54 protein-coding genes (2 of these 54 only partly in view) are annotated in these 55,015 nt (G+C 65.4%); 35 read left to right on the forward strand and 19 right to left on the reverse strand.

The annotated features are described in order from the left end of the window. Positions 1-151 carry the start of a hypothetical protein gene (locus tag CKW37_RS05070; RefSeq protein WP_095154448.1) on the reverse strand. 458 nt of this gene lie to the left of the window's left edge, so 151 of the gene's 609 nt are visible here — the first part of the coding sequence; the start codon lies at positions 149-151; its stop codon lies off the left edge, out of view. A 58-nt stretch (positions 152-209) separates the two neighbouring features. Continuing rightward, complete coding sequence (locus CKW37_RS05075) at positions 210-668, reverse strand: PAS domain-containing protein (RefSeq protein ID WP_095154450.1); 459 nt, start codon at positions 666-668, stop codon at positions 210-212. A gap of 122 nt (positions 669-790) precedes the next feature. Between CKW37_RS05075 and CKW37_RS05080 the strand changes: the two genes are divergently transcribed. Next, positions 791-1,246: a flavodoxin gene (locus CKW37_RS05080; RefSeq protein ID WP_095154452.1), complete on the forward strand. Its 456-nt coding sequence runs from the start codon at positions 791-793 to the stop codon at positions 1,244-1,246. On the opposite strand, the gene CKW37_RS05085 is transcribed toward CKW37_RS05080, so the two are convergent. After that, on the reverse strand, positions 1,247-2,131 hold the full coding sequence (locus tag CKW37_RS05085; RefSeq protein ID WP_095154454.1) for a LysR family transcriptional regulator: 885 nt from the start codon (positions 2,129-2,131) through the stop codon (positions 1,247-1,249). 95 nt (positions 2,132-2,226) lie between these two features. Here CKW37_RS05085 and CKW37_RS05090 point away from each other — a divergent pair, with 95 nt between their 5' ends. The 5 genes from CKW37_RS05090 to CKW37_RS05110 all read left to right on the forward strand — a co-directional run bounded on the left by CKW37_RS05090 (position 2,227) and on the right by CKW37_RS05110 (position 5,771). Beyond that, a complete protein-coding gene (locus CKW37_RS05090; RefSeq protein ID WP_095154456.1) occupies positions 2,227-2,613 on the forward strand; it encodes a CidA/LrgA family protein in 387 nt (128 codons plus the stop codon). Then, the gene (locus tag CKW37_RS05095) at positions 2,603-3,289 is read left to right on the forward strand and encodes an LrgB family protein (protein WP_095154458.1); all 687 of its coding nucleotides are present in this window, start codon (positions 2,603-2,605) and stop codon (positions 3,287-3,289) included. The genes CKW37_RS05090 and CKW37_RS05095 overlap by 11 nt, the downstream gene beginning before the upstream one ends. A gap of 148 nt (positions 3,290-3,437) precedes the next feature. Beyond that, positions 3,438-4,343: an alpha/beta fold hydrolase gene (locus CKW37_RS05100; RefSeq protein WP_095154460.1), complete on the forward strand. Its 906-nt coding sequence runs from the start codon at positions 3,438-3,440 to the stop codon at positions 4,341-4,343. Between the two features lie 109 nt (positions 4,344-4,452). Then, the gene (locus CKW37_RS05105) at positions 4,453-5,367 is read left to right on the forward strand and encodes an SDR family oxidoreductase (protein ID WP_095154462.1); all 915 of its coding nucleotides are present in this window, start codon (positions 4,453-4,455) and stop codon (positions 5,365-5,367) included. Between the two features lie 62 nt (positions 5,368-5,429). Further along, a complete protein-coding gene (locus CKW37_RS05110; protein WP_095154464.1) occupies positions 5,430-5,771 on the forward strand; it encodes a hypothetical protein in 342 nt (113 codons plus the stop codon). A gap of 296 nt (positions 5,772-6,067) precedes the next feature. On the opposite strand, the gene CKW37_RS05115 is transcribed toward CKW37_RS05110, so the two are convergent. Continuing rightward, entirely contained in the window at positions 6,068-6,850 is a 783-nt protein-coding gene (locus CKW37_RS05115) for an IclR family transcriptional regulator (RefSeq protein ID WP_095154466.1), read from the reverse strand. A 212-nt stretch (positions 6,851-7,062) separates the two neighbouring features. On the opposite strand from CKW37_RS05115, the gene hmgA reads away from it, so the two are divergent. From hmgA to maiA, 3 genes are read left to right on the forward strand one after another with little or no spacing between them, the layout of a single operon-like run. Continuing rightward, positions 7,063-8,364 (forward strand): homogentisate 1,2-dioxygenase, encoded by a 1,302-nt coding sequence (gene hmgA, locus CKW37_RS05120; protein WP_095154469.1) that lies wholly within the window; start codon positions 7,063-7,065, stop codon positions 8,362-8,364. A 2-nt stretch (positions 8,365-8,366) separates the two neighbouring features. Beyond that, positions 8,367-9,659, forward strand: coding sequence for a fumarylacetoacetase (gene fahA, locus CKW37_RS05125; protein WP_095154471.1), 1,293 nt, complete (start codon positions 8,367-8,369; stop codon positions 9,657-9,659). Positions 9,660-9,671: 12 nt separating this feature from the next. Continuing rightward, positions 9,672-10,307, forward strand: coding sequence for a maleylacetoacetate isomerase (gene maiA, locus CKW37_RS05130; RefSeq protein ID WP_095154474.1), 636 nt, complete (start codon positions 9,672-9,674; stop codon positions 10,305-10,307). A gap of 39 nt (positions 10,308-10,346) precedes the next feature. Here maiA and CKW37_RS05135 read toward each other — a convergent pair whose 3' ends face one another. Then, positions 10,347-11,153 carry a SirB1 family protein gene (locus tag CKW37_RS05135; RefSeq protein ID WP_095154477.1) on the reverse strand — a complete coding sequence of 269 codons (807 nt, stop codon included), beginning with the start codon at positions 11,151-11,153 and terminating at the stop codon, positions 10,347-10,349. A gap of 114 nt (positions 11,154-11,267) precedes the next feature. Here CKW37_RS05135 and CKW37_RS05140 point away from each other — a divergent pair, with 114 nt between their 5' ends. Further along, positions 11,268-12,290: a Glu/Leu/Phe/Val dehydrogenase dimerization domain-containing protein gene (locus tag CKW37_RS05140; protein WP_095154479.1), complete on the forward strand. Its 1,023-nt coding sequence runs from the start codon at positions 11,268-11,270 to the stop codon at positions 12,288-12,290. A 3-nt stretch (positions 12,291-12,293) separates the two neighbouring features. Here the strand turns inward: CKW37_RS05140 and CKW37_RS05145 are convergent, their stop codons facing one another. Next, on the reverse strand, positions 12,294-12,554 hold the full coding sequence (locus tag CKW37_RS05145; protein ID WP_095154481.1) for a YebG family protein: 261 nt from the start codon (positions 12,552-12,554) through the stop codon (positions 12,294-12,296). 242 nt (positions 12,555-12,796) lie between these two features. Between CKW37_RS05145 and CKW37_RS05150 the strand changes: the two genes are divergently transcribed. The 9 genes from CKW37_RS05150 to hutH all read left to right on the forward strand — a co-directional run bounded on the left by CKW37_RS05150 (position 12,797) and on the right by hutH (position 23,260). Continuing rightward, positions 12,797-13,267 carry a phosphate-starvation-inducible protein PsiE gene (locus CKW37_RS05150; RefSeq protein WP_095154483.1) on the forward strand — a complete coding sequence of 157 codons (471 nt, stop codon included), beginning with the start codon at positions 12,797-12,799 and terminating at the stop codon, positions 13,265-13,267. Between the two features lie 236 nt (positions 13,268-13,503). After that, positions 13,504-14,445 (forward strand): fatty acid desaturase, encoded by a 942-nt coding sequence (locus tag CKW37_RS05155; protein ID WP_095154485.1) that lies wholly within the window; start codon positions 13,504-13,506, stop codon positions 14,443-14,445. Positions 14,446-14,459: 14 nt separating this feature from the next. Continuing rightward, positions 14,460-15,263, forward strand: a complete 804-nt coding sequence (locus CKW37_RS05160; protein ID WP_095154487.1) for a phosphate/phosphite/phosphonate ABC transporter substrate-binding protein — start codon at positions 14,460-14,462, stop codon at positions 15,261-15,263. A gap of 116 nt (positions 15,264-15,379) precedes the next feature. Continuing rightward, positions 15,380-15,886 carry a sigma-70 family RNA polymerase sigma factor gene (locus CKW37_RS05165; RefSeq protein ID WP_095154489.1) on the forward strand — a complete coding sequence of 169 codons (507 nt, stop codon included), beginning with the start codon at positions 15,380-15,382 and terminating at the stop codon, positions 15,884-15,886. Position 15,887: 1 nt separating this feature from the next. Then, the gene (locus CKW37_RS05170; RefSeq protein ID WP_095154491.1) at positions 15,888-16,838 is read left to right on the forward strand and encodes a DUF4880 domain-containing protein; all 951 of its coding nucleotides are present in this window, start codon (positions 15,888-15,890) and stop codon (positions 16,836-16,838) included. A gap of 236 nt (positions 16,839-17,074) precedes the next feature. Further along, positions 17,075-19,660 carry a TonB-dependent receptor gene (locus CKW37_RS05175; protein ID WP_256587694.1) on the forward strand — a complete coding sequence of 862 codons (2,586 nt, stop codon included), beginning with the start codon at positions 17,075-17,077 and terminating at the stop codon, positions 19,658-19,660. 117 nt (positions 19,661-19,777) lie between these two features. After that, on the forward strand, positions 19,778-20,782 hold the full coding sequence (locus tag CKW37_RS05180; RefSeq protein WP_095154493.1) for an ABC transporter substrate-binding protein: 1,005 nt from the start codon (positions 19,778-19,780) through the stop codon (positions 20,780-20,782). Positions 20,783-20,786: 4 nt separating this feature from the next. Next, entirely contained in the window at positions 20,787-21,797 is a 1,011-nt protein-coding gene (locus CKW37_RS05185) for an ornithine cyclodeaminase family protein (protein WP_095154495.1), read from the forward strand. Next, positions 21,794-23,260: a histidine ammonia-lyase gene (hutH, locus tag CKW37_RS05190; protein WP_095154497.1), complete on the forward strand. Its 1,467-nt coding sequence runs from the start codon at positions 21,794-21,796 to the stop codon at positions 23,258-23,260. The genes CKW37_RS05185 and hutH overlap by 4 nt, the downstream gene beginning before the upstream one ends. Here the strand turns inward: hutH and CKW37_RS05195 are convergent. From CKW37_RS05195 to CKW37_RS05215, 5 genes are all read right to left on the reverse strand, one after another. Continuing rightward, on the reverse strand, positions 23,257-23,571 hold the full coding sequence (locus tag CKW37_RS05195) for a DUF3509 domain-containing protein (protein WP_095154968.1): 315 nt from the start codon (positions 23,569-23,571) through the stop codon (positions 23,257-23,259). The genes hutH and CKW37_RS05195 overlap by 4 nt on opposite strands. A 164-nt stretch (positions 23,572-23,735) precedes the next feature. Beyond that, on the reverse strand, positions 23,736-24,140 hold the full coding sequence (locus CKW37_RS05200) for an HPF/RaiA family ribosome-associated protein (protein ID WP_095154499.1): 405 nt from the start codon (positions 24,138-24,140) through the stop codon (positions 23,736-23,738). Positions 24,141-24,376: 236 nt separating this feature from the next. Next, a complete protein-coding gene (gene fecA / locus CKW37_RS05205) occupies positions 24,377-26,701 on the reverse strand; it encodes a TonB-dependent Fe(3+) dicitrate receptor FecA (RefSeq protein WP_095154501.1) in 2,325 nt (774 codons plus the stop codon). A 126-nt stretch (positions 26,702-26,827) separates the two neighbouring features. Continuing rightward, positions 26,828-27,763, reverse strand: a complete 936-nt coding sequence (locus tag CKW37_RS05210; protein ID WP_095154503.1) for a FecR domain-containing protein — start codon at positions 27,761-27,763, stop codon at positions 26,828-26,830. Next, positions 27,760-28,263 carry a sigma-70 family RNA polymerase sigma factor gene (locus CKW37_RS05215; protein WP_095154505.1) on the reverse strand — a complete coding sequence of 168 codons (504 nt, stop codon included), beginning with the start codon at positions 28,261-28,263 and terminating at the stop codon, positions 27,760-27,762. Before CKW37_RS05215 ends, CKW37_RS05210 begins: the two co-directional genes overlap by 4 nt. Before the next feature lie 196 nt (positions 28,264-28,459). Between CKW37_RS05215 and CKW37_RS05220 the strand changes: the two genes are divergently transcribed. The 6 genes from CKW37_RS05220 (at position 28,460) to CKW37_RS05245 (ending at position 34,738) form a co-directional block, all read left to right on the forward strand. After that, positions 28,460-28,765 carry a DUF3649 domain-containing protein gene (locus CKW37_RS05220; RefSeq protein WP_095154507.1) on the forward strand — a complete coding sequence of 102 codons (306 nt, stop codon included), beginning with the start codon at positions 28,460-28,462 and terminating at the stop codon, positions 28,763-28,765. Continuing rightward, positions 28,762-30,345 carry a PepSY domain-containing protein gene (locus tag CKW37_RS05225; RefSeq protein WP_095154509.1) on the forward strand — a complete coding sequence of 528 codons (1,584 nt, stop codon included), beginning with the start codon at positions 28,762-28,764 and terminating at the stop codon, positions 30,343-30,345. The genes CKW37_RS05220 and CKW37_RS05225 overlap by 4 nt, the downstream gene beginning before the upstream one ends. Continuing rightward, a complete protein-coding gene (locus tag CKW37_RS05230) occupies positions 30,345-30,671 on the forward strand; it encodes a DUF3325 domain-containing protein (protein ID WP_095154512.1) in 327 nt (108 codons plus the stop codon). The genes CKW37_RS05225 and CKW37_RS05230 overlap by 1 nt, the downstream gene beginning before the upstream one ends. 4 nt (positions 30,672-30,675) lie before the next feature. Continuing rightward, positions 30,676-31,242 carry an RNA polymerase sigma factor gene (locus CKW37_RS05235; RefSeq protein ID WP_095154514.1) on the forward strand — a complete coding sequence of 189 codons (567 nt, stop codon included), beginning with the start codon at positions 30,676-30,678 and terminating at the stop codon, positions 31,240-31,242. After that, positions 31,239-32,225 (forward strand): FecR domain-containing protein, encoded by a 987-nt coding sequence (locus tag CKW37_RS05240; RefSeq protein ID WP_095154516.1) that lies wholly within the window; start codon positions 31,239-31,241, stop codon positions 32,223-32,225. The genes CKW37_RS05235 and CKW37_RS05240 overlap by 4 nt, the downstream gene beginning before the upstream one ends. Positions 32,226-32,389: 164 nt before the next feature. Beyond that, entirely contained in the window at positions 32,390-34,738 is a 2,349-nt protein-coding gene (locus tag CKW37_RS05245; protein ID WP_256587695.1) for a TonB-dependent receptor, read from the forward strand. Positions 34,739-34,804: 66 nt separating this feature from the next. On the opposite strand, the gene CKW37_RS05250 is transcribed toward CKW37_RS05245, so the two are convergent. Then, complete coding sequence (locus tag CKW37_RS05250) at positions 34,805-35,683, reverse strand: helix-turn-helix domain-containing protein (protein ID WP_095154518.1); 879 nt, start codon at positions 35,681-35,683, stop codon at positions 34,805-34,807. A gap of 133 nt (positions 35,684-35,816) precedes the next feature. On the opposite strand from CKW37_RS05250, the gene CKW37_RS05255 reads away from it, so the two are divergent. Further along, positions 35,817-36,719 carry a DMT family transporter gene (locus tag CKW37_RS05255; protein ID WP_095154520.1) on the forward strand — a complete coding sequence of 301 codons (903 nt, stop codon included), beginning with the start codon at positions 35,817-35,819 and terminating at the stop codon, positions 36,717-36,719. 85 nt (positions 36,720-36,804) lie between these two features. Here the strand turns inward: CKW37_RS05255 and CKW37_RS05260 are convergent, their stop codons facing one another. Together CKW37_RS05260 and CKW37_RS05265 are read right to left on the reverse strand one after the other, a co-directional pair. Beyond that, on the reverse strand, positions 36,805-37,776 hold the full coding sequence (locus CKW37_RS05260; protein ID WP_095154522.1) for a D-glycerate dehydrogenase: 972 nt from the start codon (positions 37,774-37,776) through the stop codon (positions 36,805-36,807). A 73-nt stretch (positions 37,777-37,849) separates the two neighbouring features. Next, positions 37,850-38,797 (reverse strand): LysR family transcriptional regulator, encoded by a 948-nt coding sequence (locus tag CKW37_RS05265; protein ID WP_095154524.1) that lies wholly within the window; start codon positions 38,795-38,797, stop codon positions 37,850-37,852. Positions 38,798-38,978: 181 nt separating this feature from the next. On the opposite strand from CKW37_RS05265, the gene CKW37_RS05270 reads away from it, so the two are divergent. Genes CKW37_RS05270 through CKW37_RS05285 form a run of 4 tightly spaced genes read left to right on the forward strand, consistent with a single transcriptional unit; the run spans position 38,979 to position 43,740 of the window. Then, complete coding sequence (locus CKW37_RS05270) at positions 38,979-40,505, forward strand: efflux transporter outer membrane subunit (RefSeq protein ID WP_095154526.1); 1,527 nt, start codon at positions 38,979-38,981, stop codon at positions 40,503-40,505. Continuing rightward, entirely contained in the window at positions 40,502-42,688 is a 2,187-nt protein-coding gene (locus CKW37_RS05275) for an FUSC family protein (RefSeq protein ID WP_095154528.1), read from the forward strand. Before CKW37_RS05270 ends, CKW37_RS05275 begins: the two co-directional genes overlap by 4 nt. Beyond that, on the forward strand, positions 42,678-42,878 hold the full coding sequence (locus CKW37_RS05280; protein ID WP_095154530.1) for a DUF1656 domain-containing protein: 201 nt from the start codon (positions 42,678-42,680) through the stop codon (positions 42,876-42,878). Before CKW37_RS05275 ends, CKW37_RS05280 begins: the two co-directional genes overlap by 11 nt. 10 nt (positions 42,879-42,888) lie before the next feature. Continuing rightward, the gene (locus CKW37_RS05285) at positions 42,889-43,740 is read left to right on the forward strand and encodes an HlyD family secretion protein (protein ID WP_095154532.1); all 852 of its coding nucleotides are present in this window, start codon (positions 42,889-42,891) and stop codon (positions 43,738-43,740) included. A 108-nt stretch (positions 43,741-43,848) separates the two neighbouring features. Here CKW37_RS05285 and CKW37_RS05290 read toward each other — a convergent pair whose 3' ends face one another. Beyond that, positions 43,849-44,298, reverse strand: a complete 450-nt coding sequence (locus tag CKW37_RS05290; protein WP_095154534.1) for a universal stress protein — start codon at positions 44,296-44,298, stop codon at positions 43,849-43,851. 151 nt (positions 44,299-44,449) lie between these two features. Between CKW37_RS05290 and CKW37_RS05295 the strand changes: the two genes are divergently transcribed. From CKW37_RS05295 to CKW37_RS05315, 5 genes are all read left to right on the forward strand, one after another. Further along, a complete protein-coding gene (locus CKW37_RS05295; RefSeq protein ID WP_095154536.1) occupies positions 44,450-45,355 on the forward strand; it encodes a LysR family transcriptional regulator in 906 nt (301 codons plus the stop codon). 109 nt (positions 45,356-45,464) lie between these two features. Further along, positions 45,465-47,006 (forward strand): MFS transporter, encoded by a 1,542-nt coding sequence (locus tag CKW37_RS05300; protein ID WP_095154538.1) that lies wholly within the window; start codon positions 45,465-45,467, stop codon positions 47,004-47,006. Positions 47,007-47,033: 27 nt separating this feature from the next. Next, on the forward strand, positions 47,034-48,095 hold the full coding sequence (locus CKW37_RS05305) for an HlyD family secretion protein (protein ID WP_095154540.1): 1,062 nt from the start codon (positions 47,034-47,036) through the stop codon (positions 48,093-48,095). Further along, entirely contained in the window at positions 48,092-49,534 is a 1,443-nt protein-coding gene (locus tag CKW37_RS05310) for an efflux transporter outer membrane subunit (protein WP_095154542.1), read from the forward strand. Before CKW37_RS05305 ends, CKW37_RS05310 begins: the two co-directional genes overlap by 4 nt. Positions 49,535-49,562: 28 nt before the next feature. After that, positions 49,563-50,357 (forward strand): SDR family NAD(P)-dependent oxidoreductase, encoded by a 795-nt coding sequence (locus tag CKW37_RS05315; protein ID WP_095154544.1) that lies wholly within the window; start codon positions 49,563-49,565, stop codon positions 50,355-50,357. Positions 50,358-50,485: 128 nt separating this feature from the next. Here the strand turns inward: CKW37_RS05315 and CKW37_RS05320 are convergent, their stop codons facing one another. From CKW37_RS05320 to CKW37_RS05335, 4 genes are all read right to left on the reverse strand, one after another. Then, a complete protein-coding gene (locus CKW37_RS05320) occupies positions 50,486-51,310 on the reverse strand; it encodes an SDR family oxidoreductase (RefSeq protein WP_095154546.1) in 825 nt (274 codons plus the stop codon). Positions 51,311-51,391: 81 nt separating this feature from the next. Further along, positions 51,392-54,172 carry an RHS repeat-associated core domain-containing protein gene (locus tag CKW37_RS05325; RefSeq protein WP_095154548.1) on the reverse strand — a complete coding sequence of 927 codons (2,781 nt, stop codon included), beginning with the start codon at positions 54,170-54,172 and terminating at the stop codon, positions 51,392-51,394. Between the two features lie 28 nt (positions 54,173-54,200). After that, complete coding sequence (locus tag CKW37_RS05330; RefSeq protein ID WP_095154550.1) at positions 54,201-54,551, reverse strand: hypothetical protein; 351 nt, start codon at positions 54,549-54,551, stop codon at positions 54,201-54,203. 78 nt (positions 54,552-54,629) lie between these two features. Next, on the reverse strand, positions 54,630-55,015 hold the 3' portion of the coding sequence (locus CKW37_RS05335; RefSeq protein ID WP_095154552.1) for a multidrug transporter. It continues 79 nt past the right edge of the window; the window shows 386 of its 465 coding nt (coding positions 80-465); its start codon lies beyond the right edge, outside the window; its stop codon occupies positions 54,630-54,632.

The following is a 55,015-nucleotide window of genomic DNA, read 5'->3' on the forward strand; positions in this document are numbered from 1 at the left end:
TGGCCACCAGTCGGGTGAGCAACGCCTGGACTTCGCTGCGGCCATTGAGGCGCAGGCTGGAGTTGGGGTCGACGCGGTTGAGCTGGGGCGAGCGGTGAACGCTCTGGATAAAGTCCAGCTCATCCTGAGTCAGAAGGGCATCGGCTTGCATGATAGGGAATGCCGCGAATTTTCCGGGTGATAAGTGGACAGCAAATCCGTGCCTTGGTTTAGGACCGCTGGTCGTTTTCCAGGCGCAGGATGCGTTCCCGAGCCTCGGCCAACTCGCGTTCCAGTTCCGCCACGCGCTGCTCGGCGTGCACTGGGCGGCTGACGTCTTTTTGAATACCGATGAAATAGGTGAGCTGGTCGGCTTCGTTGAACACCGGCGTGATCGACAGCTCGTTCCAGAAGGCGCTGCCGTCCTTGCGGTAGTTGCGCAGCACTTCCCGGCACGGCTGGCCGCTCTGCAGCGCCTGGCGAATCCGCTCGCGAGCGGGCTGGTCGCGGTCGTCTCCTTGGAGGAAGCGACAGTCGCTGTAGAGGATCTCATTGGCGTCGTAACCCGTCAGGCGCTCGAACGCCGGGTTCACGTAGATCAGGATGGTGTCGTCGCCTTCCTGTTCGGCGACCACGATGCCGTCGTTGGAGGCATCGATCATGCGTTGCAGCAAGGTGGCGTTGATCATGGGTAACCGGTGCGTAGGCAACTGGAGTGGGCAATTCTAGTGCATTGGCGGCCGGCGGATAAGGCCTTTTGCCAGCGACGGGTGTTAGTATCCTACGCTTTTGCTCAGCTACGGAATCCGCTATGAAAGTCGTCATCCTGTCCGGGTCGGTGTATGGCACCGCCGAAGAAGTCGCCCGTCATGCCCAGTCACTGCTCAAGGCCGCGGGTTTCGACGCTTGGCACGCCGCCCGTGCGACCCTCGCCGACGTGCAGGCGTTCGCCCCCGAGGCATTTCTTGCCGTGACTTCCACCACCGGCATGGGCGAATTGCCTGACGGCCTGGTGCCGCTGTTCAGCGAAATCCGTGACAGCCTGCCGGCCGCGTGGCGTGGTCGGCCGGGTGCGGTAGTGGCGCTGGGCGATTCCAGCTACGGCGATACGTTCTGTGGCGGTGGCGAACAACTGCGCGAGCTGTTCGCCGAACTGGGCGTCGAGGAAGTCCAGCCGATGCTGCGCCTGGACGCCAGCGAAACCGTGACCCCGGAAACCGATGCCGAGCCGTGGCTGGCCGAGTTCATCGGCAAGCTGCGCGGCTGATCAGCCCGGCGGAGTTTCCCGCAACAGTTGCAACCAGGCCCGCGCCGCCGCCGACAGGTAGGCGCCGCGGCGCCAGATGAAGGCGATGTCCCAGCGCAGGTCGCGGGGTTCGGTCAGGCTCAGGCGAACCACGCCGGGCCGCTCCAGCGCCCGCGCCACCACGCGCGGCAGCAACACCACGCCTTGGCCGGCGGCCACCAGCGCGGCAAGAAAGTCCGCCTGACCGCTGCGGCCACCTTCCTTCGGCGTGAAGCCCACTGCCTGACAGGCACTGAGCAGCCGGTCATTCAGCACGAAGCTGCGCTGATACAGCAGGAACGGCGTCTGCGCCAACTCCGCCAACTGCACACTGCCATTGCCGGCCAACGGATGGTCCAGCGGTAGCAGCGCGTCCAGCGGTTCGTTGCAGAACGGTTGATGGTCGAAGGCCGGGTCCTGCGGCGTGAGGCTGCCGCCCAGTTCCAGTTCGCCACTGAGCACCGACTGTTCGATGGAGCGGCTGCCGCCTTCGAGCAGGTGCACGGTGATATTCGGATAACGCCGACGGTACTCGGCGAACAGTCCGGCGAACAGCGCATCACTTCCCAGCAGCGGCAGGCCCAGGCGCAACTCGCCGCGGGCCAGTTGGCTGAGGTCGTCCAGTTCGTTCTGCAGGGCCTGGCGCAGGTGCAGCATGTCTTCGCCGCGCTCCAGCACGACCTTGCCAGCGGCGGTCAGGTGCAGGCGCGACGCGTGCCGTTCCAGCAGCACCACGCCAAGATCCTGCTCCAGTTGCGCCACCTGCTTGCTCACGGCGGACTGGCTGATGTGCAGGGTCTGCGCGGCTTGGGTGAAACCGCCGCGGTGCACCACTTCGATGAAGCTGCGCAGTTGCTTGAAGTCCATGGTCTGGATTCCGTTTTGGAATGCTGCTAAGTCTAACAATTCGCTTTTTGCATGTATGAGCAAATTTTACAATGGGCTCCCCTGAGGACCCTTCGATGAAACTCGTGAACCTGAAATTCCTTGCGCGCCTGCTAGCCGAGCTGGGCGTGCTGCTGGCGCTTTACCTGCTCGGCGGGCAACTGGCGGGCTGGCTGGGGTGGCCGATTCCGGGTGGCGTTATCGGCCTGGCGCTGCTGCTGGCGCTGTTCGCCAGCGGCTGGCTCAAGCCTGCCGCCTTGCAGCGGGGCGCTGCGGTATTGATGGCGGAAATGCTGCTGTTCTTCATCCCGGCGCTGATGAGCCTGCTGGACTACGGCACGCTGCTGCGCAGCGACGGCTGGCGGATTCTGCTGGTGATCGCCGTCAGCACGTTGCTGGTGATGCTGGTGACCGCCTTCACTGTGGAATGGGTTTGCCGCCGGAGCCTGCGCCATGAGCCTTGAACCGATGCCGCTGTTCTGGCTGGCGCTGACGCTGGCGACCTACCTCGGCAGCCGCTGGCTGTACCGGCGCACCGGGCGTTATCTGCTGTCGCCGCTGATTCTGGTGCCCGCCGTGTTGCTGGCCATTGCTGTGCCGCTGCACACCGCCTACGCCGAATATTCCCGCGACACCCACTGGCTGATGGCGGTGCTCGGCCCGGTGACCGTGGCCTTCGCCGTACCGATCTGGCAGCAGCGACGCCTGCTCGCGCGGCACTGGCCGGCGTTGGGCCTGGGCATGTTGATGGGCAGCGCGGCGTCGATCGCCAGTTCCTGGGCGCTGGCGCGGCTGCTGTCGCTGGACAGCGCGGTGAGCCTGTCGCTGCTGCCGCGTTCGATCACCACGCCGTTCGCCATGCCGCTGGCCCAGGAACTGGGCGGCGTACCGGAACTGACCGCGGTGTTCGTGATGTTCACCGGCGTGCTCGGCGCATTGTTCGGCGGCGTGCTGTTGCGCTGGCTGCCGCTGCGCACGCCACTGGCCCGCGGCGCGTTGTTCGGCGTCGGCGCCCACGGCGCGGGCGTCAGCCGGGCCCATGAGGTGGGCGGCGAAGAGGGTTCCGTGGCGGGGCTGGTGATGGTCCTGACCGGTTTGCTCAACCTGTTTGCCGCGCCACTGTTGTCGGCGCTGCTCTGACATTTGGCGCGGCTGACTCGCAGGGTCATCAAGCTGGCTGCGAAGGCAACTTTCGATTCGGGCAGGCGTGACTATGCTGTCCAACAGAGCACAGAACATGTGCCGCGTGCCCGACACTCATCACAACCCTCTAACCGAGATCCCGCTAATGCCATTGGCAGAGATACCTCTGTGCGTCTGGCGTACACGGAGCCTGGGATTCACGTTCCGCAGCCAGAGCATTCGCTACTGGACGGCAGGGCAGGGAGAGCCACTGCTACTCATTCACGGATTTCCCACCGCCAGTTGGGACTGGCATTACCTCTGGCAGCCACTGGCCCAGCGTTTTCGCCTGATCGCCTGCGACATGCTCGGCTTCGGCGATTCGGCCAAACCGCCGCGACACCGCTACAGCCTGCTGGAGCAGGCTGATCTGCAACAGGCGTTGCTGGCACACCTGCAGGTGCATGAACCCGTGCACATCCTTGCCCACGACTACGGCGGCAGCGTCGCCCAGGAACTGTTGGCCCGACACCATGAAGGCGTGGCCGAAGTCGCCACGTGCGCCTTTCTCAACGCCGGCTTGTTTCCCGAACGTCATCGCTCGCTGCTGGCCCAGCGCTTGCTGCTCAGCCACCTCGGCTGGCTGGTGGCGCGGACCTTCAATCGCGATGATCTGGTGCACAGCGTCAGCCAGATCTATGGCCCCTGCACTCAGCCCAGTGAAAGCGCGCTGGACGATTGCTGGAGCCTGATCACCTCGAACTGCGGCAATCGCATCCTGCACCGATTGTCGGCCTACGTGCCCGAGCGCCTGACCTATCGAGAGCGATGGGTGGGCGCGCTGCAACAGGCGCGGATGCCGTTGCGCTTCATCAGCGGCGCGGTGGACCCTGTGTGCGGTGCGCACATGCTCGAGCGCTACCGTGAACTGGTGCCGCTGCCCGACACCGTGACCCTTCCGGGCATCGGTCACTACCCGCATACCGAAGCACCGGCGCAGGTGCTGCGGCACTACCTGGATTTTCGCCAGCAACCCTTGACCAGCAGCCTGCAGAAAGTCGCCTGGTCCTGACCCCGTCGTCACTTATTGCCCGCCATTCAGCGTCCGCCCGGTTGATTGTTCCGGGTCGGGCGCTGGTCGACACTGCGCGTTCCGTTCCCTGTTCAGTTGGAGTTGTGCCATGACCGATTCGGTGCGCCTGGAAGACAAAGTGGTGATCGTCACGGGAGCCGGCGGCGGCCTCGGCCGCGCCCACGCCCTGCTGTTCGCTCGCCACGGGGCGAAAGTGGTAGTCAACGACCTGGGCGGCTCGACCCACGGCGAGGGCGCCAATGCCTCGGCGGCGGACCGCGTGGTGGCGCAGATCCGCGAAGCCGGCGGCACCGCGGTGGCCAACCACGACTCGGTCACCGACGGCCAGCGCATCGTCGAACAGGCCCTGGACAGTTTCGGCCGCATCGACGTGGTGGTGAACAACGCCGGCATCCTGCGGGACAAGACCTTCCACAAAATGGACGACGCCGATTGGGACCTGGTCTACAAGGTCCACGTCGAGGGCGCCTACAAAGTCACTCGCGCCGCCTGGCCGCATTTGCGCGAGCAGAACTGGGGGCGGGTGATCTTCACCTCGTCGACCTCGGGCATCTACGGCAACTTCGGCCAGGCCAACTACGGCATGGCCAAGCTCGGCCTGTACGGCCTGACCCGCACCCTGGCGCTGGAAGGGCGCAAGAACGGCGTGCTGGTCAACGCCATCGCCCCCACGGGCGGCACGCGCATGACCGAAGGGCTGATCCCGCCGCAGGTGTTCGAACAGCTCAAGCCCGAGCTGATCAGCCCATTGGTGGTGTACCTGGGCAGCGAGCAGTGCCAGGACAGCGGCAACCTCTATGAAGTCGGCGGCGGCTGGATTGGCCAGGTGCGTTGGGAGCGCAGCCTGGGCGCCGGTTTCGATCCGCAGCAGGGTTTCAGCGTCGAAGACGTCGCGGCCAATTGGGGTCGCATTGGCGACTTTGAAGGCGCCGTGCATCCGAAGGACAGCCTGGAAGCGCTGCAACAGATGATGGCCAATCTGCAGGCGTTCGCCGGTCGCTGAAGCGGCCCGTTTCCCGTCGTGATCTATGCTGGAAGGCCGTGATCGCGACAGGAGTGCGAACGATGTATGAATCAAAAAATGACGCCGTCATCTCGGCCGATCAATTTCGCAGCCGCCTGCTGCTGCATGCGCTGGGCGCGGGTTTGCTGGTGGTGGGCTCGATCCTGATCGGGGTGACCGGGCATCTGTATTTCGAAGAAGGCGTGAAGTGGTACGACGCGGCGTTCAACGCCACCTTGCTGCTGGGTGGCATGGGGCCGGTGGACTTGCCGGAGACGCCGGGCGGCAAGGTGTTTTTCGCTGTGTACGGGTTGTACGTGGGCCTGGTGTTTGTCGCCAGCATCGGCCTGATTCTGGCGCCGGTGGCGCACCGGTTGTTGCACCGGTTTCATTGTGACGACTGATTTGGCGACGCCATAAAAAAGGCCGCTGCAAACGCAGCGGCCAAGTAAGACGCAGATCAAGGAGCTTCAAAATCAACGTCGGTGAAACTGAAGGGTGACGCTTCGGAACAACAATCGAGGAGCACTCTAGGGGGAGAGTATTAACCGACCATTAAGGGGGCCGAAGCGTCAACTTCGCGCCTTGGCGAACACCGGATCGCCAAGACAGGACAAAGGATAGTCAGCTCCAACCTGCGGAAAAATAGCGCTTTCTGACATTCACCGTTGCGCTGCTCGCAACAGTGCACCAAAGCGGGTCACTGCGCTTCTTCATAGCCCATTCGCCAACTGATCGCCTTCGCCGTCGCCAGCAGCGTCTCGGCGGCCGGGCCTTGTTCGTCGGCATGGAAGATCGAGGTCGGGCCAACCACGGTGATCACCGCAGCAATCTTGCCCATCGCGTTGAACACCGGCGCCGACAGCGCATCCACCCCCGGCATCAGCAAACCGTGCACATGGTGCAGGCCGCGTTCGCGGATGCGGGCGAACAGCTCGTCGTACTCCGCAGCGCTGTGGCCGGCTTGCGACAGTTCCTCGTCACGCAACTCGATGGTTTCCCGCTCCGGCAGGTAGGCGCCGAACACCAGCCCGGTGGACGAGCTGAGCAGCGGCAGCACCGACCCGATCTGCGTGACCACCGTCACCGCGCGCACCGCCGGCTCGATATTCACCACCGTCGCGCCCTGATTGCCCCACACGGCGATGAAGCAGCTTTCATTCAGTTCGTCGCGCAGTTGCGACAGCGGCATCGCCGCGACCTTCAACACCTCCATTCCGCCCAATGCCGCCAGGCCGACCCGCAGCGCTTCACGGCCCAGGCCGTAGTGGTTGGTGGCCTGGTCCTGCTCGGCGAACCCGCTGGCGATCAGCGCCTGGAGATAGCGATGGACCTTGCTCGCCGGCATCTGCACGTGTTCGGCCAGACGCGACAGCGAGGTGGCCGGGGACAACTGCGCGAGGGCCTTGAGGATGTCGGTGCCGACTTCCGCCGAGCGAACCTTCTGTTTGCCGTTGTCGGCGGGGGGCGTGGCTTTGGGCATGGGTGTGTTCACTGTGCGGGGCAGGAATTCGGAGATGTTGGGCCCCGAAGAAGGACGGCGGTCTTTATAACTTGACGCCCCCAGGCAATCAAATTACGTTATGCGTAATCAAATTACGAATAACAATAACGCAGAAGCGCCGCCATCGCTGCCTACGGCAGGCCGGGGTGGTCAACCTGCCACAACCGGCCCGGACACGGCCTGGAGGCTCGATGAACCTCGATTCCACTTCCGCCCTCGCTTACCAGAGCGGCTTCGGCAACGAATTCGCCAGCGAGGCACTGCCCGGCGCCCTGCCGGTTGGCCAGAACTCCCCACAGAAAGCGCCTTACGGGTTGTACGCCGAGTTGCTGTCAGGCACCGCGTTCACCATGACCCGCCACGAACAGCGCCGCACCTGGCTGTACCGCATCCGTCCTTCGGCTCTGCACCCGGCGTTCGTGCGTCTGGAGCGGCAACTGGCTGGCGGTTCGCTGGGTGCGATCACGCCCAACCGCCTGCGCTGGAGCCCGCTGGAGATGCCGGCCGAGCCCACCGATTTCATCGACGGCTGGGTCACCATGGCGGCCAACTCGGCGGCGGAAAAACCAGCCGGCATCAGCATTCATTGCTACCGCGCCAATCGCTCCATGGAACGGGTGTTCTTCAATGCCGACGGTGAATTGCTGTTGGTGCCGCAACAGGGTCGCCTGGGCCTGTTCACCGAATTGGGCCGGCTGGAAGTGGGGCCGCTGGAAATCGCGGTGATCCCGCGCGGGATGAAATTCCGTGTCGAGCTGCTGGACGGTGAAGCCCGCGGCTACATCGCCGAAAACCACGGCGCGCCGCTGCGCATCCCGGACCTCGGCCCGATCGGCAGCAACGGCCTGGCCAACCCGCGCGACTTCCTCGCCCCGGTGGCGCACTACGAGGAGCAGACCGGCCCGGTGCAACTGGTGCAGAAATTCCTCGGCGAACTGTGGGGCTGCGAGTTGCAGCACTCGCCGCTGGATGTGGTCGCCTGGCACGGCAACAACGTGCCGTACAAATACGACCTGCGCCTGTTCAACACCATCGGCACCGTCAGCTACGACCATCCCGATCCGTCGATCTTCACCGTGCTCACCTCGCCGACCAGCGTGCCGGGCATGGCCAACCTCGACTTCGTGATCTTCCCGCCGCGCTGGATGGTCGCCGAGAAGACCTTCCGTCCACCATGGTTCCACCGCAACCTGATGAACGAGTTCATGGGCCTGATCCAGGGCGAGTACGACGCCAAGGCCGAAGGCTTCCTGCCCGGCGGTGCCTCGCTGCACGCTTGCATGAGCGCCCATGGCCCGGACGCCGAAACCTGCGCCAAGGCGATTGCCGTGGACCTGGCGCCGAACAAGATCGATAACACCATGGCCTTCATGTTCGAGACCAGCCAGGTGCTGCGTCCGAGCCGCCATGCGCTGGACTGCCCGCAGTTGCAGAACGACTACGATAGTTGCTGGGCCACGCTGCCGAGCACCTTCACCCCGAACCGGAGATAAGCATGAATCAGACCGCCATTGCCCGCAGTTGGGTCGAGCACGCCAACGGGCATAGCGACTTCCCGCTGCAGAACCTGCCGCTGGGGATCTTCAGCCGCGCCGGTGGGGAGCGCCGTTCGGGCGTCGCCATCGGTGATGCCATTCTCGACCTGGACGCCGTGCTGGCTGCCGGCCTGTTCGACGGCGAAGCCCGCGCGGCTGTCGAAGCCACTCGCGGCGGCGCGCTCAACGCCTTCTTCGCCCTGGGTCGCGGCGCCCGTGTCGCCCTGCGCCAGCGCCTGCTGGAACTGCTGGCGCAAGACAGCCCGCACCAGGCTGCGCTGAAGGCCGCGCTGTACCCGGCCAGCGAGTGCGAACTGCACCTGCCGGCGCGGATTGGCGACTACACCGACTTCTACGTCGGCATCGAGCACGCCAAGAACGTCGGCAAGCTGTTCCGTCCCGACAACCCGCTGCTGCCCAATTACAAATACGTGCCGATCGGCTACCACGGCCGCGCCTCGACCATCCGTCCGTCCGGCACCGACGTACGCCGTCCGAAGGGCCAGACCCTGCCGGCCGGCCAGACCGAGCCGAGCTTCGGCCCGTGCGCGCGCCTGGACTACGAGCTGGAAATCGGCATCTGGATCGGCCAGGGCAATGACCTGGGCGACGCCATCCCGGTGGCCGAGGCCGCCGAGCACATCGCCGGTTTCTGCCTGCTCAACGACTGGTCGGCGCGGGATATCCAGGCGTGGGAATACCAGCCGCTGGGTCCGTTCCTGTCCAAGAGCTTCATTTCAACCGTTTCTCCCTGGGTCGTTACCGCCGAGGCGCTGGAGCCGTTCCGTTGCGCCCAGCAGGCGCGTCCGGAAGGCGATCCGCAGCCGCTGTCGTACCTGCTGGACAAGCGCGATCAGGCTGGTGGCGCTTTCGATATTGAACTGGAAGTGCTGCTGCTCACCGAGCGCATGCGCGAGCAGAACCTGCCCGCCCATCGCCTGACCCTGAGCAACACCCTGAGCATGTACTGGACCGTGGCGCAGATGGTTGCGCACCACAGCGTCAACGGTTGCCAGTTGCAGCCGGGCGACCTGTTCGGCTCCGGCACCTTGTCTGGCGCCAAGCCTGGCCAGTTCGGCAGCCTGCTGGAGATCACCGAGGGCGGCAAACTGCCGGTGGAACTGGCGAGCGGCGAAGTGCGCAAGTTCCTCGAAGACGGCGACGAAATCATCCTGCGCGCCCGCGCCAAGCGCGACGGCGTGGCCAGCATCGGCTTCGGCGAATGCCGCGGCAAAGTTGTCGCGGCGCACTGAGAGGGCAGGGGCATGGAACTCTTCACCTACTACCGTTCCACCTCGTCGTATCGGGTACGCATCGCGCTGGCGCTCAAGCAACTGGAGTTCCAGTCGCTGCCGGTCAACCTGCTCAAGGGTGAACAGCGCGAAGAACACTTCCTCGCGCTCAACCCCCAGGGCCGGGTGCCGGCACTGAAAGCCGATTCCGGTGAAGTGCTGGTGCAGTCGCCAGCGATCATCGAGTACCTGGAAGAGGTTTATCCACAGCCCGCGCTACTGCCGCAGGACCCGGTGCAACGCGCCCGGGCCCGGGGCGTGGCGGCGTTGATCGGCTGCGATATCCATCCGTTGCACAACGTCAGCGTGCTGAACCAGTTGCGTCAGTTGGGGCAGGACGAGGCGGCGGTGAACCAGTGGATTGCCCACTGGATCGGCCAGGGCCTGGCGGCGGTGGAGCAGTTGATTGGCGACAGCGGCTTTTGCTTCGGTGATGAGCCGGGATTGGCGGATGTGTACCTGATTCCGCAGGTGTATGCGGCCAAGCGCTTCAATATCGATCTGGGCGGCTATCCGCGGATCTTGCGGGTGGTGGAGTTGGCGGAGGAGCATCCGGCGTTCGTGATTGCGCATCCTTCGCGGCAGCCGGATACGCCGGCGGCGGGGTGAATACAAGGGCCTCATCGCAGGCTTGCCAGCGATGAGACCCTAATGAACTGACCTCTTCCCCGGCGGCAACTGCGCCAACCGCTCCGTCAGCCGCAACCGCTGGATCGGATCATCCGTCAGCAACAACGCATGCTCCAGGTCGAAGCGCTCGGCATGGGGGCAATCCAGATGCTGATAAAGCGTCGCCCGCGCCAGGTAATCACTGGCCAGCGGCGGCCCCAGATCCAGCACCCGTTCGGCATCCTTCAACGCCGCCAGATCGTTGTCATGGGTCGCATGCAACTGTCGCAAATTACGCGACAGGCGCTGAAGCATCTGCCGCGCACTGGCGACCTGCAGATGTTCCGCACTCAACGGCACCTGCGGACCGAACTGGCGTCCAAGCAACTCGCGGCAATCGGCCGGGTACAATCGCCGCCCGCCGCACGGATCAAGCAGATGATCCGCCCCAGGCACGCGCAACAGAAAATGCCCCGGAAAATTCACCCCTTCCAGCGGAATCGACAGCCCGCGCGCCAACTCCAGGCTCAACAGCGCCAGCGTCAGCGGCTGGCCCCGACGGCGCAGCAGCAATTGATCGAGCATTCCGGCCTGGGGCCGCAGCGGGTGATATTCGTCTTCCTGGAAACCCAGTGCGCAGAGCTTGCGCAGCAGGGGCTGGGCCAGCTCTGCCAGCGGTAGCATCGGCAGGCTGTTGCTGACTTCGTGCTGCAGCGTCTGCAGCGCTTTCATCACCTCTGCCGGCTGCACCTGGTCGTCATGCTCGGCGGCAATCCACAGCCCGGCCTCGAACAAGGCCGGGGGAGTGCGTTCCAGACAGTCCAGGCAGGCTTGGCGTGGGTTCATGGTGGTCTCCGCTGAGAGCTTCTGTTTTAGCCCTCGCACACCGTTTCGTCCAGTGCCCCGGCAGGCTTCGGGGCGCCGCCTATACTTGTTTCAGCACTTAACGAGGGCCCGCAGATGTTCGCTCTCATGCAAAGCACGCGCACCCAGTCATTGCACCTGTGTATCGACCAGACCACCGGCCTCAAGGCGGTGATCGCGATCCACAACGAGCGGCTGGGCCCCGCGCTGGGCGGTTGTCGCTACCTGGCCTACCCGGATGACGACAGCGCCATGACCGACGCCATTCGTCTGGCCCAGGGCATGACCTACAAGGCGGCGCTGGCCGGCTTATCGCTGGGCGGCGGTAAAGCGGTGATCATCCGCAATCCCCATGTGGAAAACCGCGCGGCACTGTTCGAGGCGTTCGGGCGTTTCATCGAATCGCTGGAAGGCCGCTACATCACCGCGACCGACAGCGGCACCTCGACCCTGGACATGGACTGCATCGCCCAGACCACCCGCCACGTCACCAGCACCACCCGCGCCGGCGATCCCTCCCCGCATTCCGCCATGGGCGTGTTCGCCGGCATTCGCGCCACGTCGATGGCGCGGCTGGGCAGCGACAACCTGGAAGGTTTGCGGGTGGCGGTTCAGGGCTTGGGCAATGTCGGCTATGCGCTGGCCGAACAACTGCATGCGGCGGGGGCGGAATTGCTGGTCAGCGACCACGATCGGGGACGGGTGCAACTGGCGATGGAGCAGTTCAATGCGCAGCCAGTGGCGCCTGAAGCGCTGGTCGGCACGCCCTGCGATATCTTCGCGCCGTGCGGGCTGGGTTCGGTGCTGACCGCACAGAGCGTGATGCAACTGCGCTGCGCGGCGGTGGCGGGCTCGGCGAACAACCAGTTGACCAGCCTGCAGGTGGCCGACCAACTGGAAAACCGCGGCATTCTCTATGCCCCGGACTACGTCATCAATTCCGGCGGACTGATCTACGTGGCCCTGACTCACCAAGGCCATGACCCCGTCGCCATCACCGCGCACCTGTCGCGGATTCCCACCCGGCTGACCGAGGTGTTCGCCCACGCCCAGGCGGAAAAACGCTCGCCGGCGCGGGTCGCCGAGCAACTGGCCGAACGCCTGGTGTACGGCGGCTGAGGCTTATTCCGCTGGCGCGTCGAGCAGTTCGGACAGGGCGTCCGGCTGGCTCTTGAACGCCTTGGCGAACACATCGCGGTTTTTCGCCATGTAGATACCGGCTTCCTCGACCTGCTGCTCGCTCAGCGACGGCACGGCTTTTTTCAACACGTCGGCCAACAGCTCGGCCAGTTCCAGCATCTTGTCGTGACGATCTGCTTCGGCTTTATCCATGAACAAGCGCTCCAGGTCGCGGCTGCTGCGGTACACCACTTCGACGGCCATTCATCACCTCACATGCCTTTCGATAATTGAAGATTGCGAATACTGGGTTTTTATACAGTAATCCAGCAATGCTGGATAGTGGCATTTTTATAGCTCAGATTTTGCAGTTGATGCGGAACAGGCGTGTCTTGCGGCAATTGGTCGCCTTCTCAAACGGGGCCCCTGGCCTTTTTACTGCATGCAGGCAAAGCGTCATGTGCTTGTCGCATCCTCCGTCGAAGTCGTACCAAGGAATCCGCATCGTGAACATCAAATGGGCTGACAAACTGCGCAAGGGCCTGCATGGCGCCGCCGACTCGCTGGGCAATCTGTGCGTCGAGTCGTTCCACTACCTGGCCCTGTTCGGCATCGGCGGCATCACCGCCTGGGCCGCGGTAATGACTTTCATCGACATGCTCGGCAAGGGCGGGGTCAGCGTCGACGATATCCTCCTGCTGTTCATCTACCTCGAGCTGGGCGCGATGGTGGGGATCTACTTCAAGACCAACCACATGCCGATCCGCTTCCTGCTGTATGTGGCGATCACCGCGCTGACCCGCTTGCTGATCGGCGACGTTTCCCACCACAAGGCGCCGGATGTCGGGCTGCTGTACCTGTGCGGCGGGATCCTGCTGCTGTCGTTCTCGATCCTGGTGGTGCGCTATGCCTCGTCGCGCTATCCGTCGAGCCGGGTGATCGATGCCAATGGCAAGGAGATCGAGGAAGGGCGTTGATGGCTTTCTAGGCTCTGTATGAAAAGCCTTGATACTCGGTGATGCTGCGTTGAAAACAGCCTCGGAATGCTCATTTACAACCCGTAAACTCCGCTTCCTCGGCTGTTTTCGCCTTGCCTGACCTTCGTCTCAAGGCTTTTCATACAGAGCCTAAGTCGCTTATAACCAAACGATCTGCAAGATTTTTCCGCCTCACTCCACAAGCGGAGGTCAGCCAATGATCCAGGACCTCCGCAATGCCCCATTACCTCGACGACGCCCAGCGCGAAGATGTGCTGCGCCTGCAAGCCAGTTTCCTCGGCCGCAGCGAGTGGCCGACCTGGCTGTTGCTGGTCGGCGTCTATGCCGGCTGGTTCGCGTTGCTGCTGGGCAGTCCGGTCCTTGGCGTGTGGCCGACGACCGTGTTGCTGGTGCCGCTGCTGGTGCTCTGGCTGTCGCTGCAACATGAACTGCTGCACGGTCATCCGACGCGTTTCCTCTGGCTTAACAAACTGATCGGCTACGCGCCGTTCGCGGTCTGGTATCCGTACACCCTGTACCGCGACAGCCACCTGCTGCACCACCGCGATGAAGATCTCACTTTGCCGGGCCGCGACCCGGAAAGCCGCTACCTCAGCCGTCAGCACTGGCAACGCGCGCCGCGCCTGGCGCGGGCCTTGCGCTGGCTGGACAAGACCGTGCCGGGGCGGGTGCTCAGTGGTGCGCCGCAAGCGCTGTTCGGCCTGGCGCGGGAAGAATTTGCCCGGCTGGCTAAGGGCGATCGGCAGGCGTGGCTGATGTGGCTGACCCACGGCGCCGTCACCCTGCTGATGTTCACCTTCATCGCCCAATACAGCGCGCTGTCGGTGGCGCACTACGTGTTTTTCGTCAGCGTGCCGGCGTTGTCGCTGGCGATGGTGCGTTCGTTTTATGAACACCGTCCCGCCGAGCGACCGGAGCAGCGCACCGTGCTCAACGAGGCCGGCTGGCCCTGGACCTGGTTGTTCCTGCACCTGAACCTGCACTTGGTGCATCACGATCTTCCGGGCTTGCAGTGGTATTTCCTGCCGCAGGTCTACCGTCGGCGCCGCGAGCAGTGGCTGGCGCGCAGCGGCGGCTTCCTGGTGCACGGCTATGGCGAGCTGTTTCGCCGCAACGCCTTGCGCCCCATCGACAGCCCCGAACATCCCCACGCCTGAGCCGGAGTCCGCCCATGTCCCAGGGTTTTGCCGAATTGTTGATGTACGTGGCGCCGCCGCGGGTTTGCGCCGCCAGCGAGGCGTGGTTGCAGCGCACGCTGACGCTGCTCGGTGCCAGCCGCCTCGACGTGGGCGGGCTGGACCTGCCGGGCCTGTGGCTGTCGCCGCACTTGCTCTTCACCCAGACCTGCGGCTATCCGTTGATGACCCTGCTGCGCGGCAAGGTGCGGGTGATTGGCCGGCCCGTCTACGAACTGCCCTACAGCGGCGGTGGCGACCATTGCAGCCTGCTGGTGGCCCGGGTGGACGACCCGCGCCGCGAGCTGGCGGCGTTTTTCGACAGCCACGGCCTGATCAACAGCCCCGACTCCAATTCCGGCATGAATCTGCTGCGCCATCGCCTCGCGCCACTGCAACGCGAGGGCCGCTTCTTTTCGGCCATCAGCTACACCGGCGGCCATCGCGACAGCCTGCGCGCCTTGCGCGAGCGGCGCGGCGATCTGGCGGCCATCGACAGCGTGACCTGGGGTTACCTCGCCCGTGACCACAGCGAGGAAGTCGCCGGGCTGCGCATTCTCGATATCAGTGCGCCGAGCCCGAGCTTGCCGTTCATCGGTCCCGCGCACCTCGACCAGAACACCGCGGCGCAAATACGCGAAGCGCTGAACCAGGCGCTGCGGGACTTGCCGGACGTGGCCGCAACCCTCGCGATTCGCCAGGTGCTGCCGGCCAGCGAGGCGGATTACCAGGTGCTGCTGGATTACCGCGACGAGGCCGCCAAGCGGGGCTTGGCGCGGATTCACCCCGAAGACGGGTAATTCCATTAGCGAATATAAGAATGCTTTTTAAATATTTTTAAAGAATAAGACCTCCCACTAGCATGGCGTCACCGGACCACCGGACATTTCAAGCAATCCTCCTTCTGGAGCCTTTCATGTCCGGTATCGAAAACTCTCACAGCGATTACGTGGGCGGCTTGTTCCGCAGTCATTACCAGTGGCTGTGCCTGCGTTTGCGCCGGCATCTGGGCGAAAGCGGCGCGGAAGATATCGCCGCCGACACCTTCGTGCAGTTGCTCAGCGCGCCGGGTGTGGAACCGATCCGCCAGCCGCGGGCGCTGCTCACCACCATCGCCCAGCGCCTGATGTACCAGCTCTGGCGCCGCCGCGACCTGGAGCGTGCCTACCTCGAGGCCCTGCACTTCGACGACGAGGCGCAGGCGCCCTCGCCGGAAGAACTGACGCAAATGATTGAGGCGCTGCAGATCATCGACAGCCTGCTCGACGGCCTGCCGGCCAAGGTCAAGGCGACCTTCCTGCTGTCCCAGGTCAACGGCCTGACGTACCCGGAAATCGCCGCGCAACTGGGCATCTCGCAACGCTCGGTGAGCGACTACATGGCCAAGGCCATCCACCGTTGTCTCAAGGCCAGCCTGGAGTGATATGAGCGCTGAACAGGACCACCTGATCGAACAGGCCACCCGCTGGATCGTGCTGCTGCGCTCGGGGCATGCCAGCGATGCGGAGCGCCTGGCCTTCCAGGCCTGGCGCGCCCGCGACCCGCGTCACGAAGAACTCTGCCTGCGCCTGGAACGCACCCTCGGGGTGTTCCAGGTGCCGGTCGCCCAAGGGGTTGATGGCAACGTGCTGCAACGCGCGCTGAATGCGCCGTCGAGCCGACGCAAGGTGCTGCAACGGGCGTTGCTCGGCGCCGGGTTGATGATCGGCGGCGGCCTGACCCTCAGCTCCGGGCTGCCGTCGCTGGACAGCCTGAGCGCGGACATCTCGACCGGCATCGGCCAGCGCCAGACCGTGCAACTGGACGACGGCAGCGAACTGGTGCTCAACGCGCAAAGCGCGGCGGACGTGCGCTTCGACGAGCAGCGCCGGCTGCTCAAGTGGCGCGGCGGCGAGGGCCTGGTGCGGGTGGTCAACGACCGCCGCCCGTTCATCGTCCAGACCGACGCCGGCGACCTGTTCGCCAGCGCGGCCCAGGTGCTGGTGCGCGAGCGCGGCGCGCAATGCCGGGTTGGCGCGCTGGATGCGCCGGTGCAGATCGTCACCCGCGGAGGTGATCGCCTGCAGCTCCAGGCCGGGCAGGAAGTCAGCTTCGACCGCTACCGTTTCGGCGTCGTCCAGGCCGTGCGCAACGGCGACAGCGCCTGGGTCAACGGCCTGCTGGAAGTGCGCGACAGCCCGCTCAGCGACGTGATCGAAGCGCTACGGCCTTACCGTCATGGCGTCCTGCGCCTCGACCCGGCGATCGCCGGGCTGCGGGTCAGCGGCCTTTATCGGCTCGACCAGAGCGATGTGGTGCTGGAAGCCTTGAGCCGAACCTTGCCGATTCGCGTGACTCGGCGCAGTGACTATTGGGTGACACTGGTTCCGGCATAAATGTGGTCGCTGCCATGTGCTAGCCGACCTATCTTAAGCACCCGGTTCTAAGCCCATAACCAATCGATCTGCAAGATTTCCCCTGCCTGCGCCACACCTTTCCCGTAAGCGCTGCCGAGGGAGCAGCGTCGTTTGATTCCGTGGGGGGAATCGTTGTGCGCAAGAGCAAACACAAGATCCAACGCAACACGACATCCGCAACCGGTGCCATCGCGTTCAGCCTGCTGCTGAGCGGCATGGCGTTCGCTGACGAAGCCCGGCAGAACTGGCATATCAATCCCGGCCCGCTGGACGAGGTGCTGCTGAGCATCAGCCGGCAGAGCGGCCAGGTGATTTCCTTCACCCCGGAACTGGGCCGTTATTCTTCGGCGCGGGTCGACGGCAACCTCTCCGCCGAGCAGGCGATCAGTGCCGCGCTGCGTGGCACCGGCCTGGAGCTGGAAGTCAGCCCGACCGGCGCGTTCATCATCAAGGACAACGGCGCCGAACCCGCGGCGACCACCGCCGCCAGCGCCAGCACGGTGGCGCGCAATCAGACTTCCGCGGCCAGCGTGCCGACCCTGGACCGGGTGGTTGCCCTCGGCACCCGCCGCAGCGACGCCACCGCGTTGACCAGCGCCGCCCCGGTGGATGTGATCAACAGCGAAGAGCTGGTGCAGACCGGTGCCACCACCCTGAACCAGGCGCTGTTCCAGTTGCTGCCGTCGTTCAACTTCCCGCAGAACCAGAGCGCCACCCGCGGCCAGAACCCCAAGGGCGCTTCGTTGCGCGGGCTGGCGCCGGACCAGACACTGGTGCTGGTCAACGGCAAGCGCCGGCATGCCTCGGCGGTGGTGAACATTTCCAGCGGCGTGCCGTTCATTGGCGCCCAGCCAGTGGATCTGGACATGATCCCGATCAGCGCTATCGACCACGTCGAAGTGCTGCGCGACGGCGCCTCGGCGCAGTACGGCTCCGACGCGGTGGCCGGGGTGGTCAATATCGTGCTCAAGGAGCGCGACACAGGTGGGCAGATCAACACTCAGGTCGGCCAGTACGGCCAGGGCGACGGCTTCAACAAGAGCGCCGATGGCTGGTACGGCATAGGCCTGCCGGGCGATGGTTTCCTGACCCTGAGCTTCAACGGCGTCAACAGCAAACCCACCGATATCGGTGACAGATACGTCGCCGACGGCAAGCTGCAGGACCCGCGCTGGGGCGGTGCCGGTCGCGACAAATACAACCTCGCGGCGAACGCCGAGGTCGGTCTGAACGATCAATGGCGGCTGTACAGCTTCGCCACCTTCGGCCAGGACAAATCGATCAACAACACGCCGCCGTTGCTGGCGTCCAACCCCAACAACGTCGCGTCGATCTACCCCAACGGGACCATCCCGAAGTACCGCTTCCGCTACGAAGATTCCTCGCTGACGGTGGGTTCGCGCTTTGAAGACGAGGTCATCGGTCGCCTCGATATCAGCGCCACCTATGGCCGCGACAAGCACGACGAGTTGGCCTTCGACACGGTCAACCCGAGCTACGGCGCCAGCAGCCCGACCAAGTTCGACGTTGCCACCCTGATCAACGAACAGACCAACGTCGGCATCGACTACACCAAGGACCTGCCGGTGGCCTGGTCGGACAACCCGCTGACGGTGTCCGCCGGCGTCGCCTACCGCCACGAGGAGTACACCCTGGAGGCGGGCGACTACGACTCCTATTCCTACGGCGGCATCGACGGTGTGCAGGTCGGCGCGGTGCAGGCTTCCGGGCTGACACCGGATGATGCGGGCGTCTACAAGCGTGATGTCGGCGGCGTGTACTTCGGCCTGGAAAACCAGCTCACCGAGAAATTCCAGGTGGGTATCGCCGGGCGTACCGAGCACTACTCGGACTTCGGCTCGGCCACCACCGGCAAGCTCTCGGCGCGTTATGAACTGACCCCGCAAGTGGGCCTGCGCGCCACGGTCAACAGCGCCTACCGCGCCCCGACCCTGGGCCAGATCGGCACGTCCTGGACCACCACCACCAACGTCGATGTCAACGGCAACCCGGTGCTGACCCGCATGCTGCCGGTGGACCACCCGGCTGCCCAGGCGCTGGGCGCCGAGGCATTGAAACCGGAGAAATCCACCAACTACTCGCTGGGCGTGGTGTTCCGGCCGAGCGAGCAGGCCTCGCTGACCATCGACGCCTACCAGATCACCATCCGCGACCGCCTGCTCTACAGCGGCGGCATCTCCGGGCCGGATGCCGAGCGCATCCTCGCCGCCGCCGGCTACGGCCAGTACAGCTGGGCGCAGTTCATGACCAACGCGGCCAACACCCGGACCCGCGGTGTCGACATCGTCGGCAAGTACAACCTCGACCTCAAGCAGTTGGGCAGCCTGGCGCTGTCGGCCGGCTTCACCAAGGCGCGGACCACCATCGAGTCGGTCAATGCCAGCCCTTACGGCTTCGACATCCTGACTCGCGAGGCCCGTGGCTTCCTTGAACACGGTTACCCGGAAAGCAAGCTGGTGCTCGGCGCGGTGCATCGCTACGGCCCGTGGACGGTGAGCCTGTCCGAGACCCGCTACGGCGAGTACCGCAAATACGCGGCCTCGGCGGCCAACGCCCAGTACGACCAGACCTTCTCGGCGCAGTGGAACACCGACCTGGACGTGAACTACGCGTTCACCAGGCAACTGAAACTCTCGGTGGGCGCCAACAACCTGTTCAACAGCAAACCGGACGACTTCAACCTCCGCCTGCGCCAGACGCCGGGGCAGCAGTACAGCTACCTCGCGCCGTCGGCGCCGGAGGGGGCGTTCTATTACACCAAGCTCACTTACGACTTCTGATCTGAGGCAGCGCTGCAGCCTTCGCGAGCAAGCCCGCGCCTACAGGGGACGACCGTGTAGGCGCGAGCTTGCTCGCGAAGGGCCGCAGCGCGGTCCCTCCGTGCACCGAGGCACACCATGAAACCACTGAAAACCCTCCTGGCCGGCTCGCTGCTGACCCTGTCCCTGCTCACCCACGCCGCCGACAAACCGCAACCCATCCACTTTGGCGACATCACCTGGGAAAGCGGCAGCCTGATCACCGAGATCCTCCGCACTCTGGTGGAAAAGGGCTACGGCTACACCACCGACACACTGCCGGGCAGCACCGTCAGCCTTGAAGCGGCGCTGGCGAAAAACGATATCCAGGTCATTGGCGAAGAATGGGCCGGGCGCAGTCCGGCCTGGGTCAGGGCCGAAGCCGAAGGCAAGGTGTTCGGCCTCGGCGACACGGTCAAGGGCGCCACCGAAGGCTGGTGGGTGCCGGAATTCGTCATCAAGGGCGACCCCGAGCGCGGCCTCGCGCCGCTGGCACCGGAGCTGAAATCGGTGGCCGACCTGCCGCGCTACGCCCATGTCTTCAAGGACCCGGAATCCCCCGACAAGGGCCGCTTCCTCAACAGCCCAACCGGCTGGACCTCGGAAATCGTCAACAGCCAGAAACTCAAGGCCTATGGGCTCACCGACAGCTACGTCAACTTCCGCACCGGCTCCGGCGCGGCGCTGGATGCCGAGGTCGGCGCGTCGATCCGGCGTGGCAAGCCGGTGCTGTTCTACTACTGGTCGCCGACGCCGCTGCTGGGCCGCTACAAGCTGGTGAAGCTGGAAGAACCACCGTTCGACGCCGAGGCCTGGAAGACCCTGTCCGACGCCAACAACCCCAACCCGCGTGGCACCCGCTCGATGCCGGCGCGCCTGGCGATCGGCGTGTCCGCGCCGTTCCGCACGCAGTACCCGGAGCTGGTGGCGTTCTTCGAGAAAGTCGATTTGCCCATCGATCTGCTCAACCAGACCCTCGGCCAGATGGCGGAAAAGCGTCTGCAACCCAAGGCCGTGGCCCAGGCCTTCCTGCGCGATCACCCGGAAGTGTGGCGCGCCTGGCTGCCGGCGGATGTGGCGGCGAAGGTGAGCGGGAGCCTGTGATTGCATGAGCACACGACCGATCTACATCGACTTCCTTAACGGCCTCGACGTGGCCGAGCTGAACCTGAACAACGATGAAATCCTCGCCGCCGTCGAAGCCGGCCTTGCCCTTCAGGGCCAGGGTGCGGCAGTGATCGAGCCGCGCACCCATCTGATTCCGGGCGGCGCCATCAATGGTCATTTCAACGTGCTGCGCGGCGTGTTCGGTGGTGATATCGGCCGTGCCGGGGTCAAGGTGGTGGGCGATTTCGTCGACAACTACCAGCAAGGGCTGCCCTCGGAGCTGGCCATCCTCAACCTGCTGGACCCGGCCACCGGCGTGCCCCAGGCGATCCTCGACGCCTCGGCGATCACCGACATGCGCACCGGCGCGCTGACCGCCATCGGCGCCCGGCACCTGGCCAATCCGCGCAGCAAGGTGCTGGCGCACATCGGCGCGCGTGGCACGGCGTACTGGAATGTGCGGCTGCTGGATCACCTGTTCGACTTCGACGAAATCCGCGTGCACTCGCGCCGGGTCGAGAGCCGCGAAGCCTTCGCCGAGCGCCTGCGCCGCGACCTGGGCAAGCCGGTGATCGTCACCGAAGACTGGGAAAGCGCCGTGCGCGGCGCCGACATCGTGGTCGAAGCCTCGCGCCTGCAAGGGCCCGAACCGCTGCTGCGCACGGAGTGGATCAAGCCCGGCGCCTTTGTCGTGCCCTATGGCACCATGAGCGCGGTGGAACTGTCGCTGACCGACATCATGGACAAGCTGGTGGTGGACGATTGGGGCCAGTGCAAGGGCGGCCAGTTCGGTTCGCTGCGGGCCCATGTCGAGGCCGGCAAGCTCAGCGAGCAGACCTTGCATGCCGAGCTCGGGCAGATCGTCGCCGGACTGAAACCCGGTCGCGAGCACCCGCACGAAACCATCCTGTTCTGGCACCGCGGCCTGAGCCTGAGCGATATCGCCCTCGGCCATGCGCTGCTGGAAAAGGCCCGTCGGCTGGGTATCGGCCAGCGGCTGCGCTTTGCATGAGCGCGCTGGAACTGGGGGGTGATGGCCTCGCGTTATCTCAGTTGCTGGCGCTGGTGGACGATGACGTCCCGCTGCAACTGAGCAGCTCGGCGCGTGGCCGCATCGAGGCCGGGCATCGCCTGTTGCGTGAGCTGATCGCTGCCGGTGAGCCGATCTACGGCGTGACCACCGGGCTTGGTGCGGCGGTGGATCAGGCGCAGGCGCTGGACGATGTGGCGTTCCAGCAACGCATCGCCGCAGGCCGGGCGGTGGGTGTCGGGCGCCTGGCCCAGCGGCGCGAGGTGCGGGCGATCATCTGCGCCCGTCTGGCCGGGTTGGTCCAGGGCCGTTCCGGCATTTCCTTGGCCAGCGCCGAGCGCCTGCTCGACCTGCTCAACCATGGCATCCATCCCGAAGTGCCTTTGCTCGGTTCCCTGGGCGAAAGTGATCTGGCGCCATTGGCCCATCTGACCCTGGCGTTGCAGGGGCAGGGCTGGGTCGAACACCGCGGAGAGCGACTGACGGCGGATGAGGCCCTGCGCCGGGCTGGGCTCAGTCCGATCGTGCCGCGGGACAAGGACGGTCTGGCGCTGGTCTCGGCCAATGCGGCGAGCATCGGCCTTGGCGCCTTGCTGGTGATCGAGGCAGAGCGTGTGCTGGCGCGGCAACTGGCGGCGCTGGCGTTGTCTTGCGAAGGTTACCGCGCCAGCCTCGCGCCGTTTCAGCCCCGGGCCGCTGGTCTGCGTCCGGCGCCTGGGCAGGTCGAGGCGGCGGCCGATTTGCTCGGATTGCTGGCGGGCAGCGACTTGAACGACCCGTCGCACGCACGACGCTTGCAGGACCCGTTGAGTTTCCGCTGTTCGACCATCGTCCTCGGCGCCGCCCGGCACGCCTGGGCGTATGCCCGCGAAGTGCTGGAAATCGAGCTGGCCAGCGGCGCGGACAATCCGGCGCTGGTGGACGAAACCCGGCAGGTGCTGGTGACCGCCAACTTCGACAGCACGCACCTGGCCTTGGCCTTTGAAGGGCTGGGACTGGCGTTAAGCCGGGTGGCGGTGGCGAGTGCCGAGCGCATGGCCAAGCTGTTGTCGCCGTCGTCCAGTGAACTGCCGCGTTCGCTCAGCCCGCGTCCGGGGCGCGTCGGGCTGGCGGCGTTGCAGCGCACGGCGGCGGCATTGGTGGCGGAGATCAGCCATCTGGCCAACCCGATTCCGGCGATCAGCGTGCCGGTGGCTGACCGCGTGGAGGATTATGCCGGGCAGGCGCTTGCGGTAGTCGAAAAGACCCGCGCGCTGCTGCAACGGCTGGAATGGCTGACCCGCATCGAAGCGGTGATTGCGGCGCAGGCGGTGGACCTGCGCGGCGAGATTCGTTTGGGCGAAGGCGTGCGCCGGGTGTACGAACAGGTCCGCTGTCGGGTGCCGTTCGTCGATGAAGACCGGGCGGTGGAGGTGGCAGGCGACGAATGGTGGTCGCCCGATTAATGCCGGGTGGCGCTGGTGCCCCAGCGATTGTCACGCCGACTGTGGCGTGCACCTTCTTCGGTCATGGCCGCGAGGATGTCCATGGCGCTGTGGCCCTGCTCGATGGCGATGCCGAAACGCACGCTGTCGATCAGTCGATCCAGGCGCTGCGGGTCGTTGCGCTGGGCCGGGCTGATCAGGCGTTTGGCGACCACTCCGCCAGTTTCGTTGGACAGCGTCAGCATGATGCTGCCGTCCAGCCGCTCGATACTCAGGTTGACCCGGTACTGCGCCGAAAAGGCGGCGCTGATCTGCTGAAAGGGATTGTGCATGGTGCTCACCTGACAAATGACGTGCATCGATTGACTGGCCTCGAGGCGGGTAGTTCAGATCAGGTTGCAAGGGTCGGGCCGGACGGTGGGGTGCCGGTGCATAAAAAAAGCCCCGGGCCGCAAGGCCAGGGGCTTTCTCTACCGTCCGCGTTACCGCGTGATTATCAGCTCAGGCGAGCCTGTTCGTTTTCCAGGAATTCTTCCTGCAGCAGCCCATCGGCATCATTGGCACTGCTTTCCTGCTGGGTGACTGCGCGTTTGCTGCGCTGCTTGCCGTAATGGTGTTCCAGCGCGTGGTTCAATTTGTCTGCGGCGCCCGCGACAGCCTTCTCCAGCGATTCGGCTTTGTGGGACACGGAAATCGGTTGATGGCCTTTTGGGCGTGCCTCCATCTGGCAGCGTTTGTCATGCGGGCCGGGCTTGTCGCCGTTTTCATCGCGCATGTGGACTTCAATTCGGGTGAGGTCCTCTTCGTAACGTTCGAGCGTGCTTTCCACCGTGCTGCGAACCCACTCGTTCAGCCGGATATTGCCTTGAATATGGTTGTCGCTGTAGACCTGGATTTGCATGGTTCCAATCCTTATTCAGCTAGCTCGCAAGAGACTGACCAGGAGCTTTGCGCTCTGTGGGAATCATTGCCTCTTGACTACAAGGTCAGGCACTTGGACGAACATTTCAACCCCCTAAAAAATAAAAATATTTTGTTTCAAGTGGGTTGGGGAATAGGGTTAGGATCCGGTAGATAAGTTGCATGGGGGCATTTCACTCTTGCCCAGGAAGGGCCGCAACGCGGCCCCCAGGGGCTTCAGAATGCCACGGACGTTTGCAGGTAAACCGTGCGCGGCTCACCCACATACTTGCCCTTGTTGTTGTCGTCGAACGAGCGCGTGAAGTACTCACGATTGAAGATGTTCTTCACGCCCACCGCCACGTTCAGGTTCGACAGTTGCGGGCCGAAGTCATACGCCGCGCGGCTGCTGAACAGCATGTAGCCGGGGATGCGTCCGGTGCTGCCGTCGGCGCTTTCTGCCGAGGTGTTGGCGTTGTCGGCGAACTGGTCGCTCTGCCAGGTGCTGTCCAGGTTCAACTTCCACGGCCCTTCGCTGTAACCCACGCCCAGCGTGCCCTTGTGCCGCGACGAGAACGGCACGCGGTTGCCCTTGTTGGCGCCGTCTTCGCGGATGGTGGCGTCGACGAACGCATAGCTGGCGTACACATCGAAACCGGCCAGCGCCGGGGTCAGTCCGTCGAGCGCGTATTTCACGCTGGTTTCCAGACCCTGGTGACGGGTTTCGCCGCGGGCGATGACGCTGTCGTTGGTCTGGTTGCTCTCGTACTGATTGTCGAAGTTGATGAGGAACAGGCCGGCTTCTACCTGCAAGTTGCCGTTATCGTAGCGAGTGCCGACTTCCCAGGTACGCGCCTTCTCCGGCTTCACTTCACCCTGGTTCACGCGGTTCGGCATCTGGCTGTACTGCACGCTGCCGAACGAGCCTTCGGTGTTGGCGTAGAGGTTCCAGCTTTCACTCAGGTGATACATCACGTTCAGCGCTGGCAGGGCGGTGTTGTAGCTGCCCTGGTAGTCCTTGCCGGTGAGGTTGTTGTTCTGCCGCGAATCGATCATCTCGTAGCGGATACCCGGCGTAATGGTCCACTGGCCGATGTCGATGCGGTCATCGAGGAACAGCGCATGGGCTTCGGTGGCGCCGCGGGTGTCGCGGTCGTTGAGGCTGGCAGTGGACGGCAGGCGATTGGCGCTCACCGCTTCCATGAAGCGCAGTTCGTGGCCGGCCTCGTTGACGTAGCGGTAGCCGAGGCCGACTTCGTGGTGGCTGTCGCCCAGCGCGAAGCCTTGGGTGAAGCGGGTCTCGATGCCGCGCACCCAGTACTCGCGCGGCGACAGCGAAATCGAGTTGCCCTGGCGCAGGTAGCCGCTGCGCAGGGTCTTGGTGAAGAAGCTGTTGACGCTGAACTGGCGCTCGCCTTCCTTGTAGTCGTAGCCGGCGTTGAACATCGTGCGACGGCCCCAGAACTCGTCCTGCAGGCGGGTCGACTGGTACGGATCGGCGTCGTACGCGGCCGTGCTCAGGCCGCCGGGCATCTCGGCTTCGCCCTCGTAGTACTGGGCCATGGCGTGCAGGCTGTTGGCGTCGTCGATCTGGAATTTGCCTTTGAGGATCAGGTCGTCGATCTGTGTGTCGCTGTGCTCGCGCCAGTCGCCGCCACGGGTGCCGGAGTAGAGCAGGGCGCCGCCGAGGCCGTTGTCGGCGGTGCCGCCGGCGAGCAGGTTGGCGCTGCTCTTGAAGCCGTCGTGGCTGGACGACGGGCTGGTCTGGGTCTGCAGGCCGGCCTTGACGGTCGGTTCGTCCGGGATCGCCCGGGTCACGAAGTTGACGATGCCGCCGACGTTCTGCGGCCCGTAGCGCACCGCGCCGCCGCCGCGCACCACATCCACCGCGTCCATGTTGCCCAGGCTGATCGGGGCGAAGGACAGTTGCGGCTGGCCATAGGGCGCGAAGGGCACCGGAATGCCGTCCATCAGCACCGTGGAGCGCGACGCCAGGCGCGGGTTGAGGCCGCGGATGCCGAAGTTCAGTGCCATGTCGTGGCTGCCGGTGCCGTTGTTTTCCGGCGCGTTGACCCCCGGGATACGGTTGAGCACTTCCCGCGCGCTGCTGGCGCCGGTGCGTTCGAATTCTTCGCGGCGGATCACGTCACGGGCACCGGCGTGCTCGAAGACGTTGTCCTGCGCCGCGTCGCCGAGCCAGTCGCCCACCACGCTGGAAGCGCCCAGCTCGACCGGCGCACTGGCGGCGCTGCTCGCCGGTTGCAGGCTGAAGGCGTTGTCGCCCTCGGCGCGGGCGTACAGGCCGGTGCCGTGGAGCAGCGCGGCGAGGGCCTGTTCGGCGTTGAATTCGCCGCTCAGGCCCTGGCTTTGCAGGCCCTGGGTGACTTCAGAGCCGAAGGAAATCAGCACGCCGCTTTCCCGGCCGAACTGGTTCAGGGCGTTTTCCAGCGGCATCGGCGCGATGTGGTACGTGCGCGCCGGGGCATCGGCGGCGTGGACCGGGGCGATGGCGCTGAAGGTCAGCAGCAGGGCGAGAGCAAGCGGGCTTGGGCGCAAGGGCATTTCGGGATCCTTGAGAAGTCAGGGGCAGAAGGGTTCTGTCTTCTCTGTCACGCGAGGTGGGAAAAACGGCTCACGGGTTTTGAAAATAATTCACAGCGCAGTGGATTGGTGGTTTGAAAACGCCCATCAGGCGCGGCCTTCCACCGTCACCCAATACCGCGTAAACCGCTTCACCCGCACCGGCAACGCCACTTCCAGCAGATCAAGAATCCGCTCGCTGTCCGCCAGTGGATAACTCCCCGACACCAGCAACCCCGCGACCTTCGGATCGCAATTGAGCTGCCCGCGACGGTAGCGGCCCAGTTCGTCGAGGAATTCGCCCAGCGGCATGTGCGCGGCCACCAGCATGCCGTCGACCCAGGCGCCGCTGTTGGCGTCCAAGGCGCGTCTGGCGCTCCAGCCGCTGGCGTCGAAGCGGGCCTGGCGGCCACTTTCCAGCAAGGCACCATCGAGGCCGGCGCTGCCCTGAAACACCGCCACGCTGCTGTGCCGCGACCACTGGCGAACGTTGAAACGCCCGGCGGAAAGGTCCAGCAGGCCGTCGTCCGTCTGTACCCGCAACGGGCGACTGTCATTGGTCACGGTGAGCAGCAACTCGCCTTCGAGCAGGTGAATCAGGCGCTGCTCGGCGTCGAAGCGCACATCGGCGGCGCTGGCGGTGTTCAGGTGCAGTTGGCTGCCGTCGTCCAGGCGCATTTGCCGGCGCTGGCCCAGCGGGCTGCGGTAGTCGGCCAGCAGCGGCGTCAGGTTGTGGTTGGCGTGCAGGCCGAACCCGACGGCGCTGCCGGCGCCCAGCAACAACAGCATTTTCAGCGCACGACGGCGGCCGGCCGAGGCGGGCGCCTGCAAGGTGGCATGGGCCAGCGGCGAGGACAGCCCGCCCAGGCGCTGGTTGACCCGCTGGATATGCGCCCAGGCCCGGCGGTGTTCTTCGCTGGCCTGCAACCAGCGCTCCATGGCCAGTTGCTGACGGTGATCCAGCGTGCCGCCCTGGAGTTCGATCAGCCAGTGCACGGCCTGCTCGGCCACTTGATGGGAAAACGCGGGATTCGGTGTGTTCACAGGGCGAAGTAGCAGCGCAGGGCGGCCTTGTTCAGGTGGCGTTTGACCGTCGCCAGGGAAATACCCAGTTGCGCGGCGATTTCGTTGTAGGTCAGGCCGTCGACCTGGGCCAGCAGGAAGGCTCGCTTGACCTGCGCCGGCAGGCCGTCGAGCAGGCGGTCCAGTTCCAGCAGGGTATCGAAGATGATCGCCCGGTGCTCTTCCGAAGGCGCAACGTCCTCGGGTAGCTGCGCCAGCGCCAGCAGGTAGGCGCGTTCCAGTTCCTGGCGGCGGTAGTGGTTGAACAACACGCGCTTGGCCACGGTGGTGAGGAACGCCCGCGGCTCGTTCGGCGCCGGGGCTTCGCGGGCCTGGAGCAGGCGCATGAAGGTGTCCTGCGCCAGGTCGGCGGCGCTGTCCGGGCAGCCGAGGCGGCGCCGCAACCAGCCGGTCAGCCAGTGGTGGTGATCGTGGTAAAGACCTTCGACCGATGAGGGCGGGGCGGTAGGAGCACTGGGCACCGTGGACACTCCGGCGCCAGGATGCGCAACAGAATAAGAATTGTTCGCATTGTATGAGTGAAAGCCGGAATTCGGCAATCGGACGTTGACTGGCGGTCTGCAGGAATCATTCGGCGAGGGCGTCGGTCAGACAGTTTTGCGTGTGAGAATCCTTATCATTTATATTGGCGGCCTTTTCCGCCCTGGAATCTCCCTGATGAAAAGCAAAGCCGTCGGGCTGCCGTTGAGTTACCGCATGGCCGTGGCGTCTCGCTGCCTCGCGGCGCTGCTCGGTGGCTACCTTTTGGCGGCGATGGCCAGCGTCTGCTTCAGCCTGCTGCTGCCGATTCCCCGGGCCGAAGCGGTGCTCAGCGGGATGATGCTGTCGTTCCTGTTCTACCTGGGGGCGTTCATCTGGGTCTTTGCTGCGCGCAGCGCGTGGCTGGCCTGGTTCGGCGTGCTGGCGCCGAGTGCGCTGCTGGGGGTGATCAACGGACTGACGTGGTGGGTGACCAACGCATGAAAGAGGGCTTTCGCCAGGCCATGGCCTGGCTGCACACCTGGGCCGGGCTGATTTTCGGCTGGCTGTTGTTCGCGATTTTCCTGACGGGCACGATGTCTTACTTCAAGTCCGAGATCACCCACTGGAGCCAGCCGGAAATCCCGGTGCGCCCGCTCGATGGCGCCGCCAGCCTGGCGATGGCCCAGGATTACCTGCAACGCAACGCCGCCGATGCCGGCAGTTGGTTCATCCAGTTGCCGAACGCCCGCGAGCCGGCGCTGACGGTGGGTTGGCGTGCGCCCGGCGCCGGTCGGCGCGATTTCACCGAAAAGACCCTTGATCCTGCCAGCGGCGCCGAAATCACCCCGCGTGACAGCCTGGGCGGCCAGTTCTTCTACCGCTTCCATTTCCAGTTGGAGATGCCGTACCCGTGGGGCCGCTGGCTGTCCACCTTCGCCGCGCTGATGATGCTGGTGGGGCTGGTGACCGGGATCATCACCCACAAGAAAATCTTCAAGGAGTTCTTCACCTTCCGCCCCGGCAAGGGCCAGCGTTCCTGGCTCGACGGGCACAACGCGATCGGCGTGCTGGTGCTGCCGTTCCACCTGATGATCAGCTACAGCAGCCTGGTGATCTTCATGTCCATGGTCATGCCGGCGAGCATCCTCGCCAGCTACGGCAACGACACCCGGGCGTTCTTCAACGAGGTGTTCGGGCCTCAGCGCAATGTCGAACGGGCCAATCAGCCGGCACCGTTGCAGTCGCTGCCGGCGCTGTACCACAAGGTCGGCGAGGCCGCGCCGGGCAGCCACATCGGCTGGGTCGAGGTGCAGCAGCCGGGGGATCGCAATGCCCAGGTGCGCTTCATTCCTGAAACGGGCCAACGGATTGTCCGCCAGCGTGGCGCCGGCTGGGTGTTCGATGGCGCCGACGGCTCCCTGAGCTACAGCCAGATGCCCGAGCCGGCGCCAGTGCTGATCGCCGGCGGTTTCTACGGCCTGCACATGGGCGAGTTCGCCGGGCCGCTGCTGCGCTGGCTGTACTTCTTCTTCGGTCTGGCCGGCACGGCGGTGATCGGCACCGGGCTGGTGATGTGGCTGGGCAAGCGCCAGCTCAAGCATGCGAAGAGCGGCACCCAGCCGTTCGAACTGCGGCTGGTGGAAGTGCTGAACATCGCCAGCATGAGTGGGCTGATCCTCGGGATTGCCGGGTTCTTCTGGGCCAACCGCCTGTTGCCGGTGGCGCTGGAAGGACGCTCCGGCTGGGAGGTCAACGCGTTCTTCGGTGTCTGGCTGCTGGGCTTGCTGCATGCGCTGCTGCGACCTGGCCGCAAAGCCTGGGGCGAACAACTGGCGCTGGCGGCGCTGGCCTGGGGCGGGCTGCCGCTGCTCAACGGCCTGACCACCGACGCCGGACTCAATCACTCGCTTGCCGCCGGCGACTGGGGCATGGCCGGCTTCGACCTGACGGCCCTGGGCTGCGGCCTGTTCTTCGCCTGGACCGCCAGCAAGATGCTGCGCCCGCCGGTGCAGGCGCCAAAGCGCGCGCCGAAAGCGGCGAAGGCCGCGCCAGTGGCCGTCCGTGAAGCGGAGGTGAACTGATGCTGGCCATTGCGCTGTTTGCCTTCGCCGGTTCCGCCGCCTTGTGCCTGGCCATGGAAAAGCATTTCAGCGACCTGCTCGGACGCAAGCCAACCCCGCGCCAGCTCAAGGGGCTGCGTGTCGCCGGCTGGCTGTTGATGGCCTTGGCCCTGGCCGCCGCGGTGCATCACAGCGGCTGGGCCATGGGCCTGGTCGAATTGTCCGGCGCGCTGATGGCCGGCCTGTGCCTGTGGGTCTTCGCCTTGCCGTACCGGCCGCGCTGGCTGCTGGGGCTGGCGGCGGCGAGCCTGTTGCTGGCGCCGTTTTCCGCATTGGGACTGATCTGAGCCGATGAGCGAACCCCTCGACCCGCCGCCCGCCGACGCCCCGGCCCGTGCCCGCTTTCTCCAGGTGTTCCTGGCCCAGCGTGCGCGCATGGAAAGCCTGGTCAGTCGGCGGGTCGGTTGCCGGGCGACGGCGGCCGATCTGGTGCAGGAGCTGTTCCTGCGCTTCTGGCGTCGGCCCCAGGTCGAGGTCGAGTCGCTGGACAGCTACCTGATGCGCTGCGCCGGCAATATCGCCATCGACCACCTGCGCAGTGAAGGCGCCCGCGAGCGGATCAACGACAACCTGCCCGAGCCGATTCAACAAGCGCTGGAAAGCGAGCCCCAGGCCGCGCTCGAAGCCGACAGCGACCTGCGCCGGATCGAAGCGGCGCTGCGCGAATTGCCCGAGCGCACCCGGCACATCTTCTTGCTCAACCGCATCCACGGGCGCACTTATGGCGAGATCGCCAAGGTCATGCAGGTGTCCCAAAGCGCGGTGGAAAAACATATGATGCGGGCCCTCGAGGCCTGCAAGGCGAGTGTCGCCGCAGAACCCGAGCTGCCCCGCAAGCCTGGAACCGCGCCGCGATGAATGCTTCAGCCACGCCCCAACAGCAGCAGATGGCCCTCGACTGGCTGACCCGCATCAACGGGCAGCCGGCGCTGGCCGAAGGCGCGGCCTTCAAGCGCTGGTTGCTGGCCGATCCGGCGCATGCGCGGGCGTATCGCGAGGCCCTGGTGCTGTGGCAGCGCAGCGCGGAACCGGCCGAGCGGCTGGCGCGGGAAGAAGACGCCGCGTTGCAGGCGTACCTGCGGGCCATGGATCAACCGGCCGCGGCATCCTGGTCGCGTCGCGGTCGGCGCGTCGGCGGCCTGGCCGTGGCGGCGGCGGTGGTGCTGATGGTCAGCGTCGGCGCCGGCTGGCATCCCGGCGACTGGCTGCGCGACCTCGGCGCGGACTACGTGGCCGAGGTCGGCCAACTCCGTGAGGTGACCCTGGCCGACAACTCGCAGCTCGTGCTGGATGCCGACACTGCCATCAGCGTCGATTTCAGCCACGGCCAGCGCCGTATCGAACTGCACCGCGGCGCGGTGTTCTTCCAGGTCAGCCACACCGGCGAGCCGTTTATCGTCGAGGCCGAGGGCGGCCGCACCGAGGTGCTGGGCACGCGCTTCGAAGTGCGTCGGCAGCAGGCGGGCGCGGAGGTCACGGTGCTCTCCGGCCGGGTCGGCGTCACTGCCGCCGAAGGTCAGCCGCAGCAGGTGCTCGGCGCCGGCCAGCAGGTGGATTATCGCGATGGCAGCGCCGGCACTGTCCGCGGCGTCGACAGCGAAAGCCGTCTGGCCTGGCGCCAGGGCTGGCTGAATTATTACCAGGCGCCGTTGAGCCGGGTGGTGGACGACCTCGCCCGTTATTACCCGGGGCGCATCGTCCTGCTCGGCGATGAACTGGCGGCGCGCAAGGTCAGCGGCAGCTTCCCCAGCAATGACCCGCTGGCGGCCCTCGATGCCCTCGGCGCGGTGGCCGGATTCCAGCGTCACACCCTGCTCGGGCGGGTCACGTTGCTGCGCTGAAAAAATATTTTCAGATTCAGGTGAGGTATCCCGCGACGGCGTCCGTGTAGTGAGTGGAAGTGCGATTGATTCGCATATATGAAGGCTTCTCTCACAGGTTCATCGGCATGAAGGCAAGATCGGCGGTGGTTCACAGCATTTCTATCGGTGTGGCGGCGGGGTTGATGGTCGCCTGCGCGGTTCCGGCGTTCGCCGCCGAGCAGGTCGAGCAGGTCTACGCGTTCGACCAGCCGGGCAAGCCCTTGCCTCAGGCCCTCAGCGATTTCAGCCGGGTGACCGGGCTGAGCGTGGTCTACACCGTCGATCTGCCGAACCTGCAAGCGCCGGCCCTCAATGGCCGGCTCAGCGCCGAGCAGGCCCTGCAACGCCTGCTGGCGAATTCGGGCTACGGTTACCGCCGGATCAACGCCCGCACCTTGACCCTCGAACCGCTGGCCCGCGATGCTGGCGCCCTGAACCTGGACGCCACCACCGTGTCCTCGCAGCGTGACGGCGTCGGCAGCTATCGCCAGCCGGAGACCAGCTCGATCATGCGCGGCTCGGCCTCGAGCATGGAAATTCCCCATGCCATCAACGTCGTGCCGGAGCAGGTGCTCAAGGACCAGACCCCGCGCAACCTCGACGACGCGCTCTACAACGTCAGCGGCATCACCCAGGGCAACAACTTCGGCGGCACCTCCGACACCGTGATGAAGCGCGGCTTCGGCGACAACCGCGATGGTTCGATCATGCGCGACGGCATGCCCATCGTGCAGGGGCGCAGCCTCAATGCCACCACCGAGCGGGTCGAAGTGCTCAAGGGCCCGGCCTCGCTGCTGTACGGCATCCAGGATCCGGGCGGGGTGATCAACGTGGTCAGCAAGCGCCCGCAACTGCAACGCTACAACGCCATCAACCTGCGCGGCTCGACCTACGGCGAAGGCAAGAACGGCAGCGGCGGCGGCCTCGACAGCACCGGCGCGCTGGGCGACAGCGGGCTGGCGTACCGGATGGTGCTGGACCACGAAGACGAAGATTACTGGCGCAATTACGGCGTCCACCGCGAATCGCTGGTGGCGCCGTCGCTGGCCTGGTACGGCGAAAACACCCAGGTGCAACTGGCCTACGAGCACCGCGAATTCCTCTACCCGTTCGACCGCGGCACCGCGATCGACCCGCGCACCAACCGCGCGCTGAACATTCCTCGCGAGCGTCGCCTGGACGAACCGTTCAACGACATGGAAGGCCGCTCGGACCTGTACCGGCTGGAAATCGACCACCAGTTTTCCGATGACTGGAAAGCCCACGTCGGCTACAGCTTCAACCGCGAAACCTACGATGCCAGCCAGGTCCGCGTCACGGCGGTGAACCCGGTCGCCGGCACCCTGACCCGCAGCATCGACGGCACCCGCGGCTCACTGAGCACCGACCGCTTCGCCACCCTCAGTTTCGACGGCAAGGTGCAGATCGCCGGCTTGCAGAACGACCTGCTGTTCGGCGTCGACAGCGAGTACCGCAAGATCTACCGCTCCGACCTGATCCGCCAGACCAGCCGCAGCACCTTCAGCTACCTCAACCCGGTGTATGGCCGCGAAGTCGAAGGCTCCACCGTCAGGGCCAGCGACAGCGCGCAGACCGACAAACTGCGCAACGACTCGATCTTCTTCCAGGACTCCCTGCACCTGGACGAGCACTGGATCCTGGTGGCGGGCGCGCGCTGGCAGACCTACGACCAGCTCGCCGGTCGCGGGCGCCCGTTCAAGGCCAACACCAACAACAGCGATCAGGCCTGGACGCCGCATGCCGGCGTGGTCTATCGCGTCGACGACACCCTGTCGTTCTATGGCAGCTACAGCGAATCGTTCAAACCCAACGCCAGCATCGCTCCGCTGACCGGCGGCCTGGTGCTGGACTCGGCGATCGCGCCGGAGGAGGGCAAGTCCTGGGAACTGGGCGCCAAGCTCGACCTGCCGGACTCGCTCAGCGCCACCGTCGCGCTGTTCGACATCACCAAGCAGAACGTGCTGGTTTCCAACTTCGATGCCACTACCGGCGACACCGTCTACAGCAACGCCGGCGAAGTGCGTTCCCGTGGGCTGGAAGTGGATGTCAGCGGCCAGTTGAGCGAGCGCTGGAGCCTGATCGGCAGCTACGCCTTCACCGATGCCGAAGTGACCAAGGACCCGGACTTCAAGGGCAACCGCCTGCAGAACGTGGCGAAGCACAGCGGCTCGTTGTCGGCGGTGTATGACGTCGGCAGCGTGTTTGGCGGCGACCGCCTGCGGCTGGGCGCGGGCGCGCGGTATGTGGGTGAGCGGGCGGGCAACCCGGTGAATGACTTCGACCTGCCGTCCTACACCGTGGCGGACGCGTTCGCCAGCTACGAGACCAAGCTGGACGAGCACAAAGTGCGCTTTCAGTTGAACGTGAAGAACCTGTTCGACAAGACCTACTACAGCTCGGCGGTGAACCGATACTTTGTGGCGGTGGGGGATGCGCGGCAGGTGAGTGTGTCGAGCACGCTGGAGTTCTGATCCTTCGGTGAATTTGATGGCCCTATCGCTGCGGTTCGGCGTGCCGACAAGCCAGCGATGAGGCCATCAGCTCAACCGCAACGCCAACCGGTAAGCCCCCGGCGTCGCCCCCACCGCTTGCCGGAACCGGTTGCTGAAATGGCTGGCACTGGCAAACCCGCACGCCAGCGCCACTTCAACCAGTGGCAGATCCCCGCAAGCCAGCAACTGCCGTGCCTTGGCCAGGCGCCGGGCCAGCAGGTACTGGTGCGGCGGCAGGCCGAAGCTCTCGCGGAACATCCGCGCAAAATGGTATTCGGACAGGTTGCACAGCGCCGCCAGTTCGCTCAGGCCAATGGACTGTTCCAGGTGGCTATCGATGTAATCCACCAGTTGCCGACGCTGGTGCGCGGCCAGCCCGCCCTTGCGCTTGAGTCCTTCACGCAACCCGACCTCGCTGAGAATCGCGTGGCTGAGAATCTCGTGGGCCAGGCTGCTGGTCAGCAGACGTTCGCCGGGTTCTTCCCAGTTCAGGGTGATCAGTTGGTGAAAGCGCCGCGCCTGCTCCGGGTCTTCGATGAAGTCCGCCTCGCGCAGTTGCAGTTCGCGCGGTTCGCGGTCGAGCAGGGTCACGCAGCCGAGGGCGAACTGTTCTTCGCTGATGTACAGGTGGGCCAGGCGGATATTGCCGTTGACCACCCAGTTCGAGACGCAGCCGGCGGGCATGATGCACAGCTTGTCCGGCGCGCCTTTGGTGCCCGGTCGTTCGCGGCGGAAGGTGCCGGTGCCGTCGGCGATATAGCACGACAGCGTGTGGTGGCTCGGCGCCTCGTAGTCGCGGGCGTCATGGCGGTTGCTCCACAGGGCCGCGGCCAGGCCGTCGCCGAGCTGCGCGCTGTGTTCCAGGCGCGCGTGGGGGGACGCGTGCATGGATTTGAAAACCTGTAACTGATCGAGCGCGGTCATGGTGGCTACCTCCGACGCCATCCTACGCTTGTGAGGTTGGTCTGACAGCGGCCGACCCGACAAAAGCGCAAGTTTGTGCAAGCGGCCGGGCCGAACGGCGCGGGACACTGGTGGCAACCTTGGGAGGCTTGCCATGAACCTGTCGCTGTATCTGCTCACCGTGCTCATCTGGGGCACCACCTGGATCGCCCTGAAACTGCAACTGGGCGTGGTCGCCATTCCGGTTTCCATCGTTTATCGCTTCGCCCTGGCGGCGCTGGTGCTGTTCGTCGTGCTGTTGCTGACGCGCAAGCTGCAACCGATGAACCGCCGCGGGCACCTGGTGTGCGTGGCGCAGGGGCTGTGCCTGTTCTGCGTCAACTTCATGTGTTTCCTCACCGCCAGCCAGTGGGTGACCACCGGCTTGATCGCCGTGGTGTTTTCCACCGCCACCCTGTGGAACGCGCTGAATGCGCGGTTGTTCTTCGGCCAGAAGATCGCCACCAACGTGCTGCTGGGCGGGGCGCTCGGCCTGAGCGGGCTGGGGCTGCTGTTCTGGCCGGAATTGTCCGGGCAGGCCGCCAGCCATGAAACCCTGATGGGCTTGGGCCTGGCGCTGGCCGGCACGCTGTGTTTCTCCGCGGGGAACATGCTTTCCAGCGTGCAGCAGAAAGCCGGGCTGCGGCCGATGACCACCAATGCCTGGGGCATGGCCTATGGCGCGGGGATGCTGGCGACGTACTGCCTGGTCAGCGGGATTCCGTTTGCCATGGACTGGAGCGCGCAGTATGTCGGGTCGCTGCTGTACCTGGTGATTCCGGGGTCGGTGATCGGCTTTACCGCGTACCTGACGCTGGTCGGGCGCATGGGGCCGGAGCGGGCGGCGTATTGCACCGTGCTGTTCCCGTTGGTGGCGCTGAATGTGTCGGCGGTGGTGGAGGGGTATCAGTGGACGGCGCCGGCGTTGATGGGGCTGGTGTTGGTGATGGTGGGGAATGTGTTGGTGTTTCGCAAACCCAAGCCGAAGGTTGCTGTGGGTGGGGCTGTGTTGAGGTAAGGCGCTTCGCGAGCAAGCTCGCTCCTACAGGGGAAGGGATCGCGGTCCATTCTTCTGTAGGAGCGAGCTTGCTCGCGATGAGCGTTTACTTCCAGACCTGCGGATTCACCAGGTCCCGCGGCCGCTCGCCCAGCAGCGCCGCCCGCAGGTTGTCGATGGCGCGGTTAGCCATGGCTTCGCGGGTCTCGGCGGTTGCCGAACCGACATGGGGCAAGGTCACCGCATTGCTCAACGCGAACAGCGGCGATTCGGTCAGCGGCTCTTTCTCATACACATCCAGCCCCGCGCCGCGAATGACGCCGTTCTGCAACGCTTCCACCAACGCGGCCTCATCCACCACCGGCCCGCGGGAAATGTTGATCAGGAACGCGCTGCGCTTCATCTGCCGCAGTTGCTCGGCGCCGATCAGGTGTTTGGTCTGCGCACTGAGCGGAACCACCAAGCAGACGAAATCCGCCTCGGCCAGCAACTGCTCAAGACTCACATGGCGCGCACCCAGTTCCTGCTCCAGCGCTTCCTTGCGGCTGTTGCCGGCGTAGATCACCGGCATGTTGAAACCGAAACGTCCGCGCCGGGCGATGGCCGCGCCGATGTTGCCGAGGCCGACGATGCCCAGGGTCTTGCCGAACACGTCGCTGCCGAACTGCGCCGGGCCGACGGTGGCCTGCCACTGGCCGGCCTTGGTCCAGGCGTCCAGTTCGGCGGTGCGCCGGGCGGCGCTCATGATCAGGGCGAAACCGAGGTCGGCGGTGCTTTCGGTCAGCACGTCCGGGGTGTTGGTCAGGGCCAGGCCGCGTTCGTTGAAGTAGGCCAGGTCGTAGTTGTCGTAGCCCACCGATACGCTGGACACCACCTCAAGCTTCGCGGCGTTTTCCAGTTGCGCGCGGCCCAGCTTGCGGCCCACGCCGATCAGGCCGTGGGCCTCGGGCAGGGCGTCGTTGAACTGGGCGGCGATGTCGCCCAGCTTCGGGTTGGGAACGATCACGTTGAAGTCTTGCTGCAGGCGTTCGACCATCGGCGCGGTAATGCGACTGAAGGCAAGGACGGTCTTTTTCATCGGCGAAATCTCTGCGGGCGGTGGAGAATGGGTAGCACGCTATCATTCCCCGCCGCCGCTGTGCAGCAAGATTTCAGTTCGCCACGCGCAGCTCGTGGGTCTTCAGGTCGGCCTCGTGGGCGGCGAGGATTTCCGGCAGGGAGTTGCGCAGGTACTCGACCCAGGTCTTGATCTTGGCATCGAGGTACTGCCGCGACGGGTAGATCGCGTACAGGTTCAGCTCCTGCAGGCGGTACTCGGGCATCACCCGCACCAGGCTGCCGTCGCGCAGGCCGTCGATCGCCGAGTAGATCGGCAGCACGCCGACGCCCATGCCGCTGCGGATCGCCGCTTTCATCGCGTCGGCGGAGTTCACCTGGAACGGCGCCTGGGTGATGTTCACCACTTCCTGGCCTTCCGGGCCGTCGAACAACCATTTTTCCAGCGGAATCACCGGGCTGACCATGCGCAGGCAGGCGTGCTTGAGCAGGTCCGACGGCTTCTGCGCGATGCCGTGCTGGGCCACGTAATCAGGCGAGGCGCAGACGATGCTGTAGGTGATGCCCAGGCGCTGCGAGACGAAGCCGGAGTCCGGCAGTTCGCTGGCCAGCACGATGGACACGTCATAGCCCTCGTCCAGCAGGTCCGGCACGCGGTTGGCCATGGTCAGGTCGAAAGTGACGTCCGGGTGGGTCTGGCGGTAGCGGGCGATGGCGTCGATGACGAAATGCTGGCCGACGCCGGTCATCGAATGCACTTTCAGTTGCCCGGCGGGGCGGGCATGGGCGTCGCTGGCCTCGGCCTCGGCTTCCTCGACATAGGTGAGGATCTGCTCGCAGCGCATCAGGTAGCGCTTGCCGGCTTCGGTCAAGGCGATGCGCCGGGTGGTGCGGTTGAGCAGGCGGGTTTGCAGGTGCGCTTCAAGATTGGAAACCGCCCGCGAGACGTTCGCGGTGGTTGTATCCAGTTGCACGGCCGCGGCGGTGAAGCTACCGACTTGCGCGACGCAACTGAAAGCACGCATGTTTTGCAGGGTGTCCATGGGGCGCTCTCAAAGAAGACGACAGAATTGTGACATGAAGTAACTAAACCAGTCTTCCGACTAAAGCCGGATTATCGCCAATTCGGTAACAAAGATTCGCAGGAAAGCACGCTTATCGCCACTGCGGCGGCCCCCTAGAATTGCCCGGCCTCATCCACCTCTACGTCGGGAACTCGCCGCTGTGCCGCGTCGCATCATCAGAGCGCTGAATGCGCTCAGTGTCTGTGCCTTTAGCTTGACCTTGAGCGGCTGTATCGGAACCTGGGGCATTGCCCCGCAAAGCAAGACGCTGCAAGCCAATACCCTGACCCCCGACGCGGCGATCACCGAAGCCGCGCGCGATGCCCATTGGCCCGACCAGCAATGGTGGCGCGCCTATGGCGATCCGCAACTGGACCGCTGGATCACCCTGGCGATGAACGGCAGCCCGACCATCGCCATGGCCGCGGCGCGGGTGCGCGAGGCCAAGGCCATGGCCGGCGTGGTCGAGTCGGCGGAAAAACTCCAGGTCAACGGCGACGCCAGCCTGAAACGCCACAACTGGCCGGAAGACCAGTTCTACGGCCCGGGCGCGCTGTCCGGCGCCAACACCTGGGACAACAACGCCGCCCTCGGTTTCAGCTACGCCCTCGACCTCTGGGGACGCGAGCGCAATGCCAGCGAGCAGGCCGTGGACATGGCGCACATGAGCGTGGCCCAGGCCCGTCAGGCCCAGCTCGAACTGCAGAACAACGTGGTGCGGGTCTACATCCAGCTTTCCCTGCACTTTGCCCAGCGCGATGTGATCAAGGCCGAACTGGCCCAGCAGGAACAGATCCTGGCCCTGGCCGAGCGGCGCCTGGCCGGCGGCATCGGCACGCATTTCGAAGTCAGCCAGGCGCAGACGCCGCTGCCGGAAACCCACCGCCAGCTCGACGCCCTCAATGAAGAAATCGCCCTGGCCCGCAACCAGTTGGCGGCCCTGGCCGGCAAGGGACCGGGGGAGGGCGCGCAATTGCAACGTCCGCAACTGTCCCTCGCCGCGCCGCTGAAACTGCCGTCGGCACTGCCGGCGGAACTGGTTGGCCAGCGTCCCGACGTGGTCGCCAGCCGTTGGCAGGTCGCGGCCCAGGCCCGTGGCATCGACGTTGCCCATGCCGGTTTCTTTCCCAATGTCGACCTGATCGGCGGCCTCGGCTTTATGGCCACCGGCGGCGGCCCGCTGGAATTCCTCACCGGGCGCAAATTCAACTACAACGTCGGCCCGGCCATCAGCCTGCCGATCTTCGATGGCGGTCGCCTGCGCTCGCAGCTCGGCGTGGCCTCGGCCGGCTATGACATCGCCGTGGCGCGCTACAACCAGACCGTGGTGGAAGCGCTCAGGGGCATTTCCGACCAGCTCATTCGCCGCGAGTCGATGAAGGAGCAGGCGCACTTCGCCGCCGAATCCGTGGCGTCGGCGCAGAAGACCTACGACATCGCCATGATCGCTTTCCAGCGCGGCCTGACCGATTACCTCAACGTGCTCAACGCCCAGACCCTGCTGTTCAAACAGCAGATGATCCAGCAGCAGGTCCAGGCCGCGCGCCTGAGCGCCCATGCCGGGCTGGTCACGGCGTTGGGCGGCGGCCTGGGCGCTGGCGCCGATGTGCCCGAGCCCGGCAAACAGGACGCGCCCCCGACACCCCGCACCCTGGCGATCTTCGACAAAGCCGACCACGCAGAATGAACGCCCTGACCCTGCCGTTCCGTTGGCTGGCCTCGCTTGAGTGGCGCCGCGGATTCTTCCACTGGGCGCGCACCGACGGCGTGACCTGGGTGTACATCTTCAAGGTGCTGGTCGCCGCGTTCGCCACCCTCTGGCTGGCGATGCGCCTGGAACTGCCGCAGCCGCGCACGGCGATGATCACCGTGTTCATCGTCATGCAGCCGCAGAGCGGGCACGTGTTCGCCAAGAGCTTCTACCGGGTGCTCGGCACCCTCGCCGGCTCGGCGATGATGGTGGCGCTGATCGCGATCTTTCCGCAGAACACCGAGCTGTTTCTGCCCAGCCTGGCGCTGTGGGTCGGCCTCTGCTCGGCGGGCGCGATGCGCTACCGCACCTTCCGCGCCTACGGCTTCGTCCTGGCCGGCTACACCGCGGCGATGATCGGCTTGCCGATCCTCGACCAGCCGCAGCAAGCCTTCATGGCGGCGGTCTGGCGGGTACTGGAAATCGGCCTGGGGATCTTCATCTCGACCCTGGTCAGCGCCGCGATCCTGCCGCAATCGGCCAGTGCCGCGATGCGCAACGCCTTGTATCAGCGCTTCGGCGTGTTCGCCGGCGTGGTGGTGGAAGGGCTGCGTGGCGACAGCCAGCGTGATCGCCTGGAAAGCAGCAACGTGCGTTTTATCGCCGAAGCGGTTGGCCTGGAAAGCCTGCGCAGCGTGACCACCTTCGAAGACCCGCACATGCGCCGGCGCAGTGGCCGGCTGGTGCGCATGAACAGCGAGTTCATGGCCATCACCACGCGCTACAACGCCCTGCACCAGTTGCTCGAACGCCTGCGTCTGCGTGGACCGTTGCAGATCGTCAGCGCCATCGAACCGGGCCTGAAGACCCTCGCCGAGCTGCTCGACCCCTATGTCGGCCGCGCCCTGACCGATGCCGACGCCCTGCGCCTGACCCTCGAACTGGCCGCGTACAAGGAAGGCCTGCCGGCCCAGGTGCGCAGCTTGCGCGCGGCCTTCGAAGAAACCGGGCCGAGCGAAACCGAACTGCTGGATTTCCACACCGCCTACGAGCTGCTTTATCGCTTCGTCGACGACATGCACAGCTACGCCGAGACCCACGCTTCGCTGGCCGCGCACAACCACGAACGCGAGCAGTGGGACGAGCCCTATGTGGCGCAGACCAACTGGCTGGTGTCGGCCGCCGCCGGGGTGCGCGCGGCGGCGGTGCTGTTGCTGCTCGGCAGCTATTGGCTGCTCAGCAACTGGCCCAGCGGCGGCATGATGACCCTGATCGCGACCGTCACCGTGGGCCTCTCGGCGGCGTCGCCAAACCCCAAGCGCATGTCGTTCCAGATGGCGTGCGGCACGCTGTTCGGCGCCTTCGTCGGCTTCTTCGAAACCTTCTTCGTGTTTCCCTGGATCGACGGTTTCCCGCTGCTGTGCATGGTGTTGGCGCCGGTCTTCGTGCTCGGCGCCTTCCTCGCCTCGCGCCCGGCCTACGCGGGCTACGGCATCGGCCTGCTGGTGTTCTTCGCCATCGGCTCGGTGCCGAACAACCTGACGGTGTACAACCCCTACACCTACATCAACGACTACATCGGCATGATCATCGGCATGCTGGTCTGCGCGGCGGCGGGCGCGATCATCCTGCCGCCCAACAGCCGCTGGCTGTGGAGCCGCCTGGAGCAGGACCTGCGCGAACAAGTGCTGTTCGCCATCACCGGGCGCCTGCGCGGGCTTGGTTCCGGTTTCGAAAGCCGCACCCGCGACCTGCTGCACCAGGCCTATGGCCTGGCGGTGGGCCAGCCGCTGGTGCAGAGCCGCTTGCTGCGCTGGATGTTCGTGGTGCTGGAAGTCGGCCACGCCATCATCGAACTGCGCAAGGAGCAGGCGATCCTGCCGGTGCATCCGAGCTACGCCGAATCGCAGCCATGGCGCCAGGCGATCCGGGTCATGGGCCGGGCGCTGGCGCGCCTGTTCCTGCAACCGACGGCGAGCAACCACGAGCGTGCGCTGATCGCCGTGGATCACGCCATCAGCCGCGTGCAGGCCACCGACGAACCCTTCGCCCGCCACTTCGATACTTCCGCGCTGCGCCGGGTGCAAAGCTACCTGCACTTCATCCGAACCTCCCTGCTCGACCCCCAATCGCCGCTGGCCGAACTCGGCCCGTCGCAAGGACTGCCCCATGCTCCGTGAAATCGCCTTCCATGGCCTTTACATGCCGACTGTGACCCTGATGTTCCTGTTCGCCGCCGGCCTGGCCTGGGGGCTGGACCGCTTCATCGCGAGCGTCGATGGCTACCGTTTTTTCTGGCACCCGTCGCTGCTGCGCCTGTGCCTGTTCATCTGCCTGTTCGGCGCCATGGCGCTGACCGTTTACCGTTGAGAGTCCGTCGATGAAGAAGTTTTTCAGCCTGATCGCCACCTTGCTCGTGCTGGTTGCCGCCGTGGCGATCGGCCGGCAACTCTGGGTGAGCTACATGACCACGCCCTGGACCCGCGACGGCCGGGTGCGCGCCGACATCATCAACGTCGCCGCCGACGTGCCCGGCTACGTGGTGGACGTACCGGTGAAGGACAACCAGTGGGTGAAAAAGGGCGATGTGCTGCTGCGGATCGACCCCGAGCACTACGAAGTTGCGGTGCGCCAGGCCGAGGCGCTGGTGGCCTCGCGCAAGGCCACCTGGGACATGCGCAAGGTCAACGCCAGCCGCCGCGCCGACATGGACAACCTGGTGATCTCCAGGGAAAACCGCGACGACGCCAGCAACATCGCCAACGCCGCCCAGGCCGACTACCAACAGGCCCAGGCGCAACTGGCGGCTGCGCAACTGGACCTCAAGCGCACTACCATCCTCGCCACCGTCGACGGCTACGTCACCAACCTCAACGTCCACCGCGGCGACTACGCCCGCACCGGCGAAGCGAAAATGGCGGTGGTCGACAGCAACTCGTTCTGGGTCTACGGCTTCTTCGAAGAAACCAAACTGCCCCATGTGAAAGTGGGCGCCGAAGCCGAGTTGCAGATGATGAGCGGCGAAGTGCTCAAGGGCCATGTGGAGAGCATCTCCCGCGGCATCTACGACCGCGACAACCCCGAGAGCCGCGAACTGATCGCCGACGTCAACCCGACCTTCAACTGGGTGCGCCTGGCGCAGCGGGTGCCGGTGCGGATTCATATCGATGAAGTGCCGGAGGGCTTTTTGTTGGCGGCGGGGACGACGTGTACGGTGGTGGTGAAGCCCTGATCGAGGGCCTGAGGGCACTGATGAAACCTGTGGGAGCCGGCTTGCCGGCGATGCGCCGCGCCGGCGGCGCCCGATCTCAAGAGCGCTGAAGATCCATCGACAGCCCGCTTACCCCGCCACCCCAACCAACACCGGACACCCCACCCGATCAATCACCTTCCCGCTCACCGACGGGTCCAGCAACCTCCCAAGCCGCGACAGATGCCGGTGGCCCATGATGATCAGCTCGCACTCCAGTGCCTTCGCCTGGTCGACGATCGCCTCCACCGGCTCGGCGGCAATCACACGGCCATCGCAAGAAAATCCGCTGTCGCGCAAGGCCGCCACGGCGTCTTTCACCGCTCGCTCAGCCAAGTGTTGTTCGTCGCAGGCGGCGGGGTATTCCTCTTCTTCGCCGCGGGTGTAGGCGGCGGGTTGGTCGTGCACGGCGAAGGTGGCGTCGATCGCCAGCAGTACTTGCAGGTGATGCTGTTCCGGTCGGCAGTAGCGGCGGGCGAGGTCGAGCAGGCTGGCGCAGGCGGGGGAGGCGTCGATGGCGATCAGTACCGGGCTGGGCATGCGGGTTCCTTGGCAGGGGTGGAGACGGGGCATTTTCGACCTGTTTCGGCGCCCGGATAAATGGCCCGGCGTGCACTGGATCATTGCGCCTGGCGCAATCCGCAGAGCTGCTAAGATCGCGTTTCCATCACGTCACCCACGGAGCCCGGCCATGCAACTCCCGGACATGAACCTGCTTGTCGCCCTCGATGCCTTGCTCGACGAGGGCAGTGTGGTCGGCGCGGCCCAGCGCATGAACCTGAGTCCGGCGGCCATGAGCCGGACCCTGAGCCGGATTCGCGAAGCGCTCGGTGATCCGATCCTGGTCCGCGCCGGTCGCGGCCTGGTGCCGACGCCGCGGGCGCTGGCGTTGCAGGAGCAGGTGCGGGTGCTGGTGGAGCAGGCCGGGCAGGTGTTCCGTGGCGGCGACGAGGTGGACCTGCCGAACCTCGACCGAGCCTTCAATATCCGCACCAACGACCTGTTCATCGCGCTCTATGGCGCGCAGTTGCTGCGCAAGATGCACGAGCAGGCGCCGCGCACGGTGCTGCGCTTCGTCCCGGAAACCGGCGGCGATGACGACACGGTGCTGCGCGACGGGCGCACCGACCTGATCATCAGTTCGACCATCGACCTCGGCCCGGAGATCAAGGTGCAGAGTCTGTTCCATACCGTCTATGTCGGCCTGGTGCGCCGCGATCACCCGATCTTCGACAGTGAGATCACGCCGGAGAGCTTTGCGGCTTATCCACAAATCAGCGTGTCGCGGCGCGGGCGGGCCAACGGGCCGATCGATGTCGAGCTGGCCAACTTCAAGGTGCAGCGGCGGGTGGCGTTGATCACGCCGAGTTTCCATTCGGCGATGTTCTCGCTGCCGGCGTCGGACCTGATCCTGCCGATGCCGGCCAATATCCTCAACAGCGTCGCCCGGCTCGGCCTGCCGCTGCGCTCGTTCGAGATTCCGCTGCCGATGGAACGGGTCACGGTGATGCAGGCCTGGCACCCGCGTTTCCACAACGATCCGGCGCACCGCTGGCTGCGCCAGACCCTGAAAACCTGCTGCAGCGTCGACCCTTGAACCGTCGATTGCGTTTGGTGCAACTGTAAACTGCCGAGAAGTCAGTTTTCGTAAGCATTCAGTGTTTCTAGACTCGCTCCAGTCAATTTGTTGCTGGAGATTTCTACTGATGACGTCCCTCACCGCGCCCCTTGCCGCGCCTGCCGCTGCCCCGGCGGCGGCCGCTCCCGCGCAACAGGCGTTTGGCCTGCGGGTGGTGGTCGGGCTGTTTGGCGTGCTGCTGGCGGTGCTCTGCGCCGGGCTCAACGAGATGGTCACCAAGATCTCGCTGGCCGATATTCGCGGCGCCATGGGCATCGGCGCCGACGAGGGTGCCTGGCTGGTGGCGGTCTATGCCGCCGCGTCGGTGTCGGCCATGGCGTTCTCGCCGTGGCTGGCGGCGACCTTTTCCCTGCGCCGCTTCACCCTCAGCGCGGTCGGCCTGTTCGCCGTGCTCGGGTTGGTGCAGCCCTATGCGCCGGACCTGCACAGCCTGATGGTGCTGCGAATACTCCAGGGCCTGGCCTCCGGCGCGCTGCCGCCGATGCTGATGAGCGTGGCGCTGCGTTTCCTGCCGCCAGGCATCAAGGTCTACGGCCTGGCCTGCTACGCCCTGACCGCCACCTTCGGCCCCAACCTGGGCACGCCGCTGGCCGGTTTGTGGACCGAGTACGTCAGCTGGCAGTGGTCGTTCTGGCAGATCATCCTGCCCTCGGCGCTGGCGATGTTCTGCGTCGGCTGGGGCTTGCCGCAGGATCCGCTGCGCCTGGAGCGCTTCCGCCAACTGGACTGGCGCGGCGTGCTGCTGGGCCTGCCGGCGATCAGTTCGCTGGTGCTCGGCTTGAGCCTGGGTGACCGCTGGGGCTGGTTCGATTCGACGCTGATTTGCTGGCTGCTGGGCGGCGGCCTGCTGTTGCTGGTGCTGTTCATGTTCAACGAATGGTCCGAGCCGCTGCCGTTCTTCCAGTTGCGCATGCTCGGCCGGCGCAACCTCAGCTTCGCCCTGGTGACCCTGGCCGGCGTGCTGGTGGTGCTGTCGGCGGTGATCAGCATTCCGTCCGCATACCTGGCGCAGATCCAGGGCTACAGACCGGCCCAGACCAGCCCGCTGATGTTGCTGGTGGCGATGCCGCAACTGATCTCGCTGCCGCTGGTGGCGGCGCTGTGCAATATCCGCGCGGTGGACTGCCGCTGGGTGCTGGCGGTGGGCCTGGGGATGTTGGCGCTGAGCTGCTTCGGTGGCACCCAACTGACCTCGGAATGGATTCGCGACAACTTCTATCTGCTGCAACTGCTGCAGGTATTTGGCCAGCCGATGGCGGTGCTGCCGCTGCTGATGCTTGCGACCAATGGCATGAGCCCGCAGGAAGGGCCGTTCGCTTCGGCCTGGTTCAACACGGTCAAGGGGCTTTCGGCGGTGGTTGCCGGGGGTCTGCTGGATGCCCTCGGCACCGTGCGCCGGCATTTCCATTCCACCCACCTCACCGACAGCCTGGGCAACGCGCCCTTGCTCGACGACAGCGCCGCCAACCTGGCCCGGCGCATCCATGAACAGGCGCTGGTGCTGGCTTCGGCCGACCTTTATCTGTTCGTGGCGTGCATTGCCGTGGCGCTGATTTGCCTGATTCCTTTCGTGCCTGTCCGGGTCTATCCACCGCGTGCGGTGGCCTGAGCCTGGAAGAATTAGAGACTTGCCGACATGACCAACACACGCAAAAACATCCTTATTGGCTCGGTGCTCGCCATTGCCGTCCTCGCCGCCATCGGCGGTCCGCACCTGCTGGGCAGCGACCACCGCCAGCGCACCAACGATGCCTACGTCAGCGCCGACTACACCGTGGTCGCGCCGAAGGTGGCGGGCTTTATCAAAGAAGTGCGGGTGGAAGACAACCAGCAAGTCAGCGCCGGGCAATTGCTGGCGACCCTCGACGACCGCGATTACCAGGCCGCGCTGGACGCCGCCCAGGCCCAGTTGCTGGTGGCCCGTGCGCAAAGCGCCGACGCCCGCGCGACGCTTGAGCGGCAGGCCGCGCTGATTGCCCAGGCCGACGCCGCGCTCAAGGCCGCGCAGGCCGAGACGGCCTTCGCCAATCATGAAGTGACCCGCTACAGCCGCCTCGCCGAGCAGGGCGCCGGCACGGTGCAGAACGCGCAGCAGGCGCGCAGTCGGGTCGACCAGGCCAGCGCCCGCCAGGCCAACGCCCAGGCCGCGCTGCTGGCAACGCGCAAACAGGTGGACATCCTCGACGCCCAGGTCGCCAGTGCCGACGGCCAGCTCAAGCGCGCCGAAGCCGGGGTCGAAAAAGCCAACCTGGACCTGTCCTACACCCGCATTGTCGCGCCGGTGGACGGCATGGTCGGCGAGCGCGCGCTGCGCGTCGGTGCCTACGTCAATCCCGGCGCACGGCTGCTGTCGGTGGTGCCGCTGAGCCAGGCCTACGTGATCGGCAACTTCCAGGAAACCCAACTGACCCACGTGCAGCCCGGCCAGCCGGTGAGCATCAGCGTCGATACGTTCTCCGGCGAAACCCTGCGCGGCCATGTGCAGAGCATCGCCCCGGCGACCGGCGTGACCTTCGCCGCGGTCAAACCGGATAACGCCACCGGCAACTTCACCAAGGTGGTCCAGCGGATTCCGGTGAAGATCGTCTTCGACGCCGAGCAGCCGCTGCTGGAGCGTCTGCGCGTGGGCATGTCGGTGGAAGCCACCATCGATACCCAGGGCGACACCCTCGGTGGCAAGGAGGTCAGCGCGCGATGAACGCCGTCTTTCGTGTGAGCCCGCTGCTGCTCGGCCTGGTGCTGGCCGGCTGCACCCTCGGCCCGGATTTCCAGCGCCCCGACAGCCAGGCGCCGCAGGCTTGGGCGCCGTTGCAGGGCGACGCCGCGGCGAGTCAGCCGCAGGCCGAACTGCTGGAACTGCGCTGGTGGGAAAGTTTTCATGACGCCCGTCTCAGCGCGCTGATCCAGCGGGTCGCCGACAACAACCTCGACCTGCGCATGGCCAGCGCCCGGCTTCTGCAAAGCCGTGCCCTGCGCAGCAGCATCGCCGCGGACCAAAGCCCTTCGGTGGATCTGAACGCCGGCTATAGCCGCGCCCGCAACAGCGCCGAAGGCCTCAGCGACCCGTCCGGCAATTCCGGCAAGGCCGCCTACAACCTGTGGCAGGGCGACCTGGTGGCGGGTTGGGAACTCGACCTCTGGGGCCGGGTGCGGCGTCAGGTGGAAGCCGCCGACGCCACGGTGCAAGTCGCCGAAAACGATCGTCGCGGTGTGCTGCTGGCGCTACTGGCGGAAACTGCCGGCGACTACATCCAGTTGCGCGCCGTGCAGCACACCCTGGCGGTGACCCGCAACAACCTGGATGTGGCCCGGCACAGCCTGAAGCTGTCCCGCGATCGCCAGGACCAGGGCGTCGCCACTCGCCTCGACGTCGCCCAGGCCAGCGCCCAGGTGGCGTCCATCGAGGCGCGCCTGCCGAGTCTGGAAGCGCGTCAGGCCGACCTGATCAACGCCCTCAGCCTGCTCGCCGCCGAGCCGCCGCGCAGCCTGCAAAACGAATTGCTGGAAGCCACCGAACTGCCGGCGCCGCAACAACGCTTCGCCATCGGCGTGCCCTCGGAACTGGCCGAGCGTCGCCCGGATATCCGCCAGGCCGAGGCTCGGCTGCATGCTGCCACCGCCAGCATTGGCGTGGCCAAGGCGGACTTCTATCCGAGCATCCGCCTGTCTGGAAACCTCGGTTTCCAGGCGCTGCAACTGAGCGATTTCGGTGCCTGGGATTCGCGCCGGTTCGCCATCGGTCCGCAGCTTTCCCTGCCGATTTTCGAGGGCGGGCGGTTGCAGGGCACCCTCGAATTGCGCGAGGCCCAGCAACAGGAAGCGGCGCTGAACTACCGCAAGGTGGTGCTCAGCGCCTGGCACGAAATCGACGATGTGCTACGCCTGTACAACGCCAGTCAATTGCGCCGCGACCACTTGGCAGAAGCCGTGCGGCAAAACCGCATCGCCCTGGAAACCGCCCAGCGCCAGTACGTCGAAGGCGCGGTGGACTTCCTCAATGTGCTCAGCGTGCAAGGGGCGTTGCTGGCCAGCGAAGAACAATGGATCGACAGCTCGGCGGCGGTGTCACAGGCCCTGGTGGGTTTGTACAAGGCGCTGGGTGGCGGCTGGCAGGCGTTTGATGTTGCCAGTAACTGAAGATTGATAACGGTAGGAGCGAGCTCGAATGCATATTTCCCTGAACGGTAAACGCGCCATCGTCAGCGGTTCCACCGCCGGTATTGGCCTGGCCATCGTGATCGGCCTGGCCGAGGCGGGCGCCGAAGTGGTGCTCAACGGCCGCACTCAGGCGCGGGTGGACCAGGCCCTCAAGCAGGTTCGCGAACGGGTGCCGGCGGCGCGGATCATCGGCGTCGCCGCCGACCTGGGCACGGTCGAAGGCGCTCGGGTGCTGTTCGAGCAAGTGCCGCAGACCGACATTCTGGTCAACAACCTGGGCATCTTCGAACCCAAAGGCTTTTTCGAGATCAGCGACGACGACTGGCAACGCTTCTTCGACGTCAACGTCATGAGCGCGGTGCGCCTGTCGCGGCACTACGCGCCGGGGATGGCCGAGCGCAACTGGGGGCGGGTGCTGTTCCTGTCCAGCGAGTCGGCGCTGGAGATTCCCACCGAAATGGTTCATTACGGCACCACCAAGACCGCGCTGCTGGCGATTTCCCGCGGGCTGGCGGAAACCCTGGCTGGCACCGGAGTGACGGTCAACGCCGTGTTGCCGGGGCCGACCCGTTCGGAAGGCGTGGGTGATTTCTTCGCTGAAATGGCGAAAGAGCAGGGCGTGTCGGTGCAGGAAATGGAAGCCAACTTCATCGCCGAACACCGGCCCGGCTCGATCATCCAGCGCCTGGCGACGGTGGAAGAAGTGGCGAATCTGGTGGTGTACCTGTCGTCGCGGCAGGCCAGTGCGACTACCGGAGCGGCGATGCGGGTGGATGGTGGGGTGGTGCGGGCGATTGCTTGATTCAGGCCTCATCGCGGGTAAGCAAAAAGCTTCATGCCTCCACGAACGGTGGGAGCGGATGAATCCGCTCCCACCGTACGAGGCGATCTGACGTCTTGTGCTTGCCAGCGATGAAGCCAGTAGCCCCCCTACAAATCCCGATCCAGCCCAAATTTCTTCTTCAACACCTTATCCAGCAACCGCGTCGGCAACCAACTCGCCAGCCACGGCAACGCCCGACTCCCATTCCCCAACCGCACCAGCGGCGGTGTCTGGTTTTGCTGCGCCGCCTTGAGCAATCCCTTGGCGAATTCCGTGGCCGGGGTCGGCTTGTCCTGCGAGGCCCGCGCCCGTGCCCGGATGCTTTCACGCATCGGCCACCACGCCGATTCCGGTTTCAGCAGTTGCTCGGCCTCATGCCCGGCGTTGCTGGCGAAGCTGGACTGAATCGCCCCCGGTTGCACTTCCATCACCCGGATGCCGAAGGGCGACAACTCAAGCCGCAGCGCATCGCTCAACGCATGCACCGCCGCCTTCGACGCGCAGTAAGCGCCGGCGAACGGCGTCACCAACACGCCGGACACGCTGCCGATATTCACCACCAGCCCACGGTTGCGACGCAGCAAGCCGAACAGCGAACGGGTCACCCCGACCACGGCAAACACATTGGTCTCGAACTGCCGGCGCATCGCCTCGACGCCGCCGTCCAGCAGCGGGCCCATGGCGCCGTAGCCGGCGTTGTTGATCAGCACGTCGAGGCCGCCGTGGGCGTAGTCGATTTCTTCGCTCAGGTGTTGCAGCGCCTGTGGGTCGTTCACATCCAGTTGGCGGGCGCGAAAACCGGCAGACGCCAGCGCCGCGACATCCTCGGCCTTGCGCGCCGTGGCCCAGACCTCGTAGCCCGCCTGTTTGAACGTGTCGGCCAGGGCACGGCCGATACCACTGGAGCAACCGGTGATGAGAGCGATGGGCATGAGGCGGTCCTTCGGCGTGGGGAAGAAACGCCGATCATACGGGATGTGCCATCACGCCGGGATGACTGTGTCGGTCCGCGGTCAACGGCCAACGCAGTTCTTGAACAGCACCCGCCAGCCACTCGCCTTTCGGGTGCTGACCGCCGTGGGCCGTGTGGGGGGTGGCACGGCTACCCGGTTATTTCGGCGCTGCACGAGAGGCTTCGCGGGGGGCAGGGCCGCCAGCACTCTACGCTGCTCAACCTCACTCGGACTGATGCCCTGGTCATGGGCCTCGAAGAGGAGGTTGATGCCGTGGGTATCGGCGTAGGTCTGCCGGACGCGCTCCCATAGCCCGGAGTCCTTCAGGTAGCCGATCACCTTTTCATGACCTCCCTTGAGTGTATTCACCAGATCGACGTACTCCTCGGGCGAAGCGACCGAAAGCCTGACCGCCGAATCGAAGTCGCTGGATTGCTTGATGGGTTCGTAACGGACATTGCGCGCCCCTGGTGCCAGTTGGCCAAGCAGGGCCTCGACCGTGGCGGCGTTCGCCAGCGGTTTGTAATGGCCGGAGTGGTTGTCGAAGACGACGCCGCCATCGTTCCCGCTGCGGATTCGCCCGGCAAACAGCGGCAATCCCATCCCCGGCTGAATCCCCATGTGGCGCATGAAGGTGTTGACGAACAGGCGCGGGAGGTTATCCCGGTCCTGGAAGATCGCGATGGCGCTGCCTTCATCGCTCATCGACCAGTCCGGCGTGGCATTCATGGCCTGCATGCCCCGTGAATACACCGAGCGGGTGGTTTGGAAGGCCCTGCTGGCTGCGTCCCAGCGCAGCTCTTCGAACCAGCCGCTGCCAATGTCGGCGCCTTCAAGGGCATCAGCAATCAGAATATCCGCCGGAACCTTCTGCGTTCCCTGCTCATCCCGGTAGCTCAGCGGGTTGTTGCCGACCATCCGGTAGAGGTTGAGCCCGTCACCGTAGCCGGCAGGGTCGGGATTGATCCAGCGCATCAGCCACGGAGCGTAGTAACGCAGGCCGTAGTAGTAGAGCCCCGAAGCCTCACGTTCCTTGCCCGAGTAACGGCGGCGCTTGCACCCGGCGTTGTCCGCCGTGCGCGCGGCCCAGCAAGCGGTGGCGCCAAACGGGTAATAGACCTCATGTGTGAGCAACGCGACGGCTGCATCCAGTTCCAGGCAACTGGAGCCCAGGTGATCGCGCAACTGATAGCGGCACTGGTTGTTTTCGATACCGGGCGGCGGCGCCTTCGGCCAATGCAGGACTTGCACCCGGGCGCGTCCGGCCGTGCAAAGCACCACGCGCAGGACATCGTCGTCGCTGCCGTTGCGGTGCAGTTCCAGTCCCGGCAGATAACGCACCTCGGACCGCACGACACGGCCGCCGACCACCTGTTGTCGCACTTTGCGCAGGCGCCTGCCGCTGCCGTCCTGGATATAGCGTTCGTAGTCGCTCGCCGCGTCCTTGCGGCTGACGATGCTGAGCTGTTCGAGCTGGTTGCGCGGGTTCCACAGCAGTGTTTGCCCCGGCTGCAACTGGAGCAGGTTGCCGTTGGCATCGAATGCGCTATCGATAGAGATGGCGCCGGTGGGCGCCTCGGTCACGGCGCGATTGCTGTCGGTCGCGACGTTCAGGGTCTGGGTGAATTGCCGAGCGCCGAAATGCCGTAGCTCGGTCAGGTTGCCGGCTGCGTCATAGCGGTAGGTCTGCCGGTAGTTGAGCAGGCGGGCGGGGTCGATGGGCGCGGGTTGCAGGTCCGGCAGATGCGGCCCGTGGTCGGCGTTGTCCTGCTCCCAGCCGCTGGCTTCGATCAGTTGATACAGGCTGTCGTAGCGATAGCGGTTGACCGGTTCGATACGCTGGTTACGAAAGTACCGGACCGGCAGGGCGCGGTCTTCGATGGCGACGAGATTGCCCACTGCGTCATGACTGTAATGCAGGTCCTGAAGTAACGGCCCCGAGGGCCTGCTGCTGCGCAGTGTGAGCAGCCTGCCGTTCGCCGGATCATGGCCGGCGCGGCTGACCACCCCATTGCCTGCCGTTTCGCAGGTGACCTGCCCGAGCGCGTTGTAGTCAATGGCGCTGATCAGTTGGCGGGTCTGTCCCGTCGCGGCATTGAACAGCGCGACCGCCTTTTGCAGCCCGGCGAGGTCGTGGGTGAACAGGTGGCGGTTGCCGACCGCGTCGCTGCATTGAATCGGCTGACCTACGGCATTGAACTGGCTGGCGGAGCTGAAACCCGTGTCCTCCAGCAACAGGTCGCGGGCAGCGACGTCCTCAGGCCAGTCCGGGTGATCGAGCGAAATCAGAAAGTGCCGACGCTGCAGGCTCACGCCGCCGCCAAGCGCGTAGCCGACAACGTGCTCACTGCCTGCGGGATCGTCATGCCGCAGCAGCCGGCCACACTGGTTGTGGCTAGCGAATGCCGGGTCTGCACCGGCGTAGTCGAAGCGCTCGACCACGGCGTCGGCACCCTGCGCAGATGCTTGGGCGACCTCGATGATGCGCAGCAGGCCATCGTGGACGAAGCGCGTCGAGGTTCCTCGGCCGTCCCATGTCCGCTGCGTGATGCCCGCGTCAGTGTGCAGTTGCAGCTTCCAGCCGGCGTCCACGCTGTCGCTCAGTAGCTGCTGGCCCGAGAGGCTGGACACACAGGTCAGGTTGACCTTGTCTGGCCCCAGGCGCGGATCGCCCGTGCGCCATGGGTGCCCGGCCGGGGTCCACGACTGATGGCTGATCCTCGCTTCGGCGGTGTTCTCGCTGTCGTCGCGGCAATACGCCACGGTGCGCACATTCAGGCCGCGGGGATCAATCACCGCCAGCGTCGGGGTATGGCGGTGCGGTGTGCGGGTAGGGAGCATGGACGGCAATTCCGGCGGGCTCAGTCGGTCAATAGAGTCTGTGCAGTTCCTTTTTGATTCTTTCGATGTTGTTGGTGCTGATGGTTTGTGGTTTGCCGCTGCTCGGCAGCAGCACCTGGGAGAGCAGGGGATTGATCTGCCAGTCCATGATGATTCGCGCCAGTTTCTGTTTTCGATCGGAGGGTTCACGGTGGTCGACGGTGAAATCGTAGAAGACGAACTGCGGCATGGACTGCGCCAGTGCCTGGATTCTGGGTTGCAGGTTGACGTAGGGCGGGCAACTGGATGAGCCGATAAGGATGATTCCCGGTCGGTCACGTTCGTCGGACTCCAGGATCCCGGCGAGTGATTCTGTTCCGTTCAGGTGACAGATGCTCATGGGCAGCCTCCTGCGGGGGCTGGCTTATGAAGGCTTCATTTAACGCGCTGATGGCATTTTGCGGTACTGGCAAAAATGCTAGTTGGCGAAGGTTCCCTGCAGGCGTTCGGCGCGGAATTCCAGGGTTTGCGGGCGATAGCCCGGACGCAGCGGCGGCAGGGGCAGGCAGTCGCTCCAGTTGGCGCCGGCCTGGAGTTCGCCGGGGCCGCGGTAGCGGGGCGCGGCGTAGGTGTTTTCGGCGAGATTGACGCTGTCACCCGGCGCATAGGCCGCGACCCGCCAGTGCAGTTCCACCAGTGGCACGTCGTTGCCGTTGTTCATCTGCACCCGCAGCGGGCGCCCGGCGGGGCACTCTTGTGGCGCGTAGTCCAGGCGCAGTTCCAGCCGTGCCAGTTGGCGGGCCTCGCGGTTATCCAGCCAGACCACCCAGGCGCCGACCATCACCAGCCCGAGCAGCGCCGCCA

This window comes from Pseudomonas sp. Irchel 3E13, assembly GCF_900187455.1.
Taxonomy (GTDB): Bacteria; Pseudomonadota; Gammaproteobacteria; order Pseudomonadales; family Pseudomonadaceae; genus Aquipseudomonas.

What these genes read in the sequence shown, in the direction of transcription:
- CKW37_RS05290 (WP_095154534.1), bottom strand. Translation starts at nt 44,298, where the DNA reads ATGCCCAGCCCGGTACTGATCGCCATCGACGCCTCCCCCGCCTGCGCC.
- CKW37_RS05310 (WP_095154542.1), top strand. Translation starts at nt 48,092, where the DNA reads ATGAACGCCGTCTTTCGTGTGAGCCCGCTGCTGCTCGGCCTGGTGCTG.
- CKW37_RS05145 (WP_095154481.1), bottom strand. Translation starts at nt 12,554, where the DNA reads ATGGCCGTCGAAGTGGTGTACCGCAGCAGCCGCGACCTGGAGCGCTTG.
- CKW37_RS05115 (WP_095154466.1), bottom strand. Translation starts at nt 6,850, where the DNA reads ATGCCCAAAGCCACGCCCCCCGCCGACAACGGCAAACAGAAGGTTCGC.
- CKW37_RS05330 (WP_095154550.1), bottom strand. Translation starts at nt 54,551, where the DNA reads ATGAGCATCTGTCACCTGAACGGAACAGAATCACTCGCCGGGATCCTG.
- CKW37_RS05175 (WP_256587694.1), top strand. Translation starts at nt 17,075, where the DNA reads ATGGCGTTCGCTGACGAAGCCCGGCAGAACTGGCATATCAATCCCGGC.
- CKW37_RS05280 (WP_095154530.1), top strand. Translation starts at nt 42,678, where the DNA reads ATGCTCCGTGAAATCGCCTTCCATGGCCTTTACATGCCGACTGTGACC.
- CKW37_RS05275 (WP_095154528.1), top strand. Translation starts at nt 40,502, where the DNA reads ATGAACGCCCTGACCCTGCCGTTCCGTTGGCTGGCCTCGCTTGAGTGG.
- CKW37_RS05165 (WP_095154489.1), top strand. Translation starts at nt 15,380, where the DNA reads ATGTCCGGTATCGAAAACTCTCACAGCGATTACGTGGGCGGCTTGTTC.
- fahA (WP_095154471.1), top strand. Translation starts at nt 8,367, where the DNA reads ATGAATCAGACCGCCATTGCCCGCAGTTGGGTCGAGCACGCCAACGGG.
- CKW37_RS05105 (WP_095154462.1), top strand. Translation starts at nt 4,453, where the DNA reads ATGACCGATTCGGTGCGCCTGGAAGACAAAGTGGTGATCGTCACGGGA.
- CKW37_RS05295 (WP_095154536.1), top strand. Translation starts at nt 44,450, where the DNA reads ATGCAACTCCCGGACATGAACCTGCTTGTCGCCCTCGATGCCTTGCTC.
- CKW37_RS05160 (WP_095154487.1), top strand. Translation starts at nt 14,460, where the DNA reads ATGTCCCAGGGTTTTGCCGAATTGTTGATGTACGTGGCGCCGCCGCGG.
- CKW37_RS05180 (WP_095154493.1), top strand. Translation starts at nt 19,778, where the DNA reads ATGAAACCACTGAAAACCCTCCTGGCCGGCTCGCTGCTGACCCTGTCC.
- CKW37_RS05320 (WP_095154546.1), bottom strand. Translation starts at nt 51,310, where the DNA reads ATGCCCATCGCTCTCATCACCGGTTGCTCCAGTGGTATCGGCCGTGCC.
- CKW37_RS05245 (WP_256587695.1), top strand. Translation starts at nt 32,390, where the DNA reads ATGGTCGCCTGCGCGGTTCCGGCGTTCGCCGCCGAGCAGGTCGAGCAG.
- CKW37_RS05195 (WP_095154968.1), bottom strand. Translation starts at nt 23,571, where the DNA reads ATGCACAATCCCTTTCAGCAGATCAGCGCCGCCTTTTCGGCGCAGTAC.
- CKW37_RS05100 (WP_095154460.1), top strand. Translation starts at nt 3,438, where the DNA reads ATGCCATTGGCAGAGATACCTCTGTGCGTCTGGCGTACACGGAGCCTG.
- CKW37_RS05235 (WP_095154514.1), top strand. Translation starts at nt 30,676, where the DNA reads ATGAGCGAACCCCTCGACCCGCCGCCCGCCGACGCCCCGGCCCGTGCC.
- CKW37_RS05230 (WP_095154512.1), top strand. Translation starts at nt 30,345, where the DNA reads ATGCTGGCCATTGCGCTGTTTGCCTTCGCCGGTTCCGCCGCCTTGTGC.
- hutH (WP_095154497.1), top strand. Translation starts at nt 21,794, where the DNA reads ATGAGCGCGCTGGAACTGGGGGGTGATGGCCTCGCGTTATCTCAGTTG.
- CKW37_RS05170 (WP_095154491.1), top strand. Translation starts at nt 15,888, where the DNA reads ATGAGCGCTGAACAGGACCACCTGATCGAACAGGCCACCCGCTGGATC.
- CKW37_RS05135 (WP_095154477.1), bottom strand. Translation starts at nt 11,153, where the DNA reads ATGAACCCACGCCAAGCCTGCCTGGACTGTCTGGAACGCACTCCCCCG.
- CKW37_RS05300 (WP_095154538.1), top strand. Translation starts at nt 45,465, where the DNA reads ATGACGTCCCTCACCGCGCCCCTTGCCGCGCCTGCCGCTGCCCCGGCG.
- CKW37_RS05085 (WP_095154454.1), bottom strand. Translation starts at nt 2,131, where the DNA reads ATGGACTTCAAGCAACTGCGCAGCTTCATCGAAGTGGTGCACCGCGGC.
- CKW37_RS05315 (WP_095154544.1), top strand. Translation starts at nt 49,563, where the DNA reads ATGCATATTTCCCTGAACGGTAAACGCGCCATCGTCAGCGGTTCCACC.
- fecA (WP_095154501.1), bottom strand. Translation starts at nt 26,701, where the DNA reads ATGCCCTTGCGCCCAAGCCCGCTTGCTCTCGCCCTGCTGCTGACCTTC.
- CKW37_RS05220 (WP_095154507.1), top strand. Translation starts at nt 28,460, where the DNA reads ATGAAAAGCAAAGCCGTCGGGCTGCCGTTGAGTTACCGCATGGCCGTG.
- CKW37_RS05200 (WP_095154499.1), bottom strand. Translation starts at nt 24,140, where the DNA reads ATGCAAATCCAGGTCTACAGCGACAACCATATTCAAGGCAATATCCGG.
- CKW37_RS05240 (WP_095154516.1), top strand. Translation starts at nt 31,239, where the DNA reads ATGAATGCTTCAGCCACGCCCCAACAGCAGCAGATGGCCCTCGACTGG.
- CKW37_RS05305 (WP_095154540.1), top strand. Translation starts at nt 47,034, where the DNA reads ATGACCAACACACGCAAAAACATCCTTATTGGCTCGGTGCTCGCCATT.
- CKW37_RS05225 (WP_095154509.1), top strand. Translation starts at nt 28,762, where the DNA reads ATGAAAGAGGGCTTTCGCCAGGCCATGGCCTGGCTGCACACCTGGGCC.
- CKW37_RS05080 (WP_095154452.1), top strand. Translation starts at nt 791, where the DNA reads ATGAAAGTCGTCATCCTGTCCGGGTCGGTGTATGGCACCGCCGAAGAA.
- CKW37_RS05185 (WP_095154495.1), top strand. Translation starts at nt 20,787, where the DNA reads ATGAGCACACGACCGATCTACATCGACTTCCTTAACGGCCTCGACGTG.
- CKW37_RS05075 (WP_095154450.1), bottom strand. Translation starts at nt 668, where the DNA reads ATGATCAACGCCACCTTGCTGCAACGCATGATCGATGCCTCCAACGAC.
- CKW37_RS05250 (WP_095154518.1), bottom strand. Translation starts at nt 35,683, where the DNA reads ATGACCGCGCTCGATCAGTTACAGGTTTTCAAATCCATGCACGCGTCC.
- CKW37_RS05260 (WP_095154522.1), bottom strand. Translation starts at nt 37,776, where the DNA reads ATGAAAAAGACCGTCCTTGCCTTCAGTCGCATTACCGCGCCGATGGTC.
- maiA (WP_095154474.1), top strand. Translation starts at nt 9,672, where the DNA reads ATGGAACTCTTCACCTACTACCGTTCCACCTCGTCGTATCGGGTACGC.
- CKW37_RS05285 (WP_095154532.1), top strand. Translation starts at nt 42,889, where the DNA reads ATGAAGAAGTTTTTCAGCCTGATCGCCACCTTGCTCGTGCTGGTTGCC.
- CKW37_RS05255 (WP_095154520.1), top strand. Translation starts at nt 35,817, where the DNA reads ATGAACCTGTCGCTGTATCTGCTCACCGTGCTCATCTGGGGCACCACC.
- CKW37_RS05090 (WP_095154456.1), top strand. Translation starts at nt 2,227, where the DNA reads ATGAAACTCGTGAACCTGAAATTCCTTGCGCGCCTGCTAGCCGAGCTG.
- CKW37_RS05155 (WP_095154485.1), top strand. Translation starts at nt 13,504, where the DNA reads ATGCCCCATTACCTCGACGACGCCCAGCGCGAAGATGTGCTGCGCCTG.
- CKW37_RS05095 (WP_095154458.1), top strand. Translation starts at nt 2,603, where the DNA reads ATGAGCCTTGAACCGATGCCGCTGTTCTGGCTGGCGCTGACGCTGGCG.
- CKW37_RS05140 (WP_095154479.1), top strand. Translation starts at nt 11,268, where the DNA reads ATGTTCGCTCTCATGCAAAGCACGCGCACCCAGTCATTGCACCTGTGT.
- CKW37_RS05265 (WP_095154524.1), bottom strand. Translation starts at nt 38,797, where the DNA reads ATGGACACCCTGCAAAACATGCGTGCTTTCAGTTGCGTCGCGCAAGTC.
- CKW37_RS05325 (WP_095154548.1), bottom strand. Translation starts at nt 54,172, where the DNA reads ATGCTCCCTACCCGCACACCGCACCGCCATACCCCGACGCTGGCGGTG.
- CKW37_RS05110 (WP_095154464.1), top strand. Translation starts at nt 5,430, where the DNA reads ATGTATGAATCAAAAAATGACGCCGTCATCTCGGCCGATCAATTTCGC.
- hmgA (WP_095154469.1), top strand. Translation starts at nt 7,063, where the DNA reads ATGAACCTCGATTCCACTTCCGCCCTCGCTTACCAGAGCGGCTTCGGC.